The organism is Halocynthiibacter sp. C4, from assembly GCF_028823805.1.
Classification (GTDB): Bacteria; Pseudomonadota; Alphaproteobacteria; order Rhodobacterales; family Rhodobacteraceae; genus Falsihalocynthiibacter; species Falsihalocynthiibacter halioticoli.
Genome location: NZ_JAPEIE010000002.1, coordinates 1,079,091 through 1,133,863 on the forward strand (window position 1 = coordinate 1,079,091; position 54,773 = coordinate 1,133,863).

65 protein-coding genes and 1 riboswitch (2 of these 66 cut by a window edge) are annotated in these 54,773 nt (G+C 55.9%); of the genes, 30 read left to right on the top strand and 35 right to left on the bottom strand.

Annotation, left to right across the window (positions count from 1 at the left end; genetic code table 11):
* Positions 1-886, bottom strand: partial view of an argininosuccinate lyase gene (gene argH / locus OU789_RS12480; protein ID WP_263952129.1) — the 5' portion only. 518 nt of this gene lie to the left of the window's left edge; only the first 886 of its 1,404 coding nucleotides appear in the window; the start codon lies at positions 884-886; its stop codon lies off the left edge, out of view.
* A 26-nt stretch (positions 887-912) separates the two neighbouring features.
* On the opposite strand from argH, the gene OU789_RS12485 reads away from it, so the two are divergent.
* Positions 913-1,458 (top strand): TlpA disulfide reductase family protein, encoded by a 546-nt coding sequence (locus tag OU789_RS12485; protein ID WP_274655878.1) that lies wholly within the window; start codon positions 913-915, stop codon positions 1,456-1,458.
* On the opposite strand, the gene OU789_RS12490 is transcribed toward OU789_RS12485, so the two are convergent.
* The gene (locus OU789_RS12490; protein ID WP_274655879.1) at positions 1,459-2,034 is read right to left on the bottom strand and encodes a DNA-3-methyladenine glycosylase I; all 576 of its coding nucleotides are present in this window, start codon (positions 2,032-2,034) and stop codon (positions 1,459-1,461) included.
* A gap of 105 nt (positions 2,035-2,139) precedes the next feature.
* Between OU789_RS12490 and OU789_RS12495 the strand changes: the two genes are divergently transcribed.
* From OU789_RS12495 to phbB, 3 genes are all read left to right on the top strand, one after another.
* Positions 2,140-2,979 carry an EAL domain-containing protein gene (locus tag OU789_RS12495; protein WP_274655880.1) on the top strand — a complete coding sequence of 280 codons (840 nt, stop codon included), beginning with the start codon at positions 2,140-2,142 and terminating at the stop codon, positions 2,977-2,979.
* Positions 2,980-3,124: 145 nt separating this feature from the next.
* Positions 3,125-4,300, top strand: a complete 1,176-nt coding sequence (locus OU789_RS12500; RefSeq protein WP_274655881.1) for an acetyl-CoA C-acetyltransferase — start codon at positions 3,125-3,127, stop codon at positions 4,298-4,300.
* A 70-nt stretch (positions 4,301-4,370) separates the two neighbouring features.
* Positions 4,371-5,093 carry a beta-ketoacyl-ACP reductase gene (phbB, locus tag OU789_RS12505; protein WP_274655882.1) on the top strand — a complete coding sequence of 241 codons (723 nt, stop codon included), beginning with the start codon at positions 4,371-4,373 and terminating at the stop codon, positions 5,091-5,093.
* Positions 5,094-5,139: 46 nt separating this feature from the next.
* Here phbB and OU789_RS12510 read toward each other — a convergent pair whose 3' ends face one another.
* On the bottom strand, positions 5,140-5,283 hold the full coding sequence (locus OU789_RS12510; RefSeq protein ID WP_263952122.1) for a hypothetical protein: 144 nt from the start codon (positions 5,281-5,283) through the stop codon (positions 5,140-5,142).
* Positions 5,284-5,389: 106 nt separating this feature from the next.
* Here OU789_RS12510 and gcvA point away from each other — a divergent pair, with 106 nt between their 5' ends.
* Positions 5,390-6,334 carry a transcriptional regulator GcvA gene (gene gcvA, locus OU789_RS12515; RefSeq protein ID WP_274655883.1) on the top strand — a complete coding sequence of 315 codons (945 nt, stop codon included), beginning with the start codon at positions 5,390-5,392 and terminating at the stop codon, positions 6,332-6,334.
* The gene (gene yddG, locus OU789_RS12520) at positions 6,331-7,191 is read left to right on the top strand and encodes an aromatic amino acid exporter YddG (RefSeq protein ID WP_274655884.1); all 861 of its coding nucleotides are present in this window, start codon (positions 6,331-6,333) and stop codon (positions 7,189-7,191) included. Before gcvA ends, yddG begins: the two co-directional genes overlap by 4 nt.
* 11 nt (positions 7,192-7,202) lie before the next feature.
* Here the strand turns inward: yddG and OU789_RS12525 are convergent, their stop codons facing one another.
* From OU789_RS12525 to OU789_RS12535, 3 genes are all read right to left on the bottom strand, one after another.
* Complete coding sequence (locus OU789_RS12525) at positions 7,203-7,370, bottom strand: YdcH family protein (protein ID WP_263952119.1); 168 nt, start codon at positions 7,368-7,370, stop codon at positions 7,203-7,205.
* A gap of 138 nt (positions 7,371-7,508) precedes the next feature.
* Positions 7,509-8,264, bottom strand: coding sequence for a tRNA1(Val) (adenine(37)-N6)-methyltransferase (locus tag OU789_RS12530; RefSeq protein ID WP_274655885.1), 756 nt, complete (start codon positions 8,262-8,264; stop codon positions 7,509-7,511).
* A complete protein-coding gene (locus OU789_RS12535) occupies positions 8,264-8,482 on the bottom strand; it encodes a putative signal transducing protein (protein WP_263952117.1) in 219 nt (72 codons plus the stop codon). The genes OU789_RS12530 and OU789_RS12535 overlap by 1 nt, the downstream gene beginning before the upstream one ends.
* A 55-nt stretch (positions 8,483-8,537) precedes the next feature.
* On the opposite strand from OU789_RS12535, the gene OU789_RS12540 reads away from it, so the two are divergent.
* Positions 8,538-9,536: a polyprenyl synthetase family protein gene (locus OU789_RS12540; RefSeq protein ID WP_274655886.1), complete on the top strand. Its 999-nt coding sequence runs from the start codon at positions 8,538-8,540 to the stop codon at positions 9,534-9,536.
* Here OU789_RS12540 and OU789_RS12545 read toward each other — a convergent pair.
* On the bottom strand, positions 9,533-10,594 hold the full coding sequence (locus OU789_RS12545; protein WP_274655887.1) for an NAD(P)/FAD-dependent oxidoreductase: 1,062 nt from the start codon (positions 10,592-10,594) through the stop codon (positions 9,533-9,535). The genes OU789_RS12540 and OU789_RS12545 overlap by 4 nt on opposite strands.
* Positions 10,595-10,655: 61 nt before the next feature.
* Here OU789_RS12545 and mnmD point away from each other — a divergent pair, with 61 nt between their 5' ends.
* Both mnmD and OU789_RS12555 read left to right on the top strand, forming a co-directional pair.
* Positions 10,656-11,336, top strand: a complete 681-nt coding sequence (gene mnmD / locus OU789_RS12550) for a tRNA (5-methylaminomethyl-2-thiouridine)(34)-methyltransferase MnmD (RefSeq protein ID WP_274655888.1) — start codon at positions 10,656-10,658, stop codon at positions 11,334-11,336.
* Positions 11,333-12,211 carry a DMT family transporter gene (locus OU789_RS12555; protein WP_274655889.1) on the top strand — a complete coding sequence of 293 codons (879 nt, stop codon included), beginning with the start codon at positions 11,333-11,335 and terminating at the stop codon, positions 12,209-12,211. The genes mnmD and OU789_RS12555 overlap by 4 nt, the downstream gene beginning before the upstream one ends.
* Here the strand turns inward: OU789_RS12555 and OU789_RS12560 are convergent.
* The gene (locus OU789_RS12560) at positions 12,198-14,153 is read right to left on the bottom strand and encodes a lytic transglycosylase domain-containing protein (RefSeq protein WP_274655890.1); all 1,956 of its coding nucleotides are present in this window, start codon (positions 14,151-14,153) and stop codon (positions 12,198-12,200) included. The two genes, OU789_RS12555 and OU789_RS12560, sit on opposite strands and share 14 nt — an antisense overlap.
* A 158-nt stretch (positions 14,154-14,311) precedes the next feature.
* Between OU789_RS12560 and dapA the strand changes: the two genes are divergently transcribed.
* From dapA to OU789_RS12590, 6 genes are all read left to right on the top strand, one after another.
* Positions 14,312-15,187, top strand: coding sequence for a 4-hydroxy-tetrahydrodipicolinate synthase (dapA, locus tag OU789_RS12565; RefSeq protein WP_263952111.1), 876 nt, complete (start codon positions 14,312-14,314; stop codon positions 15,185-15,187).
* A gap of 107 nt (positions 15,188-15,294) precedes the next feature.
* A complete protein-coding gene (smpB, locus tag OU789_RS12570) occupies positions 15,295-15,777 on the top strand; it encodes an SsrA-binding protein SmpB (RefSeq protein ID WP_263952110.1) in 483 nt (160 codons plus the stop codon).
* Between the two features lie 66 nt (positions 15,778-15,843).
* Positions 15,844-16,698, top strand: a complete 855-nt coding sequence (gene sseA, locus OU789_RS12575; protein WP_263952108.1) for a 3-mercaptopyruvate sulfurtransferase — start codon at positions 15,844-15,846, stop codon at positions 16,696-16,698.
* Between the two features lie 2 nt (positions 16,699-16,700).
* Positions 16,701-17,885: an amino acid aminotransferase gene (locus OU789_RS12580; RefSeq protein WP_274655891.1), complete on the top strand. Its 1,185-nt coding sequence runs from the start codon at positions 16,701-16,703 to the stop codon at positions 17,883-17,885.
* Between the two features lie 387 nt (positions 17,886-18,272).
* Positions 18,273-18,827, top strand: coding sequence for a TetR/AcrR family transcriptional regulator (locus OU789_RS12585; protein ID WP_274655892.1), 555 nt, complete (start codon positions 18,273-18,275; stop codon positions 18,825-18,827).
* Positions 18,828-18,848: 21 nt separating this feature from the next.
* Positions 18,849-19,250, top strand: a complete 402-nt coding sequence (locus OU789_RS12590) for an META domain-containing protein (protein WP_274655893.1) — start codon at positions 18,849-18,851, stop codon at positions 19,248-19,250.
* Here the strand turns inward: OU789_RS12590 and recO are convergent.
* The 13 genes from recO to folK all read right to left on the bottom strand — a co-directional run bounded on the left by recO (position 19,247) and on the right by folK (position 28,899).
* Positions 19,247-19,966, bottom strand: coding sequence for a DNA repair protein RecO (gene recO, locus OU789_RS12595; protein ID WP_274655894.1), 720 nt, complete (start codon positions 19,964-19,966; stop codon positions 19,247-19,249). The genes OU789_RS12590 and recO overlap by 4 nt on opposite strands.
* A 9-nt stretch (positions 19,967-19,975) precedes the next feature.
* Complete coding sequence (locus tag OU789_RS12600; protein ID WP_274655895.1) at positions 19,976-20,308, bottom strand: DUF1491 family protein; 333 nt, start codon at positions 20,306-20,308, stop codon at positions 19,976-19,978.
* A complete protein-coding gene (era, locus tag OU789_RS12605; RefSeq protein ID WP_263952102.1) occupies positions 20,305-21,216 on the bottom strand; it encodes a GTPase Era in 912 nt (303 codons plus the stop codon). The genes OU789_RS12600 and era overlap by 4 nt, the downstream gene beginning before the upstream one ends.
* Positions 21,213-21,899 carry a ribonuclease III gene (rnc, locus tag OU789_RS12610; RefSeq protein ID WP_274655896.1) on the bottom strand — a complete coding sequence of 229 codons (687 nt, stop codon included), beginning with the start codon at positions 21,897-21,899 and terminating at the stop codon, positions 21,213-21,215. Before rnc ends, era begins: the two co-directional genes overlap by 4 nt.
* The gene (lepB, locus tag OU789_RS12615; RefSeq protein WP_274655897.1) at positions 21,896-22,666 is read right to left on the bottom strand and encodes a signal peptidase I; all 771 of its coding nucleotides are present in this window, start codon (positions 22,664-22,666) and stop codon (positions 21,896-21,898) included. The genes rnc and lepB overlap by 4 nt, the downstream gene beginning before the upstream one ends.
* 66 nt (positions 22,667-22,732) lie before the next feature.
* Entirely contained in the window at positions 22,733-23,149 is a 417-nt protein-coding gene (gene acpS, locus OU789_RS12620; RefSeq protein ID WP_263952099.1) for a holo-ACP synthase, read from the bottom strand.
* On the bottom strand, positions 23,146-23,601 hold the full coding sequence (locus tag OU789_RS12625; protein WP_274655898.1) for a hypothetical protein: 456 nt from the start codon (positions 23,599-23,601) through the stop codon (positions 23,146-23,148). Before OU789_RS12625 ends, acpS begins: the two co-directional genes overlap by 4 nt.
* Positions 23,598-24,224: a LysE family translocator gene (locus OU789_RS12630; protein ID WP_274655899.1), complete on the bottom strand. Its 627-nt coding sequence runs from the start codon at positions 24,222-24,224 to the stop codon at positions 23,598-23,600. The genes OU789_RS12625 and OU789_RS12630 overlap by 4 nt, the downstream gene beginning before the upstream one ends.
* Positions 24,221-24,970, bottom strand: a complete 750-nt coding sequence (locus tag OU789_RS12635; protein ID WP_274655900.1) for a pyridoxine 5'-phosphate synthase — start codon at positions 24,968-24,970, stop codon at positions 24,221-24,223. The genes OU789_RS12630 and OU789_RS12635 overlap by 4 nt, the downstream gene beginning before the upstream one ends.
* Positions 24,971-25,036: 66 nt before the next feature.
* Positions 25,037-25,684 (bottom strand): DUF2062 domain-containing protein, encoded by a 648-nt coding sequence (locus OU789_RS12640; protein WP_274655901.1) that lies wholly within the window; start codon positions 25,682-25,684, stop codon positions 25,037-25,039.
* A 21-nt stretch (positions 25,685-25,705) separates the two neighbouring features.
* On the bottom strand, positions 25,706-27,829 hold the full coding sequence (locus tag OU789_RS12645) for a RelA/SpoT family protein (RefSeq protein WP_274655902.1): 2,124 nt from the start codon (positions 27,827-27,829) through the stop codon (positions 25,706-25,708).
* A gap of 31 nt (positions 27,830-27,860) precedes the next feature.
* A complete protein-coding gene (rpoZ, locus tag OU789_RS12650; protein WP_263952092.1) occupies positions 27,861-28,217 on the bottom strand; it encodes a DNA-directed RNA polymerase subunit omega in 357 nt (118 codons plus the stop codon).
* A gap of 76 nt (positions 28,218-28,293) precedes the next feature.
* Complete coding sequence (gene folK, locus OU789_RS12655) at positions 28,294-28,899, bottom strand: 2-amino-4-hydroxy-6-hydroxymethyldihydropteridine diphosphokinase (RefSeq protein WP_274655903.1); 606 nt, start codon at positions 28,897-28,899, stop codon at positions 28,294-28,296.
* A gap of 96 nt (positions 28,900-28,995) precedes the next feature.
* On the opposite strand from folK, the gene OU789_RS12660 reads away from it, so the two are divergent.
* The 4 genes from OU789_RS12660 to rnhA all read left to right on the top strand — a co-directional run bounded on the left by OU789_RS12660 (position 28,996) and on the right by rnhA (position 31,810).
* Entirely contained in the window at positions 28,996-29,574 is a 579-nt protein-coding gene (locus tag OU789_RS12660) for a LabA-like NYN domain-containing protein (protein ID WP_263952090.1), read from the top strand.
* 235 nt (positions 29,575-29,809) lie between these two features.
* Positions 29,810-30,757, top strand: coding sequence for a 4-hydroxy-3-methylbut-2-enyl diphosphate reductase (ispH, locus tag OU789_RS12665; protein ID WP_274655904.1), 948 nt, complete (start codon positions 29,810-29,812; stop codon positions 30,755-30,757).
* Positions 30,757-31,350: a class I SAM-dependent DNA methyltransferase gene (locus OU789_RS12670; protein ID WP_274655905.1), complete on the top strand. Its 594-nt coding sequence runs from the start codon at positions 30,757-30,759 to the stop codon at positions 31,348-31,350. Before ispH ends, OU789_RS12670 begins: the two co-directional genes overlap by 1 nt.
* Positions 31,343-31,810 (top strand): ribonuclease HI, encoded by a 468-nt coding sequence (gene rnhA, locus OU789_RS12675; RefSeq protein ID WP_263952087.1) that lies wholly within the window; start codon positions 31,343-31,345, stop codon positions 31,808-31,810. Before OU789_RS12670 ends, rnhA begins: the two co-directional genes overlap by 8 nt.
* Here the strand turns inward: rnhA and OU789_RS12680 are convergent.
* The 4 genes from OU789_RS12680 to def (OU789_RS12695) form a co-directional block, all read right to left on the bottom strand.
* Positions 31,807-32,055: a GlsB/YeaQ/YmgE family stress response membrane protein gene (locus tag OU789_RS12680; protein WP_263952086.1), complete on the bottom strand. Its 249-nt coding sequence runs from the start codon at positions 32,053-32,055 to the stop codon at positions 31,807-31,809. The two genes, rnhA and OU789_RS12680, sit on opposite strands and share 4 nt — an antisense overlap.
* Positions 32,056-32,124: 69 nt before the next feature.
* On the bottom strand, positions 32,125-33,024 hold the full coding sequence (fmt, locus tag OU789_RS12685; protein WP_274655906.1) for a methionyl-tRNA formyltransferase: 900 nt from the start codon (positions 33,022-33,024) through the stop codon (positions 32,125-32,127).
* 9 nt (positions 33,025-33,033) lie between these two features.
* Entirely contained in the window at positions 33,034-33,531 is a 498-nt protein-coding gene (gene def, locus OU789_RS12690; RefSeq protein ID WP_274655907.1) for a peptide deformylase, read from the bottom strand.
* A complete protein-coding gene (gene def / locus OU789_RS12695; RefSeq protein ID WP_263953261.1) occupies positions 33,528-34,049 on the bottom strand; it encodes a peptide deformylase in 522 nt (173 codons plus the stop codon). The genes def (OU789_RS12690) and def (OU789_RS12695) overlap by 4 nt, the downstream gene beginning before the upstream one ends.
* A 99-nt stretch (positions 34,050-34,148) precedes the next feature.
* On the opposite strand from def (OU789_RS12695), the gene OU789_RS12700 reads away from it, so the two are divergent.
* Positions 34,149-35,318, top strand: a complete 1,170-nt coding sequence (locus OU789_RS12700) for a MalY/PatB family protein (protein ID WP_274655908.1) — start codon at positions 34,149-34,151, stop codon at positions 35,316-35,318.
* Here OU789_RS12700 and OU789_RS12705 read toward each other — a convergent pair whose 3' ends face one another.
* From OU789_RS12705 to OU789_RS12740, 8 genes are all read right to left on the bottom strand, one after another.
* Positions 35,319-35,666, bottom strand: coding sequence for a hypothetical protein (locus OU789_RS12705; protein WP_263952082.1), 348 nt, complete (start codon positions 35,664-35,666; stop codon positions 35,319-35,321).
* A gap of 111 nt (positions 35,667-35,777) precedes the next feature.
* A complete protein-coding gene (gene cobM / locus OU789_RS12710) occupies positions 35,778-36,569 on the bottom strand; it encodes a precorrin-4 C(11)-methyltransferase (RefSeq protein ID WP_274655909.1) in 792 nt (263 codons plus the stop codon).
* 33 nt (positions 36,570-36,602) lie between these two features.
* Entirely contained in the window at positions 36,603-38,429 is a 1,827-nt protein-coding gene (cobJ, locus tag OU789_RS12715; protein WP_274655910.1) for a precorrin-3B C(17)-methyltransferase, read from the bottom strand.
* The gene (gene cobI, locus OU789_RS12720; RefSeq protein ID WP_274655911.1) at positions 38,420-39,121 is read right to left on the bottom strand and encodes a precorrin-2 C(20)-methyltransferase; all 702 of its coding nucleotides are present in this window, start codon (positions 39,119-39,121) and stop codon (positions 38,420-38,422) included. Before cobI ends, cobJ begins: the two co-directional genes overlap by 10 nt.
* A complete protein-coding gene (cbiE, locus tag OU789_RS12725; protein ID WP_274655912.1) occupies positions 39,118-40,329 on the bottom strand; it encodes a precorrin-6y C5,15-methyltransferase (decarboxylating) subunit CbiE in 1,212 nt (403 codons plus the stop codon). Before cbiE ends, cobI begins: the two co-directional genes overlap by 4 nt.
* Before the next feature lie 13 nt (positions 40,330-40,342).
* On the bottom strand, positions 40,343-41,008 hold the full coding sequence (locus OU789_RS12730) for a precorrin-8X methylmutase (RefSeq protein WP_274655913.1): 666 nt from the start codon (positions 41,006-41,008) through the stop codon (positions 40,343-40,345).
* Positions 41,005-42,114 (bottom strand): sirohydrochlorin chelatase, encoded by a 1,110-nt coding sequence (locus OU789_RS12735; protein WP_274655914.1) that lies wholly within the window; start codon positions 42,112-42,114, stop codon positions 41,005-41,007. Before OU789_RS12735 ends, OU789_RS12730 begins: the two co-directional genes overlap by 4 nt.
* Positions 42,114-42,353, bottom strand: a complete 240-nt coding sequence (locus OU789_RS12740; RefSeq protein ID WP_274655915.1) for a DUF6732 family protein — start codon at positions 42,351-42,353, stop codon at positions 42,114-42,116. Before OU789_RS12740 ends, OU789_RS12735 begins: the two co-directional genes overlap by 1 nt.
* A 278-nt stretch (positions 42,354-42,631) precedes the next feature.
* Between OU789_RS12740 and OU789_RS12745 the strand changes: the two genes are divergently transcribed.
* From OU789_RS12745 to OU789_RS12765, 5 genes are all read left to right on the top strand, one after another.
* The gene (locus OU789_RS12745; protein WP_274655916.1) at positions 42,632-43,618 is read left to right on the top strand and encodes a glutathione S-transferase family protein; all 987 of its coding nucleotides are present in this window, start codon (positions 42,632-42,634) and stop codon (positions 43,616-43,618) included.
* A gap of 79 nt (positions 43,619-43,697) precedes the next feature.
* The gene (locus OU789_RS12750; protein ID WP_274655917.1) at positions 43,698-44,075 is read left to right on the top strand and encodes a DUF1636 domain-containing protein; all 378 of its coding nucleotides are present in this window, start codon (positions 43,698-43,700) and stop codon (positions 44,073-44,075) included.
* Positions 44,072-45,022, top strand: a complete 951-nt coding sequence (locus tag OU789_RS12755; RefSeq protein ID WP_274655918.1) for a threonine-phosphate decarboxylase — start codon at positions 44,072-44,074, stop codon at positions 45,020-45,022. Before OU789_RS12750 ends, OU789_RS12755 begins: the two co-directional genes overlap by 4 nt.
* Positions 45,019-45,933 (top strand): adenosylcobinamide-phosphate synthase CbiB, encoded by a 915-nt coding sequence (cbiB, locus tag OU789_RS12760; RefSeq protein ID WP_274655919.1) that lies wholly within the window; start codon positions 45,019-45,021, stop codon positions 45,931-45,933. The genes OU789_RS12755 and cbiB overlap by 4 nt, the downstream gene beginning before the upstream one ends.
* A 58-nt stretch (positions 45,934-45,991) precedes the next feature.
* Complete coding sequence (locus OU789_RS12765; RefSeq protein WP_274655920.1) at positions 45,992-47,173, top strand: lytic murein transglycosylase; 1,182 nt, start codon at positions 45,992-45,994, stop codon at positions 47,171-47,173.
* A gap of 6 nt (positions 47,174-47,179) precedes the next feature.
* On the opposite strand, the gene smc is transcribed toward OU789_RS12765, so the two are convergent.
* On the bottom strand, positions 47,180-50,635 hold the full coding sequence (smc, locus tag OU789_RS12770; protein ID WP_274655921.1) for a chromosome segregation protein SMC: 3,456 nt from the start codon (positions 50,633-50,635) through the stop codon (positions 47,180-47,182).
* 132 nt (positions 50,636-50,767) lie between these two features.
* A complete protein-coding gene (locus OU789_RS12775) occupies positions 50,768-51,205 on the bottom strand; it encodes a GNAT family N-acetyltransferase (RefSeq protein WP_274655922.1) in 438 nt (145 codons plus the stop codon).
* 128 nt (positions 51,206-51,333) lie between these two features.
* Positions 51,334-51,550: riboswitch (cobalamin riboswitch) on the top strand.
* A 31-nt stretch (positions 51,551-51,581) separates the two neighbouring features.
* Here OU789_RS12775 and OU789_RS12780 point away from each other — a divergent pair.
* The 5 genes in view from OU789_RS12780 to cobN are tightly spaced (at most 55 nt apart) and all read left to right on the top strand, a layout consistent with a single transcriptional unit that may run on beyond the window.
* Positions 51,582-51,785, top strand: a complete 204-nt coding sequence (locus OU789_RS12780; RefSeq protein WP_263952067.1) for a CbtB domain-containing protein — start codon at positions 51,582-51,584, stop codon at positions 51,783-51,785.
* The gene (locus OU789_RS12785) at positions 51,748-52,506 is read left to right on the top strand and encodes a CbtA family protein (protein ID WP_274655923.1); all 759 of its coding nucleotides are present in this window, start codon (positions 51,748-51,750) and stop codon (positions 52,504-52,506) included. Before OU789_RS12780 ends, OU789_RS12785 begins: the two co-directional genes overlap by 38 nt.
* Positions 52,507-52,561: 55 nt before the next feature.
* The gene (cobW, locus tag OU789_RS12790; RefSeq protein ID WP_274655924.1) at positions 52,562-53,629 is read left to right on the top strand and encodes a cobalamin biosynthesis protein CobW; all 1,068 of its coding nucleotides are present in this window, start codon (positions 52,562-52,564) and stop codon (positions 53,627-53,629) included.
* Positions 53,626-54,078 carry a GNAT family N-acetyltransferase gene (locus OU789_RS12795; protein ID WP_274655925.1) on the top strand — a complete coding sequence of 151 codons (453 nt, stop codon included), beginning with the start codon at positions 53,626-53,628 and terminating at the stop codon, positions 54,076-54,078. The genes cobW and OU789_RS12795 overlap by 4 nt, the downstream gene beginning before the upstream one ends.
* Positions 54,078-54,773, top strand: partial view of a cobaltochelatase subunit CobN gene (gene cobN, locus OU789_RS12800; RefSeq protein ID WP_274655926.1) — the start only. Its footprint extends 3,024 nt past the window's final position; the window shows 696 of its 3,720 coding nt (coding positions 1-696); it begins with the start codon at positions 54,078-54,080; its stop codon lies off the right edge, out of view. Before OU789_RS12795 ends, cobN begins: the two co-directional genes overlap by 1 nt.

Sequence of the window (54,773 nt, forward strand, 5' to 3'; positions counted from 1 at the left end):
GCTCTGCGGCATCGGGGTTTTTCTTTTGCGGCATGATAGAGGAGCCGGTTGAGAAGCGATCCGACAAAGCAACAAACCGGAATTGCGCAGAGGACCAGATGACCAATTCCTCGGCAAAACGGCTGAGATGCATTGCGGTGATCGAGGAGGTCGCGAGGAATTCCAGCGCAAAGTCACGATCCGCCACCGCATCAAGCGAGTTGGCGGCGGGGCGATCAAAGCCCAGCGCCTCTGCTGTCATGTGGCGGTCAATCGGAAAGGACGTACCCGCAAGTGCGGCACTTCCAAGCGGGCTTTCGTTCATCCGCTTCCGTGCATCGCGGAAACGACTTAGATCGCGACCGAACATCTCGACGTAGGCCATCATGTGATGCCCCCATGTCACCGGCTGCGCCACCTGAAGGTGCGTAAACCCCGGCATAACCCAATCTGCGCCCGCCTCTGCCTGTTTCAATAGAGCGCGGATAAGGGCTTCGAGACCCTCGATTGCCGCATCAACCTGATCACGGACCCAAAGGCGGAAATCGGTCGCAACCTGATCGTTGCGACTCCGACCCGTGTGTAAACGGCCCGCTGGCTCGCCAATGATCTCCTTCAAACGGCTTTCCACATTCATATGGATATCTTCGAGCGCGGTAGAGAACGGAAACTCTCCTGTCTCGATCTCTGACAAAACGGTGAGAAGGCCTTCCCTGATCGCTTCGGCATCGCTATCTGTGATGATGCCTGCGCTTGCCAGCATTGCGGCGTGGGCACGAGACCCCTCGATGTCTTGGGAAGCCATACGTTTATCAAATCCGATCGATGCGTTGATCGCTTCCATGATAGCGTCTGGTCCGGCAGCAAAACGGCCGCCCCACATTTGGTTCGAGGTCTTGTTTGTCATAATCCTTGGCCCTTTGGAGGGAAAACATGCGGTTACTTTGGTTAGCTTCCCTATACGCGGGCGCAGCCCTAAGCGCAAATGCTGCCTTGGCAAATATTGCGGACCTGCGCGAAGGTATGTTGGAAAAGCTCCAAATCCACGACGCCCCCATCGCCGCATCGCAAGCTATCTACTTTGACCCAGACAATGGCGAACACACTCTCGCTGAGTATGAAGGGAAAATAGCCGTTGTGAATTTCTGGGCCACATGGTGCGCGCCTTGCCGCGTAGAAATGCCAAGCCTTGATCACCTTCAGAAAGCCTTTGACCGCAGTGATCTTGAGGTTGTCACCATTGCAACCGGCCGCAACCGGCTTCCGATGATTGAAAAGTTCTTTGCCGAAGAAGGGTTAGAGGAACTGCCGATCCTGCTCGATCCCAAAAGTGCGCTTGCCAAAGATATGGGTGTTGAGGGGCTTCCAGTCACCGTCGTGCTTGATCGCAACGGTCAGGAAATCGCGCGGCTGACAGGGGGCGCGGAATGGGATACTGAAAGCGCCCTTGCAATCTTTAACGCGCTGGTCGCGGAATAGTTACTTTAGGGCAGTATTGCGGACTCTTTCGTAGCAAGGGCAGTCGGTCAGATGGTCATTGACCATTCCAACAGCTTGCATGAACGCATAAACAATCGTCGGACCGCAAAATTTGAACCCGCGTTTCTTAAGGTCTTTGGATATCTTCGCTGAGAGTGGCGTAGACGCTGGAACTTCGGAAATCTCGTTAAATTTGTTCTGAATTGGCGTGCCGCCGACGTAATTCCAAAGGTAGGTGGAAAACCCCTGCTCGGCCTCGATCTCCTGCCACACGCGCGCATTCGAGATGGTCGCTTCGATCTTGCCGCGATGACGAATGATGCCTTCGTTCTGTAACAGGCGCTCCACTTCAGGCGCACCCCACTGAGCAATCACATTTGGATCAAACCCTTGAAAAGCCTCTTGAAAGTTCTCGCGCTTTTTGAGGATCGTGATCCAGCTTAACCCCGCCTGAAAGCCATCAAGGATGAGCTTTTCCCACAAAGCGCGGCTATCAAAAACGGGCACCCCCCATTCCTCGTCATGGTAGGCAATGTAGATGTCTTCGGAACCGACCCAATCGCAACGCTTTGTCATTTCACCCCCGCTTGCAGAAACAATTAAAATCTAGAACAAAATGAAAACATTCACCAGCTATTAAAGAAATGCATGCCAAAGTAGCGTTCCCCTACGGAGGCAAACATGATTTCAGACGAGTCAGGGTCAATTCGCAATATCGAAGACGGACTGGATAGCCCGTTTTCCGCAGCTATGGCAGAGCAAGAGCGGAACATTCTTGCGATGGTGCGCCGCGCCCTTGACCGCAAACAAACCGTGCTCGCCTATCAACCCGTCGTACAAGCAAACAACCCTGGCAAAGTTGCTTTTTACGAAGGGCTTGTCCGCGTTCTTGACGAAACTGGGCGCATTATTCCTGCCCACGAATTCATCGGCACAATCGAGAACACAGAGCTCGGCCGCATCATCGATTGCCTTGCGCTTGAAATGGGGCTTAAGGCCTTGGCGGCCGAACCGGGTTTACGCCTATCGATCAATATGTCGGCGCGTTCGATCGGATATCAACGCTGGATGAAAACGCTCGAACACGGGCTAGACGAAAATCCAACTGTCGGCGAACGTCTTATCCTTGAGATTACAGAAAGTTCGGCCATGCTCATGCCCGAGCTTGTCACCACCTTCATGGATGTCCTCCAAGCGCGCGGCATTGCCTTTGCGCTGGATGATTTCGGCGCGGGGTACACTGCCTTCCGCTACCTCAAAGAGTTCTTCTTCGACATCATCAAGATTGACGGACAGTTCATCCGCGGCATCGCCAACAACTCCGACAATCAGGTTATGACCAAAGCGCTCGTATCCATCGCCGAGCATTTCGAAATGTTCACAGTTGCCGAAAGCATAGAGAACAAAGAGGATTTGGCCTTCTTGCAATCCATCGGTGTAAATTGCCTTCAGGGCTACTATTTTGGCGCACCTACGATCAATCCGCCTTGGCAACGGGCAGAATCGCAAAATATCGCCTAATTTATCACCTTTCCCTTGCGTTACCCTGAGACACCCTGTCCATTGAGTGTGACGGGGATTTTCCATAGGATTCTTCCCAAGGAACGGGACTTGCCTGATTCCGATACGGCAGGTCCCTTTTTCAGATTCGGAAAAGGACTGTTTTATGACCAATGTCGTTATCGCCTCTGCAGCACGAACAGCAGTTGGCAGCTTTAGTGGATCTTTCGCAAACACCCCGGCTCATGACCTCGGCGCGACCGTGCTCTCAGCACTTGTTGAACGTGCCGGCATCGACAAAGCCGAAGTCTCCGAGACAATTCTCGGTCAGGTCCTAACGGCAGGTCAGGGTCAAAACCCCGCTCGTCAAGCCCACATCAACGCCGGGCTCCCCAAAGAAGCGGCGGCTTGGGGCCTTAACCAAGTTTGTGGCTCTGGTCTGCGTGCTGTTGCACTTGGGGCGCAACACATTCTTCTGGGTGATGCAGATATCGTCGCCGCTGGCGGTCAGGAAAACATGTCTATGTCTCCTCACGTCGCGAACCTGCGTCCAGGCCAGAAAATGGGCGACATGAAGTTTATCGACAGCATGATCCGCGACGGTCTTTGGGATGCGTTTAACGGGTACCACATGGGCACGACGGCGGAAAATGTTGCCAAGCAGTGGGAAATCACGCGCGAAATGCAAGACGAATTCGCCGTCGCAAGTCAGAATAAAGCCGAAGCCGCACAGAAAGCGGGCAAGTTTGTTGACGAGATCGTACCGTTCATCGTCAAGACACGAAAAGGCGAGATCACTGTGGACGCCGATGAATACATCCGCCACGGCGCAACCATCGAAGCCATGCAAAAACTGCGTCCCGCATTTGATCGCGAAGGCACGGTTACAGCCGCAAACGCGTCCGGCCTTAACGACGGTGCTGCAGGCGCATTGCTTATGACCGCAGAAAACGCCGAAAAGCGCGGCATAGAACCACTCGCCCGCATCGCAAGCTATGCAACCGCGGGTCTTGATCCATCGATCATGGGCATGGGGCCGGTGCACGCCAGCCGCAAAGCGCTTGAAAAGGCGGGCTGGAAAGCGAGCGACCTCGATCTTGTTGAAGCCAACGAGGCGTTTGCCGCTCAAGCTTGTGCCGTTAACAAAGACATGGGCTGGGATCCCGCAATCGTAAACGTCAATGGCGGCGCCATCGCAATTGGCCACCCGATTGGCGCATCCGGCGCACGTGTTCTCAACACTTTGTTGTTCGAAATGAAGCGCCGTGACGCCAAGAAAGGCCTTGCGACTCTTTGTATTGGCGGCGGCATGGGCGTTGCTCTTTGCGTCGAACGCGACTAAGAGTCAATTAGGGGCGCAACTAAATTGCGCTCCTGCATAAAAATTAGAAATTAAATTTCAGGGAGACCACATGTCGAGAGTTGCACTAGTCACAGGCGGAAGCAGAGGCATAGGCGCTGCTATTGCCGTAGCACTCAAAGAGGCCGGATATACCGTTGCCGCCAATTACGCCGGAAACGACGAAGCGGCGGCCAAGTTCACCGAAGAAACCGGTATCAAAACCTACAAATGGTCGGTTGCTGATTACGACGCCTGTGTTGAAGGCATTGCAAAGGTCGAAGCCGATCTTGGTCCGGTCGAAATTCTGGTAAACAACGCGGGCATAACCCGCGACGGCATGTTCCACAAAATGACCCGCGAACAGTGGCAGGAAGTGATCGACACAAACCTCTCTGGCGTCTTCAACATGACTCATCGCCTTTGGAATGGCATGCGCGACCGCAAATTTGGACGGATCATCAACATCAGCTCGATCAACGGCCAAAAAGGCCAGATGGGTCAGGCAAACTATTCCGCCGCCAAGGCGGGCGACCTTGGATTTACCAAAGCACTCGCGCAGGAAGGTGCGTTTAAAGGGATCACGGTTAACGCCATTTGCCCCGGTTATATCGCAACTGAAATGGTTATGGCCGTTCCGGAAAAGGTACGCGAAGCAATTATCTCGCAGATTCCGGTTGGTCGTTTGGGCGAAGCCAGCGAGATCGCGCGTTGCGTTGTTTTCCTCGCTTCGGATGACGCTGGCTTTGTGACCGGCTCGACCATCTCCGCGAACGGCGGCCAATACTTTACCTAATCATCTTAGTTGTATGACTGAGGGGCCGGAATCTCCGGCCCCTTTTTTATGCCGTAACGACCTTGCCGTTTTGGGCGGTTCGAGCGGCAAAACGCTGAAGCCCGAAGAATTTCCGAAACGCTTTGGCGCGCTCGACATGGGCTCTCTCAATGATCTCGCGGTGATGCGGGTCTGAGGTCACGATATACATGGCATCTCCTTTGGGTTTGTTTTCCTGTTGCAAACAAACATAGTCGCCCTGAAAAAACTGACAAACGAGACTTTTCATACCTTCAGTTAAGTTTTACTTATCTGAAATGTCTGACGCACTCCCGCCACTCACAGCCCTAAGAGCCTTTGAAGCGGCTGCGCGCCACATGAGCTTTGCGCGCGCTGCCGATGAGCTTCACGTCACGCCTGCGGCCCTGAGCTTTCAGATCAAATCGCTGGAAGCGCATCTTGGCACACCCGTTTTTAAGCGCCTTAATCGCGCCGTTGAGTTAACAGAAGCAGGCGCCACACTTGCCCCGAGCCTTACGGATGGCTTTAACCACCTGAACCACGCTTGGCGCACAGCGCGCAGACAGGCCGACCATAGTGTACTCATCATCACAGCAGGCCCCGCGTTCACCACAAAATGGCTCGCGCCACGACTATACGGTTTTGTACAAGCAGAGCCGGATATCGAACTCCGTTTTTCTGCAACGCTGCGTATGATGGACCTCGCGCGTGACGATGTTGATGCCGCTATTCGTTTCGGTCCTGGCGGCGACAAGGGCGTTTACTCGCGCACTCTAATTAACGAGTGGGTTACGCCGATGATGACACCCGCGCTTGCGGAACAGTATCGCACACCCCGCGACTTACTTGGCGCGACTTTGCTGCACCAAGATATATATCCGTTTCGCAAAGATGGCCTGACATGGAACAGCTGGTTCGCCGCGCAGGGCCTGCCCGCCCCCCCAGAGAATGGCCCTCGCTTCGCCGATGCAGATCACGCCCACTCCGCGGCACTTGCCGGATCAGGCGTGGTTTTCGGACGCTACTCTCTCGCCGAACAGGCCCTTCGTGACGGCCATCTGGTAGCACCATTCCGGCTCGCAATTCGCACGAAGCACCGTTATCGCTACATTTGCCCGTTGGGTGCGGAAACACGCCCTCATCTCGCACGATTTGAGACTTGGCTGTTTAATGAGGTCAAGAAAATGCAACCATTCTCAGACAAACATGACTTCATCGACGAAGAAGACCTCGCAAGATGACCAAAGCTACAGCAACCGCAGTCGGAAGTATTGCCATCCTGCTTTGGGCGCTTCTGGCACTTTTTACCGTCGGAACAGCACCGCTCCCTCCATTGCAAGTCAATGCAGTTGCGTTTGCGATTGGTGGCGCGCTCGGGTTGATCTGGATTGCGGTGAATGGCGAATTTGCGGCTCTGCGCGGTATCAGTTGGAAAATCTATGCTTTCGGCACTGCTGGGCTGTTTGGTTACCACTTTCTTTACTTTTCAGCATTGCGCATGGCCCCTCCAGCAGAAGCAGGGTTGATCGCTTACCTTTGGCCGCTACTCATTGTTTTGTTTAGCGGGCTATTGCCAGGGGAAAACTTGCGCGCGATGCATCTGGTCGGCGCCGCCCTTGGCTTTACGGGCGCTGCGGTTTTGCTTGGGGGCGGGACAGGATTTGAAGCAGAGCATCTAACCGGCTACGCACTTGCGCTTTGTTGTGCTGTGGTCTGGGCGAGCTATTCCGTGATTTCTCGGCGGCTAAGCGCAACGCCGACGGCCTCTGTCACGGTATTTTGCCTACTGACCTCTGCGCTTTCGTTCACAGCACATCTCGCCTTCGAAGAAACCATCTGGCCGGAAACGCCCCTCACTTGGCTCGCATTGATCGGGCTTGGGGTTGGCCCCGTTGGGATAGCGTTTTTCGTTTGGGATATCGGCATGAAAAAAGGCGACGTCCAATTGCTTGGCGTCGCCTCTTACGCTGCCCCGATCCTGTCGACACTGGCGCTTATTCTCGCTGGAATTGCGGCACCAAGCTGGTCGCTTGCGCTTGCGTCTGCGCTTATCGCTGGCGGGGCTGCACTGGCGGCACGCGCCAGCGCAAAATCATAGTTTTGGGTTCGCTATTGAGCGGACAACCTGTTGATTTCTTCTTTCAACCGGAGTTTTTGCTTCTTCAGTTCCGCAACGACAAGGTCATCCGTCGAGGGGCTGCGCTGTGCGGCTTCGACGTCATGGGAGAGGTTTTCGTGTTTCCTCCGGAGCTCCTGCAAATGCGAACTCATGGTCATAGTCGTCCTCCTTTTTTGTTGAAATGCTACGCTCCTAGAGGAGCATAATTTTACATAATTGTCACGTTTCTCGTTACAAGTGTCGCTATTTTTCGCTTCCCTAACGGAACCCTCGGAATTCCCTTAATTTTCTGGAGTTCACGGAAAGTTTAACGCGGCCCCATCGCGGAGAATCGCTCTGATCTCTGGCAAGTAACTGTCTGCATCCTTAACGTGATCCCGCCCTTCATGAAGATGAAGCGGCGCGTGTAGTTTGAACTCTGCCCTGCCCCCTTTGCGCGCGCGCATCAATACGCGATGCGCCCCGCGCCCAACCCGACCGGTCACAGGTAAGACTTCGATACTCCCAAGGTGTTCCCGCGCTTCGGCGAGCAACTCGGGCAAGCGCTCCACATCTTGAACAACCGAAAGCACACCTTTGGGCCGAAGCCGCTTGGCCGCTGTTTCAATCCAAAGCCCGAGCGGCGCGTCTTCTGTAAATGCGGTTTCCTTGCCCGCGTCCCCAGATTTCTTGCGGCGCTTTTCAACGTAATAGGGCGGATTTGCGATTACATGATGAAATTGCCGATCACGTACACTAAGCGGCATCACGCGCAGGTCAGCACAAACGATCTCTGCAACATGTCCGTTTGCTTCGGCATTCTTGCGCGCAAGGTCAGCATAGTCCGTCTGTAGCTCAACGCCCGTCAGCTCAAGCCCGTTCACTCGAGCACCCAGACACAAAAGCGCGGTTCCAACACCACACCCAAGCTCTAGGACGCTTTCGCCACTAGACGCCGGAACCGATGCGGCCAAAAGCACCGGATCCGCCCCCGCGCGATAGCCCACTTCGGGTTGCAAAATCTGGAGCTTCCCGCCAAGGAAGGCGTCTTTTGTGACAGAGGCAAAGCCCATTAGTCTTGTCCGGTCGGAATTTCGTTATCTCGGATCACGGCACTTGCGCGGAAATGATCCTGATCGCGCACCATCAAGCGGCGCGGCAATATGCCAATGGACCCTTCGAGGATGCTTATATTTACGTCCATTTCAAAGCAGTCTATACCCTCCCCTTGAAGGAGCGCTTGCGCGAAGGCAATGACTGTCGGATCGTTTGTTCTAAGAAGCTCTTTCATATCGGGGATGTAAGACCCAAAGCATCCATTTGTCGAGGGGGATGACGAGAGCGTGATGGGATTGGACGAGGCCACAGTTAAGCCGCATGAACGGCTAAGTGCCGCGCTGGCAACAGAACTTTCGCAAGTAAATTCGCTTATCCGAACTCGGATGGCATCAGAACACGCGCCACGTATCCCAGAGGTGACGGCGCATCTTGTCGAAGCTGGAGGCAAGCGACTTCGCCCGATGTTGACGCTCGCTGCGGCACGGATCTGCGGCTATTATGGCCCTTATCACATCCACCTTGCGGCCACGGTTGAATTCATCCACACAGCAACCCTTTTGCACGACGATGTCGTTGACGAAAGCGGACAGCGGCGCGGGCGGCCTACGGCCAACCTCTTGTGGGACAATAAATCGTCAATCCTTGTCGGCGATTATCTCTTTTCCCGCAGCTTTCAGCTGATGGTCGAAACAGGGAGTCTTCGGGTTCTTGATATTCTCGCCAACGCCTCGGCCACCATCGCAGAGGGTGAAGTGCTTCAGCTTACAGCGGCGCAAGACTTGCGTACCGATGAGGCAATTTACCTACAGGTCGTGCGCGGCAAAACCGCCGCGCTTTTTTCCGCAGCAACCGAAGTTGGCGGTGTTATTGCTGGCGCACCGGACCCCGTAACCAAAGCACTGTTTGATTATGGCGATTCACTCGGCATTTGCTTCCAGATCGTTGATGATTTGCTGGATTACTGGGGCAGTGACGCCACAGGCAAAAACATCGGCGATGATTTCCGCGAGCGCAAACTAACGCTTCCTGTGATCAAAGCCGTAGCCAAGGCAGACTCCGAGGAGCGTGCGTTCTGGGAGCGTACGATTGAAAAAGGTGATCAGCGCGACGGCGATCTTGAGCACGCGCTCGATCTTCTGGCAAAGCACGGCGCGCTAGAGGCAACTCGAGCAGATGCACTTAACTGGGCCGCGAAAGCGAAATCCGCTCTTGAAGCCCTTCCCAACGATCCGATCCGAGATATGCTTTCAGACATCGCGGATTACGTTGTGGCGCGGGTAAACTAGGCGGAAGCAGACGGAATACTACGCTCCGGCTTGAATTCGTCCGGGATGGCATCACGTCCCTCAAGGACCAATTCCGACATGCATTGCGCAAGCTTGGGTGCCATGCCAAAGCCGATCTTGAAGCCACCATTCGCGATAAATTGCCCGTCGCGCCCTGGATAGCGCCCAACAATCGGCGCGCGTTTTTGGCTCCGCGGACGCGCGCCTGCCCAACGCTCAATTACCGGCGCATTTGCTAAAACAGGAAACGTCTCGCGCGTTTTAGCGAGAAGGTCATCGAGCAGCTCGTCGGTTTCGCTTGCGTCGTTAAAATCGCGTTCGGTCGTAGAGCCGATTGCGGTTGTCCCATTGGCATGTGGAATGACGTGTATGCTGTTGGCGTAAAGCTGCGGTTTCCCCTCTATACTCAAGCCAAGCAGGGCCGCCTGCCCCTTTTCGCCCCCGCCAATAGGGGCATCAAACTCAGATGACAGCGCTTCTAACCCAGCCGCACCGGTGGCCCAGATCACGGTTTTGGCGTTCGCGGGTGGAGTGTCTTGCCCAAGGGTAATCTCACCACCAAGCTTCTGGATGCTGCTTGCGAGTGCACGGGTTGCGAGCCGCGGATGCATCCGAGCAGAGAGTGTATCGTGAACAAGCAGCCCAGTTTCACTCTTGGGCGCCCATTCCCCAAACTCAGCCGCAGAAACAACCCGCCACTCCGCTTTGCCCCGCCAATGGTCTTTGGCGAATTCGGCGCGTTCGTGGGCAAGCTCCAGCATCCGCTCTGTGTTGATCGGCTGCAATCGCCCAATACGGCCATAGCCCGTGGCTTCGTTTGAAATCTCTTCCACCTCGCGCCAAAACGGCTCTGCCATAACAAGGCTCTCAAACTGAAACTGTTTCTTGCTGTTCCACCGCTCCGGTGTATGTGGAGCAAGTGCGCCAACGAGTCCGCCGCTAGACCCTGCGCCAATATGATCTTTTTCAAGAACGCGGACCTTGGCGCCGGCTTTCGCACAAAGAAAAGCAATGGAGAGGCCAAAAGCGCCCGCGCCCATAATGGTAATTTCCGCCATTGCAAATCCCCTCGACCTTGCTCATTGTCGCGCCGTTGCGGCACATGTAGGACATTTGGGAATGAAGAACCAGCAAGCAGAACTGGAATGGCGCGAAGGGGAGACGCCGGTTAGCCGCAAATTCGACGATCCCTATTTCTCGCTCAATGACGGGCTTGCCGAGACAACCCATGTCTTTCTTGACGGAAATGAACTGCCCGCGCGGTTTTGTGACGGCTTCCAAATCGCCGAACTTGGATTCGGCACGGGGCTAAACCTCTTGGCGGCGCTCTTGGCGTGGCGGAAATCCGGACAAGCAGGGCGGTTTCGTTTCACGAGTTTTGAGGCATTCCCAATGGCAGCCGACGATATGGAGCGCGCGCTTGCTGCCTTTCCCGAGGCGCTGAACGTTGCAGGCCCGATGTTGGAGCAGATCGCCGCAGGCAATTATCAGTTCGAAACAGAGGAACTGATAGCGGATATCATCATCGGTGATGCCCGCACTACGCTCAAGGACTGGAACGGCGCGGCTGATGCGTGGTTCCTCGATGGGTTTTCGCCCGCGAAAAACCCAGAGTTGTGGGAGCCCGTCCTCATGGCCGAGGTCGCACAACACACAGCGCCAAACGGAACATTCGCCACCTATACCGCCGCTGGATTTGTCCGCAAATCGCTGGCTGAGAGCGGCTTCGCTGTGGAGAGGGTCAAAGGATTCGGCCGCAAACGCCACATGACAATCGGAAAATTGGAAAGCAAAACGTGAGCGCAGGAAACAATACGAAACTGGGCATTTTGCTCATGGTCATCACAACCGCGATTTTCGCTATCCAAGATGGCATTTCGCGGTATCTGGCGACGGAATACAACGTGATGATGGTCGTTATGATCCGCTATTGGTTCTTTGCAGCTTTCGTGATGACCGTGGCCTCACGGCAAGCGGGCGGGCTTTGGGCAGCGGCGGCAACGCAACAGCCGTTTTTGCAAGCAACGCGTGGGTTCCTTTTGGCTGCGGAAATCTGTGTGATGGTCGCTGGGTTTGTGCTTCTTGGACTCGTCGAAAGCCACGCGATCTTTGCGAGCTACCCACTTATCATCGCTGCGCTCTCTGGCCCTATTCTCGGCGAAAAGGTTGGTTGGCCACGCATCATTGCAATTGGCGTTGGGTTTGTTGGCATTTTGATCATTCTCAAACCCGGGTTTACTGTGTTCTCTCCGGCCGCAATAGTGCCATTCATCGCGGCTTTGATGTTTGCACTCTACAGCTTGCTGACCCGCTTCGTCGCGCGCAAGGATACGACTGCGACCAGCTTCTTCTGGACCGGAACGATGGGCGCTATTTTCGCAACGCTCGCCGGCGTCTGGTTTTGGGAAGCGATGGCTCCTTCGGATTGGCTATGGATGGCATCGCTTTGCATGTTTGGCGCGCTCGGGCACTGGTTTCTTATCCGCACCTATGAAGTCGCCGAGGCGAGCGCAGTGCAGCCCTTTGCATATCTACAGCTTGTGTTTGCCTCTGCAATCGGGATCACATTCCTTGGTGAAACGCTACCGCTCAACGTCGCGATTGGCGCTGCAATTGTGATTTGCGCAGGGCTGTTTACGTTCTGGCGCGAGCGCAGGCGGGCTATCTCTGAATGATATCCTTTGAAAGCTGAAGAGGGACAGCCTGCCCTGCAAGTTGAGCCCGATAAGGAAGCAACGCCTCGGAGACACGCATCACATAGTTCCGCGTTTCGGTAAACGGTATATGTTCAATCCAGTCGATCATCGCTTCGGTGCTGTTGCGCGGATCGCCGAATTCCTTGAGCCAACGGTTCGGGCGCCCCGGCCCAGCGTTATAGCCCGCTGCAACAAGGATGACGTTGCCATCGAACCGTTTGTTCAGCCCATCAAGATACGCTGTTCCAAGCTTGGCATTATAGCGCCAATCGCCAGTGAGCTTTGACTTGTCATAGCCAATACCAAGCTTCTTCGACACGTCGCTCGCCGTACCTGGCATAACCTGCATCAGGCCGCGTGCGCCTGCGCCCGAAATGACCCGCGGGTTAAACTCGCTTTCACGCCGCGCAATCGCGAGGGCTAGCTCCGGCCGTACCGGAAGCCCCTGCATCTGATGAACAGGATGCATAGGGTAATATGCACTATGTAGCGTATCACCGTATTGCACCGAACGTTTGGCCACATGCAGCGCGACATAGGGATTATCAATTGCCATCGCCCATGCTGCCAGCGCGCCACGCTCTTCACGCGGGAGCGTTTCGGCCAGATGCGACATGAACCGCGCCGTCAGCCGCCCTTCACGCGCGGCATGAAGAAGCAGGCCCGCTTGAAAAACGGTTGAGTTGGCAATGTTTGTATTCTGCCAGTTAGGGAATGGCTCTGTTCCGAGCAATGCCGGATCCATGGCCATTCCGGCCTTTTCCGCAGCCAACTGCCCATAAAAACTTGTTTGGTACGCGCCACCGCGTTGATAAGCGGCTTGCGCTTTTTCGGGCTCCGCCATCGCTTCATGGGCGCGCCCCTGCCAATAGAACGCCCGCCCAAGGCTGATCGGTGTATCCACGGCCGCTTCAAGGTTACGGAAATGCGTGACCGCTCGGCTTGGTTTATTGAGATATCGTAGAGAAATATAACCTGCGAGCCATTCAAGATCGATGTAGTGGCTGCCTTCGGTCAGGTAATGGTTCGCCGCAACCTCATAGGCCGAGGCATACCGCCCAGCGCGCATTTCCCAACGTGCGAGGATCGCCCGACGGCGCGCCCAATCTTCCGGTTGCCCAAGAAACTCCGCCGAAACCGACCGATCTTTGATAAGTTCGATCGCATCCGGATACCGGTCTTTGCGCGCGCGCCAAACAAATCGTTCATAGGCCAGCCCCGGATCATCGGCGAGCCGCGCGGGAACCGCCGCGATGAATGAATCAACGCCCTGCCCAAGCTTGCGCAGCGTTATTCTTGCCTTGGCCAACTTCTGCCAACCACCTTCGACATAGGGCAACATTGCCGTTGCCTCGCCGGACAGCCCGCGCCAAAGCAACATATCAAGCCGCGCCTCATGGTGGGGCGCCAACAGCTTGCCGAAATTTGCAAGGAACAGTGCCTGTTCTTCTTTGGTCATCGACATCTTGCGCCATGCATCAACTATCAACGCATCGGCCGCGTCCCCATCGCCACCAGACCGCAACGCGCGCGAAAGCGCCAAGGCACCGGTTCCAGTTTGCGGGAGCTTCTGTACGAAGTATCCGATGATCTGGCCTTCTGCGCCCTCGCGGGGCAAGCTCGATTCCCCGAATTTACGAAGGTAATCAAGCCCCGGCCAATCCGGATACACCGCAAGAAACGATTGATACTCCGAGAATGCCCCCTCCCCCGCGCGCAAACGGTGCCATTCAACTACTGCAGCGCCGATTTTCCCTGCTTTGCGGGCCTCGGCTGTTGCCCCGTCCCAATCCTGCGCACGAACCAGATCCATCGCACGCGCGAGCGCTTCGCCCTGCTGCTGCGTTTGGGCTTTGGCGGCGACAAATGAGGTAACAGAAACCAAAGCCGCGAAAATCAGAATTCGGAGGGCGCGAAGCATGCGAAATATTCCTTCAGGCGTATGTTTTGACAAAACTGTATCGGATTCGTCGATCACGACAACACACAACTTGGCAATCGCCTCCAACACGGCTAGGTTCCGCCGCGATTACACACGATTAACGGGCGACTCAGCCCTCAATTACAAGGAGACGTGTCATGTTCAAGGGGTCCCTCCCAGCTCTGGTGACGCCGTTCAAAAACGGCCAACTGGATATTGACGCGCTCAAACACCTTGTTGAGTGGCACATCGAAGAAGGCTCCAACGGCCTCGTTCCCGTCGGGACCACAGGTGAAAGCCCGACACTGAGCCACGAAGAGCACGAGCAGGTTGTCGAAGAAGTGGTAAAAGCCGCAGCGGGCCGCGTGCCTGTAATTGCGGGCGCAGGCTCGAACAGCACAACCGAAGCAATCCGTTTTGTGCAGCACGCCAAGAATGTTGGCGCGGACGGGGCACTTGTCGTGACGCCCTATTACAACAAGCCAACTCAGCGCGGACTACACGCGCATTTCTTGGCCGTTGCGGAAAGCACCGATCTGCCGATCGTGATCTATAACATTCCTGGCCGTTCGGTTGTTGATATGTCACCCGAAACTATGGGCGAACTAGCGAAGCACAAGAACATCGTCGGCGTCAAAGACAGCACCGGCGACGTTGCGCGCATTTCGCAAACACGCGCAGCTTGCGGCAAAGACTTCATCCAGCTTTCTGGCGAAGACGCAATGGCGCTTGGTTATACGGCCCACGGTGCAGTTGGTTGTATCTCGGTTACGGCAAACGTAGCGCCGCGCCTCTGTGCAGAGTTCCAAGCAGCAATGGCAAAGGGCGATTTTGCAACGGCACTTGAGTATCAAGATCGCCTGATGCCGCTACACGAAGCGATCTTTGTCGAGCCAGGCCTTGTTGGCGCGAAATACGGCATGTCACTCATCGGTAAATGCTCCGAAGAGGTACGCTCGCCACTTACCGGACTGCTTGACGACACAAAAGAGCAGATCAAAGCCGCGATGCGCCACGCTGGCATCCTGAACTAATTGAGCTTGCCCGCTGCGACCACGTAGCGGGCGATTTCTTCTGGTGAGCGGCGGATGTTTCGCGCCGATCCCTAGACAAGCACCATTTGCCTCATTACATCAGCGCAATGGCCAAAAAAGAAACAGCAGCAGACAAGAACTATAAAGTCATCTCGGAAAACCGCCGCGCGCGGTATGACTATGCAATTGAGGACGATATCGAGTGCGGTATCCAGCTCATGGGCTCCGAGGTGAAATCCCTGCGCGTGGGCCAAAGCAATATTGCCGAAAGCTATGCCGCTGTTGAGGACGAAGAGCTTTGGCTGGTTAACTCTTACATCGCCCCCTACAAGCCCGCCGTGACTTGGGGACACGAAGAAAAGCGCCGCCGCAAGCTTCTGGTTTCAAAACGAGAGCTTTCCAAACTCTGGAACGCCACACAACGTCAGGGCATGACGCTTGTGCCACTTGTGATGTACTTCAACCATAAAGGCTTGGTGAAGATCAAAATCGGCATCGCCAAGGGTAAGAAGAGCCACGACAAACGCGCCACCGAGGCCAAACGCGATTGGGGCCGCCAAAAGCAGCGCCTCTTGCGTGACCGCGGCTAAGGCGCGGGGCTTGCAAAAACTAGCGCCCCTCGCTAGTCAGGCATGGCAACATGCGCGGGGGAGCTTATGCCATATAACGATCCAAAAACGCTCGTTTCCACAGACTGGCTTGAACAGCACCTGAAAGATCCTGATCTTCGGATTCTGGACGCATCTTGGTATCTTCCCGATATGAACCGCGACGCCAAGGCCGAATACGCCGAAGCGCATATTCCAGGCGCACGGTTCTTTGATATCGAAGAGATCAGCGACCAGCGCAGCGACCTCCCTCATATGGCACCGACAGTCGAGAAATTCATGAGCCGCCTACGCGCGATGGGCGTAGGCGATGGCCATCAAGTTGTCGTCTATGATGGCGCAGGGCTTTTCTCCGCCGCTCGCGTTTGGTGGCTGTTCCGCCTTATGGGCAAGACGGATGTTGCCGTGTTGGATGGCGGCTTCGCAAAGTGGAAAGCCGAAGGGAAACCCGTAGATGACCTCCCTCCCGTAATCCGCGACCGCCACATGATTGTGAACCGACAAGACCATCTCGTGCGGGACGTGACCCAAGTTGCGTCAGCCTCCAAACTGATGGACCACGAAATTGTCGATGCACGTGGCCCCGCCCGTTTCCGCGGCGATTCCCCCGAGCCACGCGAAGGTTTGCGCGCCGGACATATTCCCAACGCCAAAAACGTGCATTACGCCACGCTTCTCAATCCCGATGGCACGATGAAAGATCTCGCCGCAATCAAAGCGACCTTTGAAGCTGCTGGCGTTGACCTCTCAAAACCGATCATCACAAGCTGCGGCTCGGGCGTCACTGCCGCGATCCTTTCGCTCGCGCTTGAATCCATCGGACACCGAAACCACTCCCTCTATGATGGCTCATGGGCCGAATGGGGGATGTTTGACTATCTCAAAGCCGAAACAGGTTCTTAACAATGTTGACCAATCTAAAACCGCAACCCGCCGATAAAATCCTTGAATTGATCGGCATGTACCGCGCCGACCCGCGCCCCAACAAAATTGATCTTGGCGTGGGTGTTTACAAAAACGCAGAGGGCGTAACCCCAGTGATGCGCGCGATCAAAGCTGCCGAAAAACAGCTCTGGGAAGCGGAAACAACCAAATCATACACGGGCCTTGCGGGCGAACCTGCCTTCCACGACGCGATGATCGAACTGGTTCTGGGAACCTCTGTGGAACGCGACCGTATTGCAGCCGCAGCCACCCCAGGCGGGACAGGCGCTATCCGTCAGGCGATGGAACTGGTGATGCTTGCCAGTCCCGACGCAACGATCTGGGTTTCGCATCCGACATGGCCAAACCACCTGTCGATCATCAAACACCTTGGACTGCCTCTCAAGGAATACCGCTATTTCGATAGCGAAACGCGCGCAGTTGATTTCGCCGGTATGGCCGAAGACTTGGCCGGCGTAAAAGCGGGCGATATCGTGTTGCTTCATGGCTGTTGCCACAACCCGACGGGCGCGAACCTTACACTCGCCGAATGGGCCGAAGTTATCTCGATCCTCCAAGACACCGGCGCAACGCCGCTTATCGACATCGCGTACCAAGGATTTGGCGACGGCCTTGAAGAGGACGCAGCCGGCCTTCGTATGGTTGCTTCGGAAATGCCCGAATGTCTGATCGCGGCCAGTTGCTCCAAGAACTTCGGCGTATACCGCGAGCGGACCGGCATACTGATGGCCATCAGCGAAACCGCGAAGAACACAGGCGTGACACAAGGCAACCTCGCCTATCTCAACCGCCAGAACTTCAGCTTCCCGCCCGATCATGGTGCGCGGCTCGTGACTATGGTTCTGACGGATGATGCATTGCGCGCTGACTGGAAAGCGGAGCTTGAAGAGGTTCGTGTTGGAATGCTTGGTTTGCGCGAACAGCTGGCAAGCGAACTTCAGCGCCTCTCCGGCAGCGATCGTTTTGGCTTCCTCGCTCAACATCGCGGCATGTTCTCTCGCCTCGGCACCACACCAGAGTTGGTGCAGAAACTGCGCGAGGATCACGGAATTTACATGGTCTCTGACAGCCGCCTTAACATTGCGGGCCTAAACAAGAACACAGTCCCCGTCTTGGCAGAAGCTATCGTTAAAACCGGCATCTAATTGCCACGCCCCTAAACGGGCTGCAATTATTGCGACACAATCACAGCCGTATCGGAGCCAACTCCGGTACGGCTTTTTTCTGGCTTCATTGTTTGGATCAGCGCCACGAAACAAACTAAAAACGCAAGGGCCACCCATTGATAGGGCCGGATCGACGCAAGCAACTGTTTAAACAAAACCATGCGGCAAGTTTGTGCGATTAGAACATCACAAGACAAGCGCAAATCCGCCAAACTCGGCTGACTGAGATATCTTTTCAACGCATTTCCGCATCGAATGCTGATGTATTTCGTGACCTCACATTTTGCGTTTCATTACAACATACGATAGCGTATGTTGCGTGTATCGAAGCGACTTCATTCACAATTTCAAAAGGTTCGTCCGGGCATGGCCAAACAACGTGTTACAAAAGAAGATTGGATTGAAATCGGCTTTAACGCGCTCATTGAGAGTGGCTATTCCGCCCTACGCGCAGAGTCTCTGTGTAAATCAGCGGGAACCACCAAAGGCTCTTTCTACTGGCACTTCGAAGACTTGCCTGACTACAAGTCTACACTTCTAGACCATTGGAAAAGCAACGTTATTCAACACTTGGATGAGTTGAAGCAAGAAGACAATGCCGCACCGCGCAAACTTGAGAAACTCGCCAAATCCATGTGCGCAATCGAAGAACCGATGCAAGAAGCCCGTGCCGAGCGCGCGATACGTGCGTGGGCTTTGGAAGAGCCAATCGCAGAGGCAGCGATCGCCGAAACAGATAGCGCTCGCAAAACATACGCTAGCGTATTGTTAAGTAGTATTGGGTTATCGAACCCTGAAATCACCGAGGCAATGTACGCCACATTTGTCGGCCTCAACGAGAGCCGCGGTCAATCCGATGTAGATCAGGCTTCAATTATCTCCACACTTCTTGCTGCTTTTATCGCTCTTGCAGAAAGTTAAATATCCCCCCATATTTGGGGAATGTTACGTTATTCATTTCTTCTATTATTCGGTTTGTCGTTTTGCGAAAGCGACGAAACCGTCGCAGGCTACGGCGCTGCGGGGTCCGTTTGGAAACTCACATCCCTTAACGGCGCTGAATTTACGGCCGAAGCAACTCTTGAGTTTGGCGAAGAAGGCAAGTTCTTCGGCAAAGCTCCGTGCAACGTCTACAACGGCACGCAAACGGCGGATTACCCGTGGTTTGAAACAGGTCCCATCGCAGCAACGCAAAAGGCTTGCCCCGAACTGGAAGCAGAGACCGCTTATCTTCGCGCGCTTGATGCTATGACAATTGCTGAAGTCGTCGGCGACACAATGATCCTCTCAAATGAGGATGGTGGCGAAATGGTGTTTGAGGCGACGACGAAGACCGAGGACTAACGCGCAAGTAAATCGATAAGCCGTTGCCGCGCTGCCGGTAGCGGCCTATCGCCCACGCTTGCGGCCAATCCATTCGCCAGAAAATACCCCGTCGTGCGCAGGCCGTCGAGAATGTCGGCATCGCTAGCAGGGCCTTGTCCGAGCATGCACTGTGGTAGCGGCAGCAGCCTGTCTGCCCATTCGCCCGCGCCTTCGCGGCTCACTGCTTTGCCGGACTTAGGCGAAACAAAAACGAGGTTATCGCGGCTACCGGTAACCGCGCAGCGTCGTAAATCGAGACCATATCCCATTTCCTCTAGCAAATCGGCCTCCCACCTAAGGTAAGCAAGCGGCCACGCGTCTGTCTTGGAGAGCAGATCAAGCAGGTTGGAGGAAGATTGATGAATAGACGGATGCGGCTCACGTTCCGGAACGCAAAATCCAAGTAGTGCCGTGATCGCGTTCAGCCCAGCGAGTGCGAGCCTGTCTCCCATCACGAGGGCCGCGCGGGTGCGCACTGGCTCCACCGTAAATGCGCCGAGGTGCGCTTCTAGCCGCGCTCTCCACGCAACCGAAAGCTCTGCACCTGGTTGAAGAATTGGCGCAAGTTTACGGCTGGTCCCACCTCTGACAACTCCCGCAAAACGCCCTTTGCTCGGGGTGAAAACGTCGATAATCACGGATGTTTCACCGTGCCTACGTACCGAAAGAAGTGTGCCTTGATCGCGCCATTCCATGAGGAGAGGTTAATCGGCCAAACCCGGTTCGTCGAGCAAATGCCGCCCCGCACGGTCCTCGACCTCTATAACCCATAGATCGGGATCAAAACTGCGTTGTCTGGCGATAGATGCGTCAACGTCTGCTTCGGGGCCCGCATGCAGGCTAATCCAAGTCCGCTCGCCCGTCATAAGGTCAAAACTCTTTTGGAAGGCCTCGGCATTGCCATCGAGCGTGTTGAGTTTCACCAACACAGCGCCCGCCGTAAGGTCACCTTTTGTAACAACAAACGCTGGAATATCCGCAAGACGAAGCCGCGTGAGATAGGCCGAAACCCAAATTTCCGCCGTCAGTCGGCTCATGAATTTCCGTCTTTGAAATTCAGGCCCATCTCGTCATAGCGCTCGGATTCCTCAAGCCAGTTGGGCCGCACTTTGACCTGAAGGAAAAGATGCACCTTACGCCCGAGAAACTCCTCGAGCTCCTCACGCGCGGCCTTGCCAATCGCTTTGATCGACTCGCCTTTATTGCCCAGCACAATGCCCTTATGCCCGTCGCGCATTACGTAAATCAGCTGGTCAATCTTGACCGAACCATCTTTGCGGTCTTCCCATTTTTCCGTCTCGACTGTGAGCTGATACGGAAGTTCCTGATGCATCCGAAGTGTCAGTTTCTCGCGCGTAATTTCCGCCGCAATCATGCGAAGAGGCAGATCCGCGATCTGGTCTTCCGGATAAAGCCACGGGCCAGCAGGCACCTCTTTGGCAAGCCAGTGGCGTAGCGTTTCAACGCCGTGGCCTTTTTCCGCTGAGATCATGAAAGTCTCGTCAAAGGGGAACATCTCGTTCATCTTCGCGGCCAAACCAAGTAGCACTTCGGACTTAACCCGATCAATTTTATTGATCGCAAGCGCGATGCTGCGACCGTCTGCAAGCTCTTGAAGAGTCTCGATGATCTGCTCAACGCCTTCGGTTACGCCGCGATGCGCCTCGATCAGCAGCACAACGACATCCGCGTCCGCCGCGCCGCCCCATGCCGCGGCAACCATCGCACGATCAAGCCGACGGCGTGGGCGGAATACGCCGGGAGTGTCGACAAAAACAATCTGGCTTTGCCCCTCCACCGTCACACCCCGAATACGCGCACGCGTTGTCTGAACCTTATGGGTCACGATCGAAACCTTGGCCCCGACCATATAGTTCAGGAGTGTGGATTTCCCTGCGTTGGGTTCACCAATAAGGGCGACGAAACCTGCACGTGTGTCGGTCATGATTTTCCTTCCAGATGCGCAAGGAGCGCGGTTGCGGCGGCCTGTTCGGCGTTGCGTTTGGAGCCTGCTGTGGCTTTTTCGCTTTTGCCATTTTCAAGCCGGACCTCGATTGTGAAAACCGGAGCATGATCCGGCCCACTGCGCGAAATCTCGATGTATTTTGGCGGGTTAAGTTTGCGAGCTTGCGCCCATTCCTGAAGCGCCGTTTTTGAATCGCGGGCGTCGGCTTCGACTTTGGTAATCCGATCGCCCCACAGACGCAGCACAAAATCACGCGCAACATCAAATCCAGCGTCTTGATAGATCGCAGCAATTAGAGCTTCCATTGCATCCGCAAGAAGCGCCTCTTTCCGCCGACCACCAGAGATCATTTCAGATCGGCCAAGCTTCAGAACACTGCCCAGCCCGATTTCTCGCGCCACATCCGCACAAGTTTCCTTGCGAACAAGCGCGTTGAACCGCGGCGCAAGCAACCCTTCACTCGCCTTTTGGTCATGCTTCAGAAGCGCCTCGGCAATCACAAGGCCAAGAACACGGTCGCCCAGAAATTCATCGCGCTGATTGTCCGCGCGGGTGGGTGAGGACATGGAGCTATGCGTAACCGCCCGCACCAAGAGCGAGGGATCGGAAAACTCATGTCCGATCTGGCCACAGAAGGCCTTGAGTTCGGCCGCCAGCTTCACTCAATCGCCTTAAAGAAACGGTCGCCTCGCCACGTCCAGAAGAAGAACAGCGATTTACCAGCGGAGGAAAAGATAACGCGATCCGCGCGGCCGATTAGGTTCTCGTACGGAACAAAGCCAACACCCTGACGACTGTCGTTTGAGTTATCGCGGTTGTCACCCATGAAGAAGTAATGCTCCAGCGGAACCGTAAAGACCGGTGTGTTGTCCACAAAGGTATTGCCCACATTCAGAATGGAATGCGAAACACCATTTGGCAGGGTTTCGATGAATTTTTCTTTGGTGCAGGAGTTCACAGCCTCTGTACGGCTTTCCATACAGGCCGGCATATTTCCGACCGAACCTTGAGGCTCGTACTCTTCAACAAATACGCCGTCCGGAGTCTGTTTCGCCTCTTCACCGTTAATGAAAAGAACACCGTTTTTCATTTGAACCTTATCCCCGGGAAGACCGATCACACGCTTGATGTAATCCTGACCGGATGTCGGGTGCCGGAACACAACAACGTCGCCGCGCTCTGGTTCAGATCCAAGAATACGCCCCGAAATCGGGCAAATTCCGAATGGGCAAGATACGGCGGAATAACCATAGGCCATTTTGTTGACGAAGAGAAAATCGCCAATCAAAAGCGTGTCTTTCATAGAGCCGGACGGAATCCAGAACGGCTGGAAGAACAGCGTGCGGAAGATCCCTGCGATCACAAGCGCCCAGACCACAGTTTTGATGGTTTCGACGATGCCGTCTTCTTTTTTCTCGGTCGTTTTCATTCGCCTGTAGTTCCTTGAAATATGGGTTGTGCGCTACATGAGGCGCAAGGCGGGGAGAGTCAAGTTTTACGCTGGTGTCTCTGGCTTAGCGGGGCGCGCTTCGATCACGACAAAGGCCTGCGCCCATGGGTGATCGTCGGTAAGGGTAACATGGATAATCGCTTCGTGGCCTGCTGGTGTCATTTGTTCGAGCCGCTCTTTGGCCCAGCCCGTGACTTCCATTACAGGCTGGCCGCTTCGCATGTTTCGAACAGCCATATCTTTCCAACTGATCCCCATAGCAAGCCCAGTTCCCAGCGCTTTTGAGCAGGCCTCTTTGGCTGCCCAACGTTTGGCATAGGTTCCCGCAACATCGCGCCGACGCTCGGCTTTGGCTTGTTCGGTTTCGGTGAACACACGATTTTTGAACCGTGTCCCAAACCGATCAAGCGTTCCTTGAATGCGCTCGATGTTCGCAAGGTCTGTACCGATGCCAAGGATCATTTCGGATCCGGCTCATAGCTTGGATTGATATCACCGGTTGCTTGGTTCAGGCTAAACGACAGAACGCCCCCCTCAGAGCCGCCGGTCTCATGGACGTAGGTTGATCCGTCGATTGTAAAGACCAATCCAACAGCTGGATCGTAGTCGGCCTGAAGCGTTGAAAACTCTAGATTTGTAAAACCTACGACGCTTGAAAGGCCAATAACTTTGCACTGGCGATCGCCCAATTCGTGAAACGGAGGCGAGAGAACAAGCAGATAAGTTGAGCCAGCGGCAGGTTCGATTGTATCGAGCAATGCGAGACGCACATCGCCGTTCGCAAAGGTGCGCGTATTCTCTTCCCATGGTTCCGCAATCGATCGGGCCGAGGCCTGCCAATCGCAATCAAGAACCTCTTGCGCAGATGCAAGTCCAGGTGCTGCCAGCGCAGCGACAAAAGCTAATAATTTCATTCAAATCCCCTCGTCGTTAAAATCTTAAGGCTCGCGGCACCAAACAGCACCGCAAATGTCCCTTCAAACCAGCGCTTTAGGCGCTGATAGGTGCTAACCATACCGCGTGTTGAAAACAGAATCGCATAGCTCGGAAAAACAATGAGTGATGCAAGATACAAAAAACCAAATAGGCTAAACACTTCGGCACTTGTCGCGCCCTCTGGCAGTACGATGGCATAAATCGCGCCCCATGCAAGGATCGCCTTCGGGTTTGTTAGATGAAGCAGAACGCCTTTTAGAAAGACTTGCTTGGTTGTCCCTGTGATTGCGGCCTGTAATTTGGCATCGTTTCGCGAAAAGGCTGAGCGCATGGACTTATATGCGAGGAACAAGAGATAGGCGGCGCCCGCGTATCGCAAGGTCGTGAAAATCCACGCGTTCCCAACCATTACTGCGCTCATTCCCAAAGCGGCCGCGATTCCCCAAGTGGCGCTTCCGACAAGGATTCCCAACGCAAGAGCCAGTCCCGCTTGGCGGCCTTGTTTCATGGATGTGCCCGCAAGCGCCATTGTTGCTGGTCCGGGGCTTGCACCGGCAATCGCCCAACCGAGCCACAATAGGCCAAGCTCGGCCCCTGTCATGCGCGCGCCTCATCCATAAGCCGCCGCATTTCGGCAATAGCAGGCTCTAGCCCACGGAAAATGCTCTCTCCGATGAGGAAGTGACCGATGTTCAATTCTGCGACTTCCGGAAACTCTGCGATGGGCTGTACCGTATCATACGTCAGGCCATGGCCAGCATGGACTTCAAGCCCAAGAGAATGCGCAAAGGTCGACATCTCGCGCAAGCTGTCCAACTCCGCGTCTCGCGTGGCGAAATCACCCTCTGCATGAGCGTCGCAGTAAGCGCCGGTGTGCAATTCAATTACTGCCGCACCAATTCGGTGCGCGGCCTCGATCTGGCGTTTGTCGGCAGCAATAAAAATCGAAACGCGGCATCCTGCATCACTGAGCGGCGCTATGAAATGCGCTAAGCGGTTTTCCTCGCGCGCTACATCAAGCCCGCCTTCCGTAGTGCGCTCCTCGCGCTTTTCCGGCACGATACAAACCGCATGAGGCTTATGACGAAGCGCAATGGCCTGCATCTCTTCTGTGGCGGCCATCTCGAAATTGAGTGGCACCGAAAGCGCCTCCATCAGCCCTTCGATATCAGCGTCATCGATATGACGGCGATCTTCCCGCAAATGAGCCGTAATGCCATCCGCACCTGCTTTCTCTGCCAGAAGCGCAGCGCGCAACGGATCTGGTGTATTGCCTCCGCGTGCATTTCGCACCGTTGCAACGTGATCAATGTTCACCCCGAGGCGCAGCTTGTTTGCTGTCGACATTGCATTTCCTCTATTTCATAGCCGTCATCGCGCGGCTCAATCTGTTCCGAACGTAACCTAGCGGGATCAGACCTCGCCGTCAGCCTTCTTTGCGGCTTTCTTGCGAAGCTCGTCCAGCTTTTTCTTAAGTCGCCCACGCCTGCGGTTCTGATACACCGTAATCAACGGCACAGAGAGATAGTAGACCACAAGCCCACAGACAACGCCGGGAACGATCCCGCCAATCAGATAGGGCAGGAAGATGCTCTCGTAGAACCCGCTAAGGCTGGACCAGTTCGCGTCCGCATCTGTGAACAACGCTACGAAATTGCGTTTGATTTCTATTCCAGAGCTTTTGAAATATTCAAACACGTTCCCTCGGTGCGGGTCACCATGGGGATACCCCATGATGAGATACCCAAGCTGCAGGCTCAAAGTCGCGATAAACGGGAAAGTCAGCGGATTACCAAAAAACGTGCCGAGCAACGCGGCCATGATGTTCCCACGGATGGCCTTGGCCAAAAGAGCCGCAAAAATGAAGTGCATCCCAAACAACGGGGTAAAGCTGATGAGAACCCCAATAAAGAGACCCCGCGCAATACGATGTGGAGGATCGGGAAGACGGTGAAGACGGTGCTGCACATAGTAAAACGCGCGCTTCCATCCTCCCTTGGGATAGAAAAAGTCCACGACGACCTGCCAAATTGGGCGTTTATCGCGGCGCTTAAATACCAAGTACTCTTCCTTTACAGCCGATTAGGCGGGTTTTCGGGTTTTATCCCTGTGGCGTTCGATTGAAGCAACATTCTCGTCAACTTCAAGCGCATTTATGACCGCATGAAGATGTTCTGCATCCCTGAGATCTACGTCGATCATCAAACGGTAGAAATCAGGCTTCCTGTCGGAGAAATGCATATCAGAGATATTCGCGCCCTGTTCTCCGATCAATGTGCAAATGCGCCCCAGAACACCTGCGTCGTTACTTATCGTTACATCTATTGTAACCGTATGCACAGCAGGGTGGCGACCAGAATGCCAATGAAGGTCGACCCAACGCTCTGTTTGCTCTTCGTAATCGCCGAGCACGGGGCAATCGATGCCGTGCACAACCACGCCCTGTCCGCGATAAGTGATGCCAACAATACGCTCTCCGGGAACCGGCTGACAGCATTGTGCGCGCTGGAAGCTCTGCCCGGGCGAAAGGCCAACGACCGCGCGTGCCTCGTCGATCTCTTCACCGCCACGCGCGGCCAATTCGGGATAGACAACCTCAACAACATCACGCCCAGCAAGTTCGGCACTTCCCAATCGCGCAAGTAGCTCGGACGTATCGACCAACCCAAGTTGCTTCGCCGCGCGCAACAGAGTTTTTTCCGTCGCTTTCTTGCCGATATGTTCGAACGCAACCCGCGCAAGCTCTCGGCCAAGCTTGATAAACCGCTCACGGTCTTCTTCACGCAGGCTTCGGCGAATAGCCGCCTTGGCTCGCCCGGTAACAACGATATCAAGCCACGTTGGTTGCGGGCGTTGGCCTTCGGCTGTGATGATCTCAACCGACTGACCGTTCTTCAAGCGTGTCCAGAGCGGTACCCGGATACCGTCAACCTTCGCACCCACACAGCTGTCGCCAATGCGTGTGTGAATGGCATAGGCAAAATCAAGCGGTGTCGCACCCTTGGGCAGCTTTTCAACCGCGCCTTTGGGCGTAAAACAGAACACCTGATCCGAATACATTTCGAGCTTAACATGCTCCAGAAACTCGTCATGATCCTCGGCATTCGCAAACCGCTCGGTAAGGCCGGAAATCCACTTCGCAGGGTCAACAGCAAATGGGTTTTCAGCCCGCACACCATCGCGATACGACCAATGCGCCGCAACGCCACTTTCTGCCACATCATGCATCTGGCGGCTTCGGATCTGTACTTCGACGCGCTTAGCGTCACGACCCGAAACCGTGGTATGGATCGAGCGATAGCCGTTGGACTTCGGCTGACTGATGTAGTCCTTGAACCGATCCGGCACAGCGCGCCAGCGGCGGTGAATTGCGCCCAACACACGGTAACAATCGGAATCAACACGGGTAATTACGCGGAAACCGTAAATATCCGACAACCGGGAAAAGCCGATCCCCTTCTCTTCCATCTTACGCCAGATGGAATAGGGCTTCTTCGCACGGCCATAGACTTCGGCGTCTATGCCTTCGGCTTCAAGCTCGGCGCGGATGTCGTGCGTAATCTTGTGAATCACATCGCCGGTTTCACGCTGAAGCATGATGAAGCGGCGGATGATGGAATTGCGCGCTTCGGGATTCAAAACGCGGAACGCGAGGTCTTCAAGCTCCTCGCGCATCCATTGCATACCCATACGGCCAGCCAACGGCGCAAAAATATCCATCGTTTCGCGGGCCTTCTGAGCCTGCTTCTCCGGACGCATAGCCTTGATCGTGCGCATGTTGTGCAAGCGGTCGGCAAGCTTGATCAGGATAACCCGCATGTCCTTCGACATCGCCATAAACAGCTTGCGAAAGTTCTCTGACTGCTTGGTTTCCGAACTGGACAGCTGCAAGTTGGTCAGCTTCGTGACGCCATCAACTAGCTCGGCAACTTCTTTACCGAACCGCTCCGCGATCTCGGTATAGGTTGATTTTGTGTCTTCGATTGTGTCGTGCAAGAGCGCTGTGATGATTGTTGCATCATCAAGCTGTTGCTCGGTCAGGATCGCAGCAACGGCAACCGGATGGGTAAAATATTCCTCGCCGGACTGGCGGTACTGCCCCTTGTGCATCTCGCGGCCATACGCATAGGCCGCGGCGATTTTCTCTGCATCGGTGTTGGGGTTGTAGTTACGGACCAGCTGGATCAGGTCGTCGACGTCGATCATCCAATCCGCCTTTATGGCGCGCGTGCGCCCTCTACTGTTGTCCCTGAGCTTCCATCAACGCGCGAAGGAGCATCTCGTCATTTGCTTCGTCTTCGTCGGGTTTGTCAGCTGTCTCTGCACCCATAAGAAGCGCCATATCGTCGGCTTCGGGTTCGTCGACTTCGATCTGGGTCTGGTTGCTCTCGATCATGCGCTCGCGCAGGTCATCGGCAAGCTGTGTTTCTTCTGCGATTTCACGCAGGGAAACAACAGGGTTCTTGTCGTTGTCGCGATCAACAGTGATCTCGGCACCGGATGAAATCTCACGGGCACGGTGCGACGCGAGCATCACCAGCTCAAAGCGGTTAGGAACTTTATCAACGCAATCTTCTACCGTAACGCGGGCCATGAGGACTCCTCAGCAATTCGGGGGTTTGAAGAGGTCTGTTTAGGCGCTTGCGAAACTATTGACAAGTGCAAATACCCTAGGTTTTCAGGGGAAATATCGCTGATTTATCACTTTCTGGAAGTACATCCAGCATCTGACGCAGGGTTTCTCCTGTCACGGGATGTCGAAACTCCGGCGCAATGTCACGCAGAGGAATCAGCACAAACGCACGATCCTGAAGGCGCGGATGTGGCAGAATAAGCTCTTTTGGCGCTCGTTTTTTCTGTTCTTCCAAAGGCAAATTCCGCCATTCGGCCTGTATCTGCGGGTCTGGCCGTACCAACTCTTCGCCTTCATGCGTCCAAGTCAAAAGATCAATATCCAACGTACGATCTGACCAACGATAGGGCCTCTCGCGATTGTGATTATTTTCGACTTCATGAAAACGCCGCATTGCCTCCTCCGCGGGGATGTCCGCCGCGACTTCTGCAACGGCATTCACGAAATCTGCCCCCTGATTCGGCGGGAAAAATGGGGCGTGATAATATTTGCTAGTGGCACGAATCGTGAAACCGCTGTCCTGCAGGTCAGAAAGAGCAGATTTCAACCTGTCTAAAGGTTTGTAACCTTGCGTCGAAACATTGGATCCAAGCGAAATCAGGCCAAATGTGAACGTTTTGTGACGCTCTATGGGTTGCGGCATCCACGAATATCCCTAAATGTAGATTATCTTCGTATCTATCATTACCCCACTCACTCACTCACGGAAACGGGTGCGAAGTTTTAGGAAGGACATATTATGTTCTATCGTGACGAGCGCCTCGCGCTCTTTATCGATGGTTCAAACCTTTATGCAGCAGCAAAATCACTTGGGTTCGACATCGATTACAAACTACTGCGTCAGGAATTCATGCGCCGCGGAAAGCTCCTTCGCGCGTTCTACTACACCGCGCTTCTGGAGAACGACGATTATTCCCCGATCCGCCCGCTCGTAGACTGGCTCCACTACAACGGTTTCTCCATGGTGACCAAGCCCGCCAAGGAGTACACAGATTCAATGGGTCGCCGTAAGGTAAAGGGCAACATGGACATCGAACTTGCTGTCGATGCTATGGAGCTTGCGCCGCATGTTGACCACATCGTGCTCTTTTCCGGTGACGGAGACTTCCGCCCGCTGATCGAGAGTCTGCAGCGCCAAGGTGTTCGGGTATCGGTTGTTTCCACCATCCGAAGCCAGCCGCCGATGATCTCTGATGAACTGCGCCGTCAGGCCGACAACTTCATCGAACTCGAAGAGCTCAAAGATGTTGTTGGGCGTCCTCCGCGCGAAGATGTTGGCGGCGTTGACCCGATGCTCGCCACTGTCGACGACGACTAATTAATGTGACGAGGCCTCTTGGGGCCTCCACCTACGCCGAACTTGCCCGCACAAAAACGCCACTTGTGCGGGCAAGGGGCTTTACCGTCCCCTGTCAAAGCCTTACCTCTTACAGCGTCCGACCAAAACTCGGGGCATCCAAATTCACGTTTCGCGTTTGAGCAAAGTGCACGGCCGCGAAAAAGTAATTCAAGTATTTGGCTGGATGCTTTAGGCACGCGAAAAAGAGGTCCCTATGTCTCACCCGCCCCTCACACTCTACCTTGCTGCGCCGCGCGGATTCTGCGCGGGCGTTGTGCGTGCCATTAAGATCGTAGAAATGGCGCTCGAAAAATGGGGCGCGCCTGTCTATATGCGCCACGAGATTGTTCACAACAAATATGTTGTCGACGGCTTACGGGCCAAAGGTGCTGTTTTCGTCGAAACACTGGCGGAATGCCCAGATGATCGTCCTGTGATCTTCTCTGCGCATGGCGTAGCCAAATCCGTTCCCGCCGCTGCAGAAGCCCGCGAGATGCTTTTTGTTGATGCGACTTGCCCGCTCGTGAGCAAGGTTCACATCGAAGCCGAGCGCCACGCGGAAAACGGACTTCAAATGGTTATGATCGGCCATAAGGGGCACCCTGAAACCGTCGGCACCATGGGGCAATTGCCCGAGGGCGAAGTCTTGCTTGTTGAAACGCCCGAAGATGTTGCCACGCTTAACGTGCGCGACGAAAACAAGCTCGCCTATATCACGCAGACCACACTCTCTATTGATGACACGGCGCTGATCGTCGAAGCCCTCAAAGAGCGTTTCCCCGCGATCAAGGCACCGCATAAAGAAGACATCTGCTATGCCACGACCAACCGTCAAGAAGCGGTCAAGGCGATGGCTCCGAAATCAGACGCAATCCTCGTGATCGGTGCACCAAACAGCTCGAACTCGAAGAGGCTTGTCGAGGTCGCCAAGGCTGCGGGATGTGGTTATTCGCAACTAGTTCAGCGCGCGACCGATATCGATTGGCGCGCGCTCGAAGGGGTTAAATCCATTGGGCTGACTGCTGGAGCCAGCGCACCAGAAGTGCTGGTGGATGAGGTCATCGGAGCCTTTCAAGAGCGGTATGACGTGACCGTCGAGACAATTGAAACGGCCGAGGAAAACGTCGAGTTCAAGGTTCCCCGCGTTCTTCGGACGGCATAATGAGTATCGATCCAGAGACAGTCAGCGCCTACAACGAGCGCGCAGGAGACTATACAAAACTCGCCGCGCCAAACGCCCCCTATCACGCGCTAAATGAATTCATCGCGCTTGTGCCCAAAGGTGGCCGCGTGCTTGATTTCGGCTGCGGCCCGGCACGGACGGCTGCGGCGATGCGCGACGCTGGCCTTGTTGTGGACGCAATGGATGCTTCGCAATCCATGGTCGATCTGGCCAAGAAATCTTACAACATCGATGTAACGCTTGGCAGCTTTGATGACTTGGATAAAGTCGATCTCTATGACGGTATCTGGGCCAGCTTCAGTCTTCTGCACGCCCCAAAAGCCGAGCTTCCGCGCCACCTCGCTGCGATCAGAACCGCAATCAAGGCGGGCGGTATCTTCCATATTTCGATGAAAACCGGAACAGGTGAGCAGCGCGACAAGATTGGACGTTTCTACGCTTACTACAGCAAGGAAGAGCTTGTAGATCTGCTCAAAGCTGCCGGATTCCGCCCTGACCATTTCGCCACCGGCGCTGATAAAGGCCTTGATGGCACAGTCGCCCCTTGGATCATGATACGCGCCTATGCCTGAATTTATTGCCTATACCGACGGAGCCTGTTCCGGAAATCCCGGTCCTGGAGGCTGGGGTGTTTTATTGATCGCGCGCGATGGCGAAACGGTTCTAAAAGAGCGCCCGATGTGCGGCGGCGCCGAAGACACAACCAACAACCGTATGGAACTGATGGCAGCGATCAGTGCGTTGGAAATTCTAGACCGAAAAACAAAAATCACCATCGTGACCGACAGCACATATGTCAAAGACGGGCTGACCAAATGGATTCACGGCTGGAAGAAGAACGGCTGGAAGAACGCCCAGAAGAAACCGGTTAAGAACGAAGACCTTTGGAAGCGGCTCGACGAGGCCAACCGACGCCATGACGTCACTTGGGAATGGGTCAAGGGGCACGCTGGACATCCAGAGAATGAGCGGGCAGACGAACTTGCGCGCGAAGGCATGGAACCGTTCAAAAAGCCGAAACCTGAAGCCTAGAAGCGCGGGCCGTTTTTTTGGATATAGGTCTGATATAGCCAGATCAGCAGCACGGCGCCAAGAATTGCGCCAACCAAGCCGGCCCCAATGCCCAGAACCGATAGCAGAACCCTCAGGAGCAGCCCGCCAATGAGCGCTCCGCCAATCCCGATCGCCATCGTAATCACGATATTGGCTTCGACTTTCATGAGCCGCGTCGCGATAAATCCGGCAGCAGCCCCAATAATGATAAGATAAATAACCATGCGGTCACTATTGCTTGGACTGTGAATGAGGGGAAGGGGAAAACATCGGAGTTTCTCCCCCGAAACGCCTTAAGTCAATTTCTCCGGGAGGCTAAATCCACGCAGGATTTCTTCGGCCGTCATTGGCTTTTTGCCTTGCCGCTGCGCCTTCGTGATTTCAATGGCACCAGACCCACAAGCAATACGCATCTCGCCAAGAACCTCGCCAGCCTCTCCGCTGCCCTCACACACACGCGATTGCAGCAGTTTCAGGCGCTCCTCACCAACCATGCACCACGCACCAGGAAAAGGCGAAAGTCCGCGGATCTTTCGATCTACAATTTCAGCGGGTTCTGACCAATCGACTTGCGCTTCTGCTTTGTCGATTTTGCTGGCGTAGGTCACGCCCTCTTCCGATTGCGGCTCCGGCGTCAACTCAGAGTATCGCGCAAGCGCCTCGACGATCAGCTTTGCACCCCGCTCTGAGAGGCGATCGTGAAGTTGAGCAGTTGTTTCCTCTTCCCCAATCTCGCATTCTTCGCGCAGCAAGACGTCTCCGGTATCAAGCCCCGCATCCATCTGCATAATGCAAATGCCTGTTGTCTTGTCCCCCGCCATAATCGCGCGATGGATCGGCGCTGCTCCCCGCCAACGCGGAAGCAGTGAGGCATGAATGTTCAGACATCCGTGTTTGGGTGCATCCAAAATCGATTGCGGAAGGATCAAACCATAAGCAACGACAACGGCAATATCCGCATTAAGCGCCTCAAATTCCGCAACTGCCTCTGCAGACTTTAGTGAAACAGGGTGACGGACTTGCAAGCCCAGCGCCTCTGCGCGTTTATGAACGGGGCTGGGGCGGTCTTTCCTGCCGCGCCCTGCTGGCCGTGGCGGCTGGCAGTAGACGGCAGCGATCTCATGCCCTGCATCAACAAGCGCATCCAGAACAGGTACTGAAAACTCCGGCGTTCCCATGAAAACAACGCGCATAACGCCTCCTTAGCTGCGCAACTTCCGCGCTTTGCGCACAAGCATATCGCGCTTCATCTTGGATAGATTATCGAAATACATCTTGCCGTTCAGGTGGTCGATCTGATGCTGAACCGAAGTCGCCCAAAGCCCGACAAAATCGCGCTCTTCCATCTCGCCATTCTCATTCAGAAACCGAACCGTCACCGCACGCGGGCGCGAAACGACCGCCGACACGCCGGGAAGGTTAGGACTGGCTTCCTGATGCTCGCGCAACTTGGCGCTGGCATGAAGAACCTCTGGATTAGCGAGCAAAACTGCCTTACCGCGCTCCTCGCTACAATCCACAACCGCAAGGCGCTGCATCACGCCGATCTGAACTGCCGCAAGACCATATCCCGGCATCGCATCCATGGTTTCAACCATATCTGCCCAGATGGCACGGACCTCATCGGTGATCTCGCTCACCTCTTCGGCAGGTGTGCGCAGACGCTTGTCCGGCCACGGAACGAACGGACGAACCGTCATGCGCGGGCTCGCTCTCTTTTGAGCTTTTGCATCTTACGGGTAATCATTTGGCGGCGCAGTGGCTTGAGATAGTCAATAAACAGTTTGCCGTTCAGGTGGTCGATTTCGTGTTGAACACAAGTCGCCCACAGCGCATCAAACTTTGCCTCGCGTGCCTCGCCTTCAATATCGATCCACTTCACGCCAACTTCCGCCGGACGCTCGACCTCTCCATACTGATCGGGGATAGAAAGACAGCCCTCTTCATATGTATTGAGCGCCTCACTCTCCCAAACAACTTCTGGATTGAACATCACCATTGGCTCGGGCTTGGCGTCTTCTTCCTTCACGCAATCAAGCACAATCAGCCGCTTCAGAATGCCGATTTGTGGCGCTGCAAGGCCAATGCCGGGCGCATCATACATGGTTTCGAGCATGTCTTCAGCCAAGCCTTTCAGCTCAGGCGTGACAGTCTCGACAGCATCAGCAACCTTTTTCAGGCGCGGGTCGGGGTGGATCAGGATCGGTCGAATACTCATAGGCGTCATGTAGGCCAACTCCAGCGTCGTTGCAATCTTGTTGCACGCGCTTTTGATTTTGATAGCTTGCCGTCGTTGCACATCCAGAGGACCCTCTTCATGAATTTTGACGAAATTATCGACCGCCGCGGCACTGGTTCTGACAAATGGGACCAAATGGAGTCCTTGTTCGATGTGTCGCCGGACGATGGTCTCGCCATGTGGGTCGCAGACACTGATTTCCGCGTACCGCAAGTTGCGCTCGATGCGATGCAGAAATTAGTAGATCACGGGATTTTGGGCTATTCTGATGCCACCAAGCCTTACAAAGACGCGGTGTGCTGGTGGATGGAAAACCGCCATGGCTGGAAAATCGAGCCAGAGTGGCTTTTGACCACCAGTGGCCTTGTTAATGCGGTGGCGATCGCGCTTGATACATTTACTGAAAAAGACGACGGCGTAGTGCTATTCACGCCCGTGTACCACGCGTTTGCAAAAGTTATCAAAGCACAAGGCAGAACGGTCGTTGAGTGCCCGCTGGTTCGCGATGGCGATAAATACGTCATGGATTTCGAAGCCTATGACGCTCAAATGACGGGCAAGGAGAAAATGCTGATCCTCTGCTCTCCGCATAACCCTGCGGGACGCGTCTGGACCAAGGAGGAACTGAGCGAAGTTGTGGCCTTTGCCAAGCGGCACGATCTACTGCTTATCTCCGACGAGATCCACCAAGACCTCGTATATGACGGGTATAAACATGTCCCAACCGCTTTGATCGAAGGCGCCCTGCCACGGCTGATTACGCTTAATGCACCGTCAAAAACGTTCAATGTCGCTGGAGCGAACTGCGGGCATGTCATCATTCCCGACGAAGATATCCGCACCAAATTCTTTACTCGAAAGAAGTCCCTCGGTCTTTCACCGAATGTTTTCGGCGTAAAACTCACACAAGCCCTCTACAATGAAGAGGGCGGCAAATGGGTAGACGCGCTTTGTAAATATCTCGGTGAAAACCGCAAAATATTCGAAGAAGGAGTGGCGAAAATCCCGGGCGCCAAACCGATGCACCTCGAAGGCACCTATCTTGCATGGGTGGACTTCGCCGATACCGGCATGAGTGCTGCTGAAGTCAAAAAGCGCATAACGCAAGATGCCAAGATCGCAGCTACCCCTGGCCATGTTTTCGGGAAAGGCGGCGAACATCATGTGCGCTTCAACCTAGGCCTTCCTGCGTCGCGGATTGAAGACGCGGTTGAGCGCCTTCAAAATGCTTTTGCAGATTTGCAGTAGTTAACGCCCGATCAAGGCAACCGGCGCATCGTCTGGTGGCGCGAAATCAAGAGCGGCTTCCTTCATGGCGGCGGTCGCTCTTTTGAAATCAAACACAATCTCGCTGTCCTGCGTTTCCGACGCGACGATCAAGCATTGATAGAGATGCCGTGCGCCATCGAATACATCGACAAGGCCACGGATATTCGGCGCATTTTCCGCTTCAATCGCAAATCCGCTTTCCCAGAATCGCAAGATCGGCACGCTCCGTTCACCAGTTTGCACACGCAGACGGCTCTTCTTTTTGAGGTCGGCCATGCGGGCTTGTTCCAAACCTTCACGGACCTCTTTGGGCAAAAAATCAGACATGTTCCCTCCAGAATCGCAATGCGCGAGCAGCATCCTACTCTAGCATGACACCGGAGGGGTTTCGGTCAAGTTAACGTTATGTGACAGGCGTTTTTGCGCTATGTGTTGCGCTTATGTGTTGTGATCTTCAACAAGATCAACGCCCGCAACAGGCCGTAAAACATGGGGTTTGTCGGGGTCGTACAACGCGGAATCCTTGAAGTCTCGCACGCCACCAAGCGCAGGACCAACTAGGATGAGTGCCGTGCGTGTAATCTTCTCGGCGCGGACTTTCTTGCGAATATCTGCCAAGGTTCCACGCAGAAATAGCTCGTCCTGCCACCCAACCCGATAGGCCACCACAACAGGGCAATCCGCGCCATAATACGGCGTCAGAACACGCTCGATCTCGCGCATATTCCGCACAGCAAGGTGGATCGCCAAGGTCGCACCCGTGCGGGCGAAATTCTCAAGTGTCTCACCTTCAGGCATGGATGTGCTTTGCATAGACATGCGCGTCAGAACGATGGATTGCGCCACCTCTGGAATGGTCAGCTCCTGCCCCAATGCAGCTGCCGCCGCGGCATAGGCTGGAACACCGGGCACGACTTGATAGTCAATCTCGTCTTCGCGCAAGCGTCTGATTTGCTCGGCGATTGCTCCATAGAGCGACGGATCGCCTGAATGTACCCGCGCAACGTCCTCGCCACGTTTATGCGCCGCCATTATTTCTGCATGAGTTTCATCCAGCGTCATCGGCGCGGTATCCATCACTTTGGCGCCTTCAGGGGCACAAGCAACAACCTCCGGCGGCACAAGGCTTCCGGCATAGAGACACACCGGACATTCCCCGATAATCCGAGCGGCCTTCAGCGTCAGGAGTTCTGGATCGCCAGGTCCGGCACCAACAAAAAATACGGTCATATTGTTCTCTCAATCTTCATTGGTTGGGGCGCGTCAGCTTGCCAAGTCGCCATCAATTTTGCGGGCATAACCGCGCGGCGTATACATGCGCGGCCCTTCACCAAGCTGGGCGAGTTTCGAGTGGCTGGAGCCGACCAAAACAACGGTCAGCATATCGACCTCATCCACCTCAAGCTCGGAAAGTTTGCGATACCGCACGTGCTCCTCGGGTCGGCCAAGCGAACTGGCAAGCATCACAGGGGTATCGGCAGGGCGGTGTTTCAACAAAATATCCCGCGCCTCGGCCAAAAGCGTGCGGCGACGCATAGAAACGGGGTTGTAGAATGCGATCACGAAATCCCCTTCCGCCGCAGCATGAAGGCGCTTCACAATGTCCTCGCGTGGCGTCAGAAGATCGGAAAGCGAGATGGCACAGAAGTCATGCCCCAAAGGCGCGCCAGCGCGTGCTGCGGCCCCTTGCAAAGCTGAAACACCCGGCGTTGAAATCACATCGACCCGATGTGCGGCATCCGAAACGCCCATCTCATCAGGGCCACGATCCAGAAGCTCAAACACAAGAGCGCCCATCGCGTAAATACCCGCGTCACCCGAACATACAAGCGCGACGTTCTTGCCCTTCGCCGCTTGCTCTAGCGCATAACGGCAGCGGTCCTCTTCACCGCCAAGCGGGAAATCAGAGCGCGTTTTTCCGTGCGCCAGCGGGCCGAGCAGATCAATATAAAGGCCATAACCAACAAGTTCCTCGGCCTCGGCAATCAATTGGCTCGCCTCTGGTGTACGCCATGAATGCTGGCCTGGACCTATGCCGACAATCGAGAGCCGCCCGCGCGAGCGCCCTTTGTGTTCGGTGATAACTTCGCCGGTCCGCGCAATGGCGCAAGTGGCGTTTGCTGTCTTTTGTTTTGGAACGGTCAGTATGGAATCTTCGCCCGCCGCAGCCAGTGCGGCACCTTCGCTTACACCGTGGCAGCCGACCTCGGCAAAAACCACGTCCGAGGGGTTCGCAAGGCGCGAGGCTTCGGCCTCCAACTCCTCGGCTGTGAACAATCGCAACGGCACGCCAAGCCGTTTTGCAACCTCGTTCATAGCAGGCTCGTCGCCCTTAAGGTCAATCGAGTTCACAGAGGCAATCGCGCCCTCAGCAATCCCAGCATCGGCCAGTGTTTTTTGCACCAACTCCCATAGCTCTTCAGGGTCAGCGTTCCGCGCGCACCCGACACCAAGCGCGAAACGTTGCGGATGATAAACAAGTTGCGCGTCGTCGCCTTTTACAGGTGCCTCAGTGACAACAAGCGCAACATCCCCGTTTGCGTCATGCTCAAGGTCAAACAACGCCTCGCCTTCGAGCCGTGCTCCGCCACCAGCCAAAAGCGCGGCCATTACGGGCTTTGCCGCTTCAGGATTCGCAAGCCGATACCCCGCAGGCGGCGCATCAAGCGCGACGCCAAGCGCAACATCACCAGCGGTTGTTACCGCCGCTTTGCTTTCCAGCGATTCCGCAATCTCCTTGGCCAGCCGGTTCGCGCCTCGGTGCCCCCCTAAAAGCGGCACGACAACAGAACCATCATCAGCCACTGAAACAACGGGTGGCTCCACCGTTTTATCCGCCAAAAGCGGGGCAACTGCGCGGATCAATATGCCGCTCGCACAAACACCCACAACGGGCGTTCCCGCCGCAAATAAAGTGCGCACGTGGTCCAAGGCATTAGCGAAAAACGCATCGGCAACATCAACGCGGCCCTCGCGGCCATGCAGTTGCCCGCCAAGACTCTTCGCAACACGATGGGCCACAGGCTCTCCCGAGCGCGACAAACAAATAACCACCGGAGCTACCGGATTAGAGCGGGGCGTCAGAGCCATGGGTCGGCGCCTTTCGTAAGCAAGATCATAGAAAAATAAGGAGCTGAGTCTGGCGCTTCGGCGAGCGGACAAACAACCTGATCGGGCAGGCTCGCGCGCTCAACATACGTGGCCTGCGCCAGCAAACCCAACTCGTCAATTACAGCGCGTATCTTGGGCAGATGCCGCCCGACTTTCATCACGGCCACGCTCTCGGCGCCCTCAATGCGGTGGCGCAACTCTTCTTCGGGGAGCGGGCCAGGAAGGATCGTGACCCGCTCGTTTCGTGCAGCAAGCGGAGAGGCCGAAACAGCGGCACAGGCCGTCACACTCGTAACACCAGGAACGACGACCGTTTCAAACCGTTTGGATACGCGCGCAAAAAGATACATGAAGGAGCCGTAGAAAAACGGATCACCCTCGCAAAGGCAAACCACATCCTGCCCCGTTTCCAGCACAGCCGAAATCTCCGCTGCGCCCTTGTCATAGGCGGCTTGGGCGGGTTCGCGAGCAACGGTCATGGGGATATCTAGGCGGATTTCTTGAACGCCGTCGCGGATGTGTTCCGCCGCGATCGAGCGGGCAAAACTATCGCCACCCTCAAGCGACGGATAAGCAATCACGCGCGCTTCCGAAATCAGTTTGGCCGCACGCAAGGTCATCAAATCGGGCGCGCCGGGACCAAGCCCTACGCCATAGAAAACTCCGCTCATCTTTTGACCAAACTTAACTGCGTCACTGGCATAAGCGATTTCCAGCCCTTATGGCCGAGTTCTTCGGGGCCGAGGGCTTCTGCGCGGTTGATCGCGATTTTCACAAGCGTACCGCCATATTCACCATGGAGCCGCGTAAGCAGCCCCTCGCTCTGGAGCGTCACCGCGTTAACAACCAACCGTCCCAGCGGGCGCAATGCAGTCCAACAAGCCGCAAATGTTTCCTCGCTCAGACCGCCGCCGATAAAAATCGCGTCGGGAGCGTCAAGCCCCTCGAGCGCAGCGGGGACGGTACCTTCGATCAGTTCCAGCTTGGGCACGCCAAGTGCAAGCGCATTCGCCGCCGCCATCGCGCGCCTGTCGGCCCGTGGCTCGATCCCGACCGCTCTTGCGTATCGTGCCGCGCGCATCCACTCAACGGCCACAGAGCCACAGCCCGTGCCTATATCCCAAAGCAGCGCGCCGCGCATCGGCATCAGCTTCGCAACCGTAACAGCGCGAACTTCCTGCTTTGTCATGGTGCCGTCATGCACGAAAAGCTCGTCCTCAAGACCTGGCACACGGGGCAAAAGCGCGGCATCAGGCGCGGCCACGCATTCAACAGCCAAAGTGTTGAAAGCTGGCACCTCGTGATCCCAACTCTCCGCCAGCCCTTCGAACCGTTCCTCATTCTCGCCGCCCATTGCCGCCAGCACAACCATCTTGCTGCGGCCGAAGCCGCGCTCCGTCAGGAACTTGGCAATCTGGGCGGGGGTATCTGCGCCTGTGGTCAGGATGAGCAAGCGTTGATCCGGCTGGATAAAGGCGATCATCTGCTCAACGGGGCGGCCATGCACCGTAAGCGTTTCAAGATCGGCCATGCTCCACCCCATCCGCGCGGCGGCAAGCTGAAACGCGCCCACTTGCGGATGATAGATAATTTCGGATGGGTCGATTTCACGACCAATCCGCGCGCCAACGGAATACCAAAGCGGATCACCCGTTGCCAAAACAACAACCCGCTTGCCCTTGTGGGCGCGGAGCACATCAATCAACGCATCAAATGGTGAGGGCCACGCAAGGCGCTCGGCGTTGTTTGCGCCTGCAAGCTCGTGATGGCGGTCGCCACCAACAATGACCTCTGCGGCTTCGACAACTGCGCGGGTCGCGGGGGTGAGCCCCTCAAGTCCGTCTTCACCGATACCGACAACATGTAACCAAGCCTTCATGACGCCCTCCTATCTAGCAGTCCGACACTTCCACAAGCCCTGCCGCCAGAGCATTAACGGCAGCCGAAGCAATCGCAGAACCACCACGGCGCCCGCGCAACGCAACGAAATCGCAACCGCGCGGACGTGCGGCGAGCTCTGCCTTACTCTCGGCAGCTCCGACAAATCCAACCGGAAACCCGAGGATAACAGCAGGCTTCGGCGCGCCTTGGTCCAGCAATTCAAGCAAATGAAACAGTGCGGTTGGCGCGTTGCCGATGGCCACGACAGCGCCCTCCAAATGGTCGGCCCAAAGCTCCACCGCCGCTGCGGAGCGTGTATTGCCGATCTCTTTGGCCCGCTCGGGAACGGAAGCATCGTTTAGCGTAACAATCACTTCGTTCTTGGCGGGAAGGTAGCGCCGGATGATCCCAGCGCCGACCATTTCACAATCACACAAAACAGGCGCCCCAGCTTCAAGCGCGGCGCGCCCTGCAGTGAAGGCGTTTTCCGAATAGGCCAACCGGTCGGCGACCTCAATCATACCGCAGGCATGAATGACCCGCGTGGCAAGCGCGCCCATCCCCGCATCGAACCGCTCCAGACGCGCCTCTTCCGAGACCGTCGCAAAGCTCTGACGATAGATCTCGCGTGGCTCGCGGATATAGCGCAGGGGCGGCTTATGCGGGTGATCGCTCATTTCTTGCGCGCACTTTCAGGCCCGTGCGGGTGTTTCGCATGAGGATACTCAGGATGCACATGGTCGTGATCATGGTGATGATCGTGGCTGTGTGCGTGGCCATGCGCGTGGCTGTGGTCGTGATCGGGGTGATGATGGTGGTGGTGATCCATATCCAACCGACACTCCCCCGTGCAGAAACTATCGCACAGGCCACAGTCCTCTACGTTCGAACCAGGAGCACTTGCGCCCTGCCCTTCAACATGATGGTGATGACTCTCCTGAACCGCGCCAACCTCAGCCTCAAAGCCCAAAACCTGCGTGCGATATTTGCAGGTTCCGCAGGTTGGAGGCACAACTTCGCCCAATTGCTCCGTCACCCGCTCGGCGAATGTTTCAAGCACTTTTGGGTGATCGTTAAGGTATCCGGCTTTAACAAACTGAATATCAGGATGCGCTTCGGCGACCTGATCTGTGAAGCCGTAGATCCGGTCGATCAGAATACCCGTGAACAGGAAGTATGGAAACACGATGACCCGTTTGTAGCCGAGCTTGGCAACATGATTCAGGCACGGTTCCACCAGCGGGAACGTCACGCCGGAATAGCCAACTTCGCACCAGCCAAATCCCATACCTTCCCAAAGCATTCGTGCGATCTTGCTCACGTTACCGTTGGCGTCCGGATCACTCGCGCCGCGGCCAATGACCACGAGGCAGGTCTCCTCAAGCGGCAGTTCGCCATGCTCTGCATTCGCCTTGTCCACCGCTTCTTGAACCCGCGCACCCGCGGCGGCGATCATCTTAGGATCAACCCCAAGCTCGCGGCCATAGGACACATCGATTCCATGTTTGGCGGCATAGGTATTAAGTACAGTTGGGATATCGTTCTTTGCGTGCATTGCCGCAAACAGCATCCCCGGAACGGCCACGATCTTTTCGCATCCGGCCTCGCGCAGGCGGTCTAGCCCATCGCGGATCACCGGATTAGCAAACTCAAGATAGCCGTAATCCACCATCCAGTCAGACGGCAATAGCGGCGGCAGCTTCTCGGCCAACACCGCAAATTCGTCGACGGCGGCCTGGCTGCGTGAGCCATGACCACAAATCATTACGCCTGTCTTGGCCATTACGCTTCCTGAAGGTCGTCTTTGTCGGAAGGCTTCGCTTCGGCTTCCGCCTTGAGCGTCTCGTCTTTTTTGCGTCGCGTGACGGCCCAAAAGCCCACAACAACCGCCGCACCAACAGCCGCAATTGCCAGCCAATGTGTGTGACCGTACGATTCAGCAACGTGGCCAGGATGCGCAAGAACAGGCGATGCAACGATGGCGCCAGCCGCTGCAACAAAAGATGATTTCAGATATGACATGATGTCCTCCAGTTTTAGAATTGCAGAGGGAAGCAACCGTAGAATTCTACGCTACACGATGTTGCTTCGGCTCCCCTGTCTGGGTCGAGCGTTCACAACCAACCTCTCTGGCCCGTTCGGGCGTCGTGCGGAGACCCTAACCAAAGGGGCAAAGCGACGCAATCGGATTCGCCGAAAGCTGACGCATGTGCAACCATGCAGAGAGGCTGCGCGCTGATGAAGGTTATTTTCTCCAAAAGCGCGCATATGTAGGGTCCAACAGCAACTCAGGAGGCAACATGGGCCAGCTAGTAGACGGCAAATGGGAAGCAACGTGGTACGATACGGAATCAACTGGCGGTAAGTTCAAACGCTCAACCGCTGGCTTCCGAAACTGGATCACCAAAGACGGCAGCGCCGGACCTTCTGGCGAGGGAGGTTTCAAAGCCGAAAGCGGGCGATATCATCTGTACGTCAGCTATGCCTGCCCTTGGGCGCATCGCACCTTGATTTTCCGCGCACTCAAAGACCTCGAAGATCACATCAGCGTTTCGGTTGTTCATCCCGATATGCTTGATGAAGGCTGGACATTCAGCACCGATTTCGATGACGCAACCGGCGATGATCTTTTCGACCTGCCATTCCTGCGCGATGTCTATACCAAAGCCGTGCCGGACGTGAGCGGGCGCGTGACCGTCCCTGTTCTTTGGGACAAGAAGCAAAACACAATCGTCAGCAACGAGAGCAGCGAAATCATCCGCATGTTCAACTCTGCTTTTGACGACATTACCGGCAACACCGCAGATTATTGGCCGGAAGAGATGCGCGACGAGATCGAAGAGGTGAACTCCCGCGTCTACAGCGGCATCAACAACGGCGTTTACAAAAGCGGCTTTGCCACCAGCCAAGACGCCTATGACGAGGCCGTGCACACGCTTTTTGAAACGCTCGACTGGGCAGAAGAGCGCCTTGGAAAATCCCGCTACCTGATGGGAGATCGCGTAACCGAAGCGGATTGGCGGCTGTTTACAACGCTCGTACGGTTTGACCCTGTTTATCACCTGCATTTCAAATGCAACCGAAAGCGAATCATCGATTACCCCAATCTTTGGGGCTACACGCGCGATCTGTTCCAAACAGAGGGCGTGGCAGAAACCGTCAATTTGGATCACATCGTTCGCCACTATCACTATAGCCACGACACGATCAATCCGAACCGGATTATCCCGATCAACCCGATCCTTGATTTTAACGCCCCCCATGATCGGGACCGCTTTGAGGCATAGGTGACGCAGGAAAAGGCATGGCAAGACCGGTTGCGTTCAACCCGAAAATCGGATTGAGATGACGCAAAAAGGGAATGCCATGACCACTTGGATTACAATTTGCGATACCTGTAAGCGCGACGACTGGGCCGAAAGCGGTGCTGCGCTTACCGATGGGGAAGTGTTGGCTGCCAAAGTTGAAGAAACCGCCGAAGGGCGCGTAAAAACGCGGCGGGTCAGCTGTCTTATGGGCTGTTCACACGGGTGCAACATTGCGATTCAGGCCGAAGGGAAGCTTTCCTACACGCTCGGCAAATTCGAACCGAACGAAGAGTCCGCTACGGCTATCGTTGACTATGCCGCCCTTCACCAAGAGAGCGAGACGGGGCAAGTGCCTTACCGCACATGGCCCGAGGGCGTGAAAGGCCATTTCATTACGCGCCACCCACCGCTGCCCAAAAGCGGAACCGAGTCGTGAGCCAATCGCCCGCGCCTCGCGATCACGGCGGCAATCTTGATGCCGCTTGCGCGCGCTATGGCGGGGCAAAATCCGAGTGGCTCGACCTTTCGACGGGCATCAACCCGACCCCCTATCCGCTGCCCAACTTCGCGCCCGACTTATGGAACGCGCTACCAGACAAGGGATTGTTTACCGAACTGGAAACGGCTGCACGCAAGTTTTGGAACATCCCCGAAAGTGCTGCAGTTCTTACCGCGCCGGGGTGCAGCGCCCTTATTGCGCGCATTCCCCACCTTGCGCCGACATCGGGCACAGTTGCCATTCGTCACGACACCTATAACGAGCACGCCGCCAGCTTTCGTATGGCCGGATGGACGGTGCGCCCAAACGGTGGCAACGCAAGCGTTCATGTCCACCCGAACAATCCTACAGGCGAGCTAACCGCCGGCGCCGAAATCCCTGATACGCACCTGACGATAATCGACGAGAGTTTCTGCGACACGACGCCAGAAGCCAGCCACATCGCGCGGACCGCCCAATGCGGCACACTCATCCTCAAGAGTTTCGGCAAATTCTGGGGGCTCGCGGGGCTACGGCTTGGCTTTGCGATAGGAGATCCAGAACTGATCGCGAAACTCGGCGAAATGATTGGCCCGTGGCAAGTCTCAGGTCCTGCGCTGGCGACTGGCATAGCGGCGCTCAACGACCCAACGTGGGCCGCCGACACGCGCGAAATTCTCACTCAAGAGGCCGCGCGGCTCGACGAGCTGCTGCAAGCCAAAGGCGCCAAGGCCGTTGGCGGCACCACGCTTTTCCGTCTCTATTCCGTAGATAACGCTGCGGCTTGGCAAGACAGGCTTGCCCGTGGCAAAGTTCTTACGCGGGTGTTCCCGTATTCCGAAACCTTCCTGCGTATCGGGCTTCCGCCCCGTGATCGCTGGACCCAGTTGGAGGCCGCGCTATGAGTTTTGCCGCACCGTTGTTTCTCGCGCTGGCGCTGGATGCCGCATTCGGCGAGCCCAAATCAATCTGGACCAAAATCCCGCATCCGGCGGTTTTGATGGGCAAGCTCATTGACTGGGCCGATGGCGAATTCAACACCGGCGAAAATCGCAAGACCAAAGGCGCGGTCACGATCGGCGTACTGGTGGTCGGCGCGTGGATCACTGGCGCAATTGTTTCAGAACTCCCATTTGGAGAGGTGTTCGAGATCGTGATCGCCGCGATCCTCTTGGCGCACCGCAGTTTGATTGACCATGTCTCTGCAGTTGCGCAGGGCTTGCGGCTTTCCAACGCATCCGCGCGCGCGGCTGTTGGACGTATTGTCGGGCGGGACACCAAAGATATGGACGGCCCGCAAATCTCGCGTGCAGCAATCGAAAGCGGCGCGGAAAACTTCTCTGATGGTGTGGTCGCGCCTGCGTTCTGGTTCCTGATCTTCGGCCTCCCCGGCTTGTTGATCTACAAAATCGTCAACACCGCCGACAGCATGATCGGCTACAAAACCCCGCGCCATGAAGAATTCGGCTGGGCCGCTGCACGATTTGACGATGTTTTGAATTTCATTCCAGCACGGCTTACCGCCCTCCTGATCCTCGCATCAAAAGGCTTTCGCAACGGTATCGGCACATTGCTCGAAGATGCCCCAAAGCATCGCTCTCCAAACGCGGGCTGGCCCGAAGCAGCCATGGCGATCTCGCTCAATATCGCACTTTCGGGGCCACGAAGCTATCACGGCCAACTGCGCGACTACCCCTTCGTGAATGAAAGCGGCAGACGCAACATTGGCGCGAAGGAAATCGACGCTTCGATTTCGTTGCTCTGGCGCAGTTGGCTGATCGTGTTGGGCGCTTGCGGCATCCTCGCGCTGTTCTGAGGCTTGCCCCACCTGCGTGGCCTGATACTGTGACGATATTTTCAGACCGGAGGATTTCATGACGTTTCGCATTTCGCTTGCTGCATTCGCTATTTCACTGGCCACCTTAACGACATCCGCACAGGCGCAATGCGGCGGGAGTTTTTCTGGGTTTGTCAGCGGACTGAAACAGGAAGCCATGGCCAAAGGCCACAGCAAAGCCAACGTCGATGCATTCTTCGCCTCGGTCCAGCAAGACCCACGCACACTCCGCGCAGACCGCTCGCAGGGCATCTTCAAGAAAACCTTCGCCGAGTTCTCGCGCGCCGTTATCAGCCAAAACCGCATGGATCATGGCCGCAAAAACGCCCAGAAATACGCTTCGGTCTTTGATCGGGTCGAGCGAGAAACAGGTGTGTCGCGCGGCGTCCTTCTGGCCTTCTGGGCGCTCGAAACCGACTATGGCGCGGTGCAGGGCGATTTCAACACGCTCAACTCGCTGGTGACACTTGCCCATGATTGTCGTCGCCCCGAACTATTCCGCCCTCAAATTTTCGCGGCGCTGGAACTCTATGAACGCGGCGATTTCAGCCCGACCAAAACCAAAGGCGCATGGGCCGGCGAAATCGGCATGGTCCAAATGCTTCCCGAAGATATTATCGAGAACGGCCGCGATGGCGACGGTGACGGACAGGTAAGCCTCAAGACATCCCCTCCTGATGCACTTCTCTCTGGTGGCACCATGCTCAAATCTTTGGGCTGGCGTGCGGGCGAGCCATGGCTTCAGGAGGTCAGCGTTCCAAGCAATCTGGACTGGAGCAAAACGGGCCTCGACAAAACCGCCCCCGTTTCGGCGTGGAAAGCTGGCGGGGTTAAGGCCAAGCACGGTTCATTGCCAAACGGCAACCTACAAGCCAGCGTACTCCTCCCGATGGGGCGCAAGGGGCCGGCTTTCCTCGCCTATCCAAATTTCCGCGTCTATTTCGAGTGGAACAAGAGCTTTGTCTACGTGACCACAGCCGCCTATTTCGCGACACGCCTTGAGGGTGCACCGATTTATGATCTCGGCAACCCAGACCCAAGCCTCAACGATGCGCAAATGAAATCGCTTCAGAAAAAGCTTGTGGCTCGGGGCCATGATGTTGGGAAGATCGACGGGATCCTTGGTGCGAAAACCCGCGCGGCAGTTCAGGCAGAGCAACAGCGCCTTGGCCTTCCAGCGGATGCGTGGCCAACAACAGACCTGTTGAACCGGCTTTAGACTGGTCTAAGCAACAAGCGCTTCGGCTTTTTTGAGGTCCACAGACACAAGCTGGCTTACGCCCTGCTCGGCCATTGTGACACCAAAGAGCCGATCCATCCGCGCCATCGTCACCGCATGGTGAGTGATGATCAGGAAGCGTGTTTCCGTGCGTCGTGTCATTTCATCCAATAGGTCACAAAAACGGGTGACGTTCGCATCATCAAGCGGCGCGTCCACCTCGTCGAGAACACAGATCGGAGCTGGATTAGCGAGGAAAACCGCAAAGATCAGCGCCATGGCCGTCAGGGTTTGTTCACCACCAGAAAGCAGACTCAATGTGCTGAGTTTCTTGCCCGGTGGCTGGCACATAATCTCAAGTCCTGCTTCAAGCGGGTCATCGGATTCGACCAATACAAGGTTGGCCTCTCCGCCTCCAAACAGGTGTCGGAACAGCAGAGTAAAGTTGCTATTCACCTGTTCAAACGCGGTCAGCAACCGCTCGCGGCCTTCTTTGTTCAGGCTGGCAATGCCCGTACGCAACTTGCGGATTGCCTCGTCCAGATCCGCTTTCTCCGACACGAGGTTGTCGTGCTCTTCTTGAATTTCTTTTGCGTCCTCTTCGGCCCGAAGATTCACCGCACCGAGCGAGTCCCTCTGCCGTTTAAGTCGGTTTACATCAGCCTCAATGCTCTCCGCTGACGGCATTTTCTCTGGATCAGCATCCAGAGTCTCAAGCAAGTCTTGTGGCGTAGTTTCCATCGCCTCGGAAATTCGCTCGGCGGCATATGCAACGGTTTCACGAGCTGCATCTGCGCGCGCTTCAGCGCGTGCGCGGCTTTCGCGGGCCTCACTGGCTGCGCGCTCTGCATCACGCTCGGCATTGATTGCCTCACGAAGCTCTGTTTCTCCGATCGCCAGCTTATCCGCGGCCTCTTGGCGGCGTTTTTCGGCGGTGTCGATCGCTCCGGCAAGTTCTTCGCGTTTGGCCGCGATTTCCTCGGGTGCCGCACTGGCCTCCTTCAACTCGGCCTCGCTCGCAACGCGGCGTTCCTCAAGCTCACCGATCCGCTTCTCAGCATTCTCCAGACGAAGCCGCCAGCCGCTAATTTCTTTCGTGATCTCCTGCCGACGCTTTGTGCGGGCATCGCCCTCACGGCGCAATTCCTCGTATGCGGAGCGCTTGGACATCATTGTCATCCGCGCGGCCTCGACGGTCATTTTCACGTCCTCGACCTCAGCACGGGCGGCGTCCAGATCACCCAGGTCTGCAAGCGCAGTTTCAGCTTCCTTCACGCGTGTACGCGCTTCCATCGCCTCTTCTTCGTGGCGGGACACGGCCATCGACAAACTCTCAAGTTTACCCTCGGCAATGTTGCGGTCAGCTTCCGCACGCGACAGGGCGCGCGCTGCTTCGGTCAGGGCACGGTCAGCGTTTTTACGCGCTTCTCGGGCTTCCTGATCCTCACGCGTGCAGCGCGCAAGTTCTTCGGACAGCATCTCATGCGCCCGTTTTGCGCCGTCGCCGCGCGCGCTTGCCTCTTCCAGATCGCGTTTAAGTTCCACGAGGCGGTTAAGTTGCTGCAACCGAAGCGCAGCAGCACTCGGCGCATCCTCAGCACCAGCACGGAACCCATCCCAGCGCCAAAGATCGCCCTCGATGCTTACAAGCCGCTGACCGGGTTTCAACTCGGCCTGAAGGCGCGGCCCGTCGGCTTTATCAACGAGCCCGACTTGCCCCATACGACGAACCAGAACTTCAGGCACGGTGACGTGATTGGTCAACGCCAAAACGCCCTCGGGCAATCCCTGCGGCGCGGAATAGCCCGGCAACGTCGCCCAGCCTGAAACAGCCTCCGGCCCAACAGATGGCGCACGCAAATCATCGGCGAGAGCAGCCCCAAGCGCCTTCTCATAGCCACCCTCAACGCGCAATTCGTCCAAGACCTGACCGCCTTCAGCAGTGTCTCGCTCCACGAGCTTGGCAAGCGCGGAAACTTCAGCCCGCAATGCATTTGCTTCACCCTCTGCCTCGCTGCGTTCGGCGCGAGCCTCTGCTTCGCGGCTCTGCGCGGTGGCTCGGGCATTGTCACAGGCAATCAGCGTTTCTTCTGCAACTTTCGCTGCCGATGCGGCCGCATCTTGTGCTTGCTCTGCTGTTGAAAAGTCTTGAGCGGCCTTGGTTAATGCGGCTTTGGCGAGGGCAGAAGCTTCCCGCGCCCGAGCGGCCTCTCCTTCGCTGCGATCAAGGGTTTTCTGGTTATCCTCAACCAACCGCCGCGCCGATTGGTGACGCGCCGCAAGCCGAGCTACATCCTCGGTGAGTTGCCCAATCGCGGCCTCGCGCTCTTGCAAGACACTTGCCGCATCAGAGGCCGCGTTGGCACTTTCTTCGAGCTTTTCGGCGTATCCTTCGGCAGCGGCGGCAAGCTGGTTTTGCTCCCATTCAAGCCGCTCAATTGTCTCGCCTGCGTCCTTGTTAAGCTCCTGCTCACGGGATTTGTCGTGGGCAAGTTGCTCAATACGCCGCGTTAGAGTTTCAATTGTTTCAATTGCACGCGCCTCTTGCTCGGACAGCGCTTCACGCTGGTTTTGCAATCGAGTCAAAACGGCGGCTGCGATGGTTTCTTCTTCGCGCAACGGAGGCAAACGGTCTTCGGCGGCGGCGCGAGCCTTCGCCGCTGTTCTTGCTTCTCCTTCAGCGGCTCCTGCCAGCTTCGTGCGCTCGGTCAAATCAGCCTGCACAGTTGCGCGGGCCTCGTCCGCCTCTTTCCAGCGGCGATAGAGCAGAAGCCCCTCTGCGTGCCGCAACTCCTCGCCAATGGAGCGATAACGCGCTGCCTGACGCGCTTGCCGCGCCAATTGACCAAGCTGGCTGGCAAGTTGTTCAACCACATCTTCAACCCGCGACAGGTTGGTTTCCGTGCCCTTAAGTTTGAGTTCGGCTTCGTGCCGCCGTTGGTAAAGCCCCGAGATCCCTGCGGCTTCTTCGAGGATACGCCGCCGCGCTTTGGGCTTGGCGTTGATCAACTCCGCAATCTGGCCCTGACGGACAAGCGCAGGAGAGTGCGAGCCGGTTGATGCATCGGCAAAGAGCATCTGAATATCGCGGGCGCGCACATCCTTGGTGTTGGCCTTGAACGCAGAGCCAGCATCGCGCGTAATCCGCCGCACCACATCAAGCGTATCGGAATCGTTAAAACCCGAGGGCGCGAGGCGATCGCTGTTATCAATGGTGAGCGACACTTCGGCAAAGTTGCGCGCAGGCCGTGTTGCGGTTCCGGCAAAAATCACATCTTCCATGCCGCCGCCGCGCATCGCTTTGGGGCGGGTCTCGCCCATCACCCATCGCAGCGCCTCAAGCAGGTTGGATTTCCCGCACCCGTTCGGCCCGACAACCCCCGTCAGCCCATCCGCGATGATAAGATCGGTTGGGTCAACGAAGCTTTTGAAACCGTTCAGCTTGAGTTTGGAAAACTGCAAACGCGCACCTTTAAGTGATTCCTCCAGATACACCATCGTTTGGGCCAGAGGGGGTGTGTGTCAACGGTTTACCCCACTATCTGCTATAATCGGCGGAGTTATCCACAAGATATTGCGTCTGACGGCCGCATTTTAAAGTTTAAAGGCCATATTAACTCCGGTTTCATCTTCCGAAGTAACTTCCCAACCCAGATGCTGATACAGAGCGACATTCTCTGGCATCAAGATATGCGTACGTAGTCGAAGCTCCCTGACGCCGCGGCGCTTGGCCTCTTGAACTGCAAATTCCATGAGCATCCGTCCAATGCCAAAACCGCGAAATGCGCTGTCCACTGCGACAACTTCAACTTTGAGGGAATCGTCGGTGACATGCACAGTCAGCGCGCCACAAACACGGCCTTCCGCTTCGGCTACAAATGCAAGGCCAGCGGCGATGCTCTCTTCGATGCCAAAGGTGACATCAGGAAAGTCAGAGATCTCTGCGCGAGCTTTGGCAAATGCGCCAGCAATACAAGTGCGAATGTCCTCCGAATCATCATGTGTTGCAGGGCGAATTGTTGGATGTGTCATGGGAGTAGTTGGTGCATTCTTTCACGGTCCTGCAAGGCAGAATGTGAATTGCCATGCATGTTTGCGCTGCCATCCGCCATATTTTCATCGGGGATGCCAAATGCAGCTTGACCCACCCGCGCAAAAACCGTCACATAGCCTTGCATGGTATCCCCATAACGCCGCTTGAGCGGTTGGGGATAAATGGGAATGTGGTGATGGTGACCCAAACAGGGACCAGAGGCCACAGCCGCCCCCGCGACTGTATGCGGCGAGCGCGTGTCATATGTCACTGGAGCAATCCGGGAAGGCGACACAGCGCAGCGACCCGCGAGCCAGGAGACCAGCCTTGCGTAGAGTTTAGCCAACCGTCGGGTGTGACGGGAAAAGGAGACATATGAAGAACGATCTGAACGAACCCAGAGTAGTAGCTCAAGCGGCCACGGCCCCTGCGGAAAAAGCAAACCTTGCATTCCTGCCGATCTTTGCGGCGGCGCTAGCGGGTGTAATGCTGATTGGCGCGGCTGGCTTTGCACAGTCTGCTGTTCTGCACGACGCAGCACATGACACACGTCACGCAGTCGCGTTCCCCTGCCACTAAGCAGATGTTCAAACAAATTTTATCCAGCGCGCTGTACGCTGGTCTGATCGCAGGGTTGATTTCCGCGCTGCTTCAGTTTTGGCTCGTCACCCCTCTGCTTCTTGAGGGTGAGGAATACGAAACCGGTGCGAAATCGCATTACGCCGGTGTTTTGATCGTGGACGGTGAAGATGTAACCGCATCCGAAGAGGAAGAAGAGGTGGAAGCGCCGCCGACAACTTCGGAAAAACTTGCGCGGCACGGAATGACTGTTGCGATGAACGTGCTTGTGTTCACCGGATTTGGCCTAATCCTTGCTGCGGCATTCGGAACGGCGCAGATGGCTGGGCTCGAGGTCAATGCAAGAACGGGGCTCATCTGGGGGCTTGTGGGCTTTGTTGTAATCCAACTCGCGCCGGCAGCCGGACTTTATCCGGAGCTTCCTGGCACACCTGCGGATGATGTCACCCTGCGCCAGATGTGGTGGATCACAACCGTGATCGCAACCGCGGTCGGGATCGGCATGATTACATTCGGTGCCAACCTTTGGTGGGGAATTGCGGGCGCTGCATTCATCGCCCTGCCCCATGTGATCGGCGCGCCGCATCTTGATTTCTACGCCGGTGTCGCCCCGCCCGAACTTGCCGCTCTTTTCGTCTCGCGAATCCTCGCGGTTGCCTGTGCCACTTGGGTGGTTCTTGGTGGCGTTGCGGGGTACGCTTGGCACAAACACGCAGTTTAAAACATAACGCTTGGGGCCTAAGCCCTGAGCGTCACGCCTAACAAACGAGGCCATCATGCCACAAAAAATTCCAGCCACCGTCGTTACCGGCTTTCTTGGAGCGGGAAAAACCACCCTGATCCGCCACATGCTTCAAAACGCCGAAGGCAAGCGCATTGCCCTTATCATCAACGAATTCGGCGATCTTGGTGTAGATGGCGATATCCTCAAGGGATGCGGTGACGAAACATGCACCGATGATGACGTGATGGAGCTGTCTAACGGCTGTATCTGCTGTACTGTTGCCGAGGATTTCATCCCGACGATGGAAAAGCTCCTCGCCCGTGAAAATGCACCCGACCACATCGTTATCGAAACCTCTGGCCTTGCGTTGCCGCAACCACTCGTTCGCGCATTTAACTGGCCCGAAATCGCGACCAAAGTTACCGTCGATGGCGTTGTGACTGTGGTGGATGGCCGCGCCGTTGCTGACGGGCAATTTGCCCATAACGTTGCCGCCGTCGATGCCCAGCGCAAACTGGATGAAAACCTCGACCATGAGACGCCTCTTTCGGAACTGTTCGAAGATCAAATCGCCTGTGCGGATATGATTGTCGTGAACAAGGCAGACCTGTTAGGCGAGGAGGACGCTTCCGCGCTCGTCGGCAAACTTCGCATCGAAAGCCGCGATGGGGTTCAGGTGGTGAAATCCACAATGGGCGCTTTGCCTGTTGATGTGCTGCTTGGTCAGGGCATTGGTGCGGAGAGCGACCTGTCTTCGCGCCACGAAATCCACCACCATCACCACGACCATGATGACCACGACGATCATCACCACGACCATGAGCACGCGCATGGTCATGACGAGTTTGAAAGCTTTGTTGTTGCCCGCAGCGAAATCAAAGACCCGAACGCTTTTGCCGAGCAAGTCGCCGATGTAATCCGTCAGAACAATATTCTGCGTCTCAAAGGATTTGCCGCTGTCGAAGGGAAGCCGATGCGCCTCACGCTTCAGGCTGTTGGCCCGCGAGTGGACACCTACTTTGACCAGCCTTTTGGCGCAGCGCCTCGCGAAACGCGACTTGTCGTCATTGGCGAAAGCGGGCTTGACCGCGCGTCCATCGAAAAGGCTCTGCAGGCGTGAGCATTACGGTCGAAACCGGAGATCCCCGCGCCCCGCAAGCGCAAGCATTGCTTGAAGCAAGCCATGCGCTGATGCAGGAGTTGTTTCCGGCGGAATCCAACCACTACTTGTCGGTCGATGCTCTCTGTGGCGAGGATATCCGGTTTCTTGTTGCACAAGACGGCGAACAGACCCTCGGCTGCGGCGCGGTGGCGCTTAAGGGCGACTACGGCGAAGTTAAATCGATGTTCGTCGCTTCAGAAGCGCGGGGCCATGGCGTCGCAAATAAACTCATGGAAGCACTCATCGAAACCGCGCGAGCCGAAGGTTTGAAGACGCTGAAACTCGAGACAGGGAACAGCCTTACTGCCGCGCATAAGCTCTATGAAAAACACGGGTTTACATATTGCGGCCCTTTCGGTGATTACGAGGATGACCCGCTCAGCCTGTTTATGGAACGCCCTCTCTGATGCATCTTCTCGCGGCAACACCCGGCACAATTTCCGACGGCTCGGAGCCAGTAGACCTCGGGCAAACGCCTGCGGATATCGTGTTTATCTCCGCCGCAGACACGGAACTTGCCGCGCTCTCTGAAGCGCGTTCCGAAATGGCCGCACCGCCAACCTTACGGCTTGCGAGCCTCATGCATCTGCAGCACCCGATGTCTGTGGATTTGCATATCGAGAATTGCGCCGCGAAGAGTAAATTGGTGATTGCGCGCTGCCTTGGTGGGGCGGGATATTGGAAGTATGGCCTCACGCAATACGCCGCACATCTTCACGCGGCGGGCGTTGCCTTTGTGGCTCTTCCCGGTGACGATAAGCCAGACGCGGAGTTGCGCGAACTCTCCACAGTTTCAGACGAAGATTACCAAGCACTTTGGGCCTATATGGTCGAGGGAGGGCCGGAAAACGCCAGCCATTTCCTTGAGTACGCCAAGGCGATGATCACAGGCGCGGAAAAGCCAGAGCCTGCCCGCGCTCTCCTTCGTGCTGGCGTCTATTGGCCCGGTGCAGGGATCGCAAACCTAGAGGTCGCGCAAGAAAACTGGCATGCGGACGCACCCGTTGTTCCGATCGTTTTTTATCGTGCTTTGGTGCAGGGCGCGGGACTAAATCCGGTAAACCGCCTTGTCAAAGCGCTCCTACGCCGCGGTCTAAATCCA

Bases quoted from the DNA above. Each gene is read 5' to 3' on its own strand.
- era (WP_263952102.1), bottom strand. From the start codon at position 21,216: ATGACCGACACACGTGCAGGTTTCGTCGCCCTTATTGGTGAACCCAAC.
- OU789_RS12765 (WP_274655920.1), top strand. From the start codon at position 45,992: ATGACGTTTCGCATTTCGCTTGCTGCATTCGCTATTTCACTGGCCACC.
- dapA (WP_263952111.1), top strand. From the start codon at position 14,312: ATGTTCAAGGGGTCCCTCCCAGCTCTGGTGACGCCGTTCAAAAACGGC.
- OU789_RS12590 (WP_274655893.1), top strand. From the start codon at position 18,849: ATGTTACGTTATTCATTTCTTCTATTATTCGGTTTGTCGTTTTGCGAA.
- OU789_RS12535 (WP_263952117.1), bottom strand. From the start codon at position 8,482: ATGAAAGAGCTTCTTAGAACAAACGATCCGACAGTCATTGCCTTCGCG.
- def (WP_263953261.1), bottom strand. From the start codon at position 34,049: ATGAGTATTCGACCGATCCTGATCCACCCCGACCCGCGCCTGAAAAAG.
- OU789_RS12750 (WP_274655917.1), top strand. From the start codon at position 43,698: ATGACCACTTGGATTACAATTTGCGATACCTGTAAGCGCGACGACTGG.
- OU789_RS12660 (WP_263952090.1), top strand. From the start codon at position 28,996: ATGTTCTATCGTGACGAGCGCCTCGCGCTCTTTATCGATGGTTCAAAC.
- cobI (WP_274655911.1), bottom strand. From the start codon at position 39,121: ATGAGCGGAGTTTTCTATGGCGTAGGGCTTGGTCCCGGCGCGCCCGAT.
- yddG (WP_274655884.1), top strand. From the start codon at position 6,331: ATGACCAAAGCTACAGCAACCGCAGTCGGAAGTATTGCCATCCTGCTT.
- phbB (WP_274655882.1), top strand. From the start codon at position 4,371: ATGTCGAGAGTTGCACTAGTCACAGGCGGAAGCAGAGGCATAGGCGCT.
- OU789_RS12735 (WP_274655914.1), bottom strand. From the start codon at position 42,114: ATGGCCAAGACAGGCGTAATGATTTGTGGTCATGGCTCACGCAGCCAG.
- OU789_RS12705 (WP_263952082.1), bottom strand. From the start codon at position 35,666: ATGTCTGATTTTTTGCCCAAAGAGGTCCGTGAAGGTTTGGAACAAGCC.
- OU789_RS12490 (WP_274655879.1), bottom strand. From the start codon at position 2,034: ATGACAAAGCGTTGCGATTGGGTCGGTTCCGAAGACATCTACATTGCC.
- OU789_RS12585 (WP_274655892.1), top strand. From the start codon at position 18,273: ATGGCCAAACAACGTGTTACAAAAGAAGATTGGATTGAAATCGGCTTT.
- OU789_RS12625 (WP_274655898.1), bottom strand. From the start codon at position 23,601: ATGAAATTATTAGCTTTTGTCGCTGCGCTGGCAGCACCTGGACTTGCA.
- OU789_RS12745 (WP_274655916.1), top strand. From the start codon at position 42,632: ATGGGCCAGCTAGTAGACGGCAAATGGGAAGCAACGTGGTACGATACG.
- OU789_RS12580 (WP_274655891.1), top strand. From the start codon at position 16,701: ATGTTGACCAATCTAAAACCGCAACCCGCCGATAAAATCCTTGAATTG.
- def (WP_274655907.1), bottom strand. From the start codon at position 33,531: ATGACGGTTCGTCCGTTCGTTCCGTGGCCGGACAAGCGTCTGCGCACA.
- recO (WP_274655894.1), bottom strand. From the start codon at position 19,966: ATGGAATGGCGCGATCAAGGCACACTTCTTTCGGTACGTAGGCACGGT.
- OU789_RS12530 (WP_274655885.1), bottom strand. From the start codon at position 8,264: ATGGGCTTTGCCTCTGTCACAAAAGACGCCTTCCTTGGCGGGAAGCTC.
- OU789_RS12740 (WP_274655915.1), bottom strand. From the start codon at position 42,353: ATGTCATATCTGAAATCATCTTTTGTTGCAGCGGCTGGCGCCATCGTT.
- OU789_RS12635 (WP_274655900.1), bottom strand. From the start codon at position 24,970: ATGTCGACAGCAAACAAGCTGCGCCTCGGGGTGAACATTGATCACGTT.
- ispH (WP_274655904.1), top strand. From the start codon at position 29,810: ATGTCTCACCCGCCCCTCACACTCTACCTTGCTGCGCCGCGCGGATTC.
- OU789_RS12485 (WP_274655878.1), top strand. From the start codon at position 913: ATGCGGTTACTTTGGTTAGCTTCCCTATACGCGGGCGCAGCCCTAAGC.
- OU789_RS12780 (WP_263952067.1), top strand. From the start codon at position 51,582: ATGAAGAACGATCTGAACGAACCCAGAGTAGTAGCTCAAGCGGCCACG.
- folK (WP_274655903.1), bottom strand. From the start codon at position 28,899: ATGCCGCAACCCATAGAGCGTCACAAAACGTTCACATTTGGCCTGATT.
- cbiE (WP_274655912.1), bottom strand. From the start codon at position 40,329: ATGAAGGCTTGGTTACATGTTGTCGGTATCGGTGAAGACGGACTTGAG.
- acpS (WP_263952099.1), bottom strand. From the start codon at position 23,149: ATGATCCTTGGCATCGGTACAGACCTTGCGAACATCGAGCGCATTCAA.
- gcvA (WP_274655883.1), top strand. From the start codon at position 5,390: ATGTCTGACGCACTCCCGCCACTCACAGCCCTAAGAGCCTTTGAAGCG.
- OU789_RS12510 (WP_263952122.1), bottom strand. From the start codon at position 5,283: ATGTATATCGTGACCTCAGACCCGCATCACCGCGAGATCATTGAGAGA.
- mnmD (WP_274655888.1), top strand. From the start codon at position 10,656: ATGAAGAACCAGCAAGCAGAACTGGAATGGCGCGAAGGGGAGACGCCG.
- OU789_RS12545 (WP_274655887.1), bottom strand. From the start codon at position 10,594: ATGGCGGAAATTACCATTATGGGCGCGGGCGCTTTTGGCCTCTCCATT.
- OU789_RS12670 (WP_274655905.1), top strand. From the start codon at position 30,757: ATGAGTATCGATCCAGAGACAGTCAGCGCCTACAACGAGCGCGCAGGA.
- rnhA (WP_263952087.1), top strand. From the start codon at position 31,343: ATGCCTGAATTTATTGCCTATACCGACGGAGCCTGTTCCGGAAATCCC.
- cobM (WP_274655909.1), bottom strand. From the start codon at position 36,569: ATGACCGTATTTTTTGTTGGTGCCGGACCTGGCGATCCAGAACTCCTG.
- lepB (WP_274655897.1), bottom strand. From the start codon at position 22,666: ATGAAAACGACCGAGAAAAAAGAAGACGGCATCGTCGAAACCATCAAA.
- OU789_RS12630 (WP_274655899.1), bottom strand. From the start codon at position 24,224: ATGACAGGGGCCGAGCTTGGCCTATTGTGGCTCGGTTGGGCGATTGCC.
- OU789_RS12560 (WP_274655890.1), bottom strand. From the start codon at position 14,153: ATGCTTCGCGCCCTCCGAATTCTGATTTTCGCGGCTTTGGTTTCTGTT.
- cobW (WP_274655924.1), top strand. From the start codon at position 52,562: ATGCCACAAAAAATTCCAGCCACCGTCGTTACCGGCTTTCTTGGAGCG.
- cbiB (WP_274655919.1), top strand. From the start codon at position 45,019: ATGAGTTTTGCCGCACCGTTGTTTCTCGCGCTGGCGCTGGATGCCGCA.
- OU789_RS12525 (WP_263952119.1), bottom strand. From the start codon at position 7,370: ATGACCATGAGTTCGCATTTGCAGGAGCTCCGGAGGAAACACGAAAAC.
- cobJ (WP_274655910.1), bottom strand. From the start codon at position 38,429: ATGGCTCTGACGCCCCGCTCTAATCCGGTAGCTCCGGTGGTTATTTGT.
- smpB (WP_263952110.1), top strand. From the start codon at position 15,295: ATGGCCAAAAAAGAAACAGCAGCAGACAAGAACTATAAAGTCATCTCG.
- OU789_RS12600 (WP_274655895.1), bottom strand. From the start codon at position 20,308: ATGAGCCGACTGACGGCGGAAATTTGGGTTTCGGCCTATCTCACGCGG.
- OU789_RS12540 (WP_274655886.1), top strand. From the start codon at position 8,538: ATGGGATTGGACGAGGCCACAGTTAAGCCGCATGAACGGCTAAGTGCC.
- OU789_RS12495 (WP_274655880.1), top strand. From the start codon at position 2,140: ATGATTTCAGACGAGTCAGGGTCAATTCGCAATATCGAAGACGGACTG.
- rpoZ (WP_263952092.1), bottom strand. From the start codon at position 28,217: ATGGCCCGCGTTACGGTAGAAGATTGCGTTGATAAAGTTCCTAACCGC.
- fmt (WP_274655906.1), bottom strand. From the start codon at position 33,024: ATGCGCGTTGTTTTCATGGGAACGCCGGAGTTTTCAGTACCTGTTCTG.
- OU789_RS12785 (WP_274655923.1), top strand. From the start codon at position 51,748: ATGACACACGTCACGCAGTCGCGTTCCCCTGCCACTAAGCAGATGTTC.
- OU789_RS12730 (WP_274655913.1), bottom strand. From the start codon at position 41,008: ATGAGCGATCACCCGCATAAGCCGCCCCTGCGCTATATCCGCGAGCCA.
- sseA (WP_263952108.1), top strand. From the start codon at position 15,844: ATGCCATATAACGATCCAAAAACGCTCGTTTCCACAGACTGGCTTGAA.
- OU789_RS12775 (WP_274655922.1), bottom strand. From the start codon at position 51,205: ATGACACATCCAACAATTCGCCCTGCAACACATGATGATTCGGAGGAC.
- OU789_RS12500 (WP_274655881.1), top strand. From the start codon at position 3,125: ATGACCAATGTCGTTATCGCCTCTGCAGCACGAACAGCAGTTGGCAGC.
- OU789_RS12680 (WP_263952086.1), bottom strand. From the start codon at position 32,055: ATGGTTATTTATCTTATCATTATTGGGGCTGCTGCCGGATTTATCGCG.
- OU789_RS12700 (WP_274655908.1), top strand. From the start codon at position 34,149: ATGAATTTTGACGAAATTATCGACCGCCGCGGCACTGGTTCTGACAAA.
- OU789_RS12645 (WP_274655902.1), bottom strand. From the start codon at position 27,829: ATGATCGACGTCGACGACCTGATCCAGCTGGTCCGTAACTACAACCCC.